We start from the raw sequence: 54,634 nt of genomic DNA, 5'->3' as shown, positions 1-54,634 counted from the left end.
GCGCGGGGCCGCTGCACTACCTGCCGCGTGCAGGTACGCAGCGGGCTCGACCTCCTAACGCCCCTCACCCCCGCCGAGTTGCGCTACCGGGAAGCGGGCCGCCTGCTGCCCGACGAACGCCTCACCTGCCAGGCCCGCCTGCCCGAGGGTGCCGTAACGGCCCGCGTACCCAAAGCCACTCAGCTCCCTCACGTCCGCTACCAATGAGCAAAGTTCCGCTGCGTCGGGCCCATGCCCATCTGTACAGGAAAGTGCCTTTTCAAGCTGCATCTTTCTCCCTGCGGACTCAGGTGGCTAAGCTAGCCTTGTATCTGGCCATTATAAGCGTGGCGGTTATCGTATTGCCCTTCTTGCCCACACGCTTCCAGCGTTACGCCGCGCCCAGCTCGCAGGAGCAGTACCTGGCGTATGTACCAGCAGCCCTGCTGGTGGGGCTATTACTAGCTGTTGGGGCGGTGTATAGCACCATCCTTACGCCCTGGCGGCAAAGCCGCCACGCGCACCGGTTGGTAGGCCGCTTCCCGGTACGGATGAAAATGGCTGTGCTGGGCCAGTACTGGCTGGAGTTTGCGCCCGATGATACTCACCGGGTAAGCGTGAGCCAGTCACTGTTTGAAAGGGTGGAGCCGGGCGACCAGGTGGAAGTGTCGTATTCTGCTGACGGGGAATTGCAAAAGGTGGTATTGGTAGCGCGCTCAGTATCAGGCAGGTGAAAAGATAGCCCAGACCCGATGCACGATTTAGGGTTGGAGCAAAGGCCCCGAACTCCGTACTTTGAAGCATTGACCACTGGCCCCGGCCGCCGCAACTTCTTCCTTCTATGTTCATTGAACCCCGCGTGATTACGGGCTCGGGCGTGGCACGCCGGGGCTGGATTGAGGTTGTGTGCGGCTCTATGTTTTCGGGCAAAACGGAGGAGTTAATTCGGCGGCTTAACCGGGCTAAAATTGCCCGCCAGCACGTCGAAATCTTCAAACCCGCCCTCGATACGCGCTACCACGCCGAGGACGTAGTATCGCATAACCAGAACAGCATCCGCTCCACCCCAGTACCCGTGGCCCAGGAAATGCTGCTGCTGGCCGCCGGCTGCGACGTGGTAGGCGTGGACGAGGCCCAGTTTTTTGATGAGTCGTTGGTGGAAGTGTGCGTGCAGCTGGCCAACCGGGGCACCCGCGTGATTGTGGCCGGGCTGGATATGGATTTCCTGGGCCAGCCCTTCGGCCCCATGCCGGCCCTGATGGCCGTGGCCGAATTTGTGACCAAGGTGCACGCCATTTGCGTGTGCTGCGGGGAGCTGGCCTCGTATTCCTTCCGCGTTACGGCTTCCGAAGACAAGATTCTGCTGGGCGAAACCGATGCTTACGAGGCCCGTTGCCGCGCCTGTTTTCAGGAGGGGATGAAGGAAAAGTCGGCGGAGCCTACTGCCGAGAAACTTTTGCGGGGCGCGTAACGCTGAAAATTCAGCAGCTGAGCAAGGGTAAAAATTGGCTGGACCGGGACGTGGTTTGCGGCAGGCCAGGCCTGAGCAATGCGGGCAATCAGTCTTACGGCAAGGTTCGCACTAAAGCCCGGCAGGTGGCGTTATCTTGCCACTTCATTCAGTACGCCGCCATACTCTGCCCATGATTTCAGTGCTACGCCTGCTACGCGGGGCTTGCCTTGCCGCTTTTCTGTTGACTACTGCCTCCGCCCGGGCCCAGGGGCCGGTGGGCTACGGCGACTGGCAGCTTCACGTGCCCAACAACCAGGCGCGGGCGTTGGCCGATGCGGGCAGCCGGGTATACGTGGCCGCCGAAAATGCCTTTTTCTATTTTGATAAAGAGCTGAATACCACGCGCCTGCTCTCCCGGCGCGACGGCCTGAACGACGCGGGGGTAAGTACGCTGGCCTATGATTCGGTAACGCAGCAGCTGGTGGTGGCCTACCGCAGCGCCAACCTGGATATTCTGCGCCCCCAGAATGAGGCCGTTACTAACCTTAATGATATTGCCCGCAAGGAAATCAGCGGGGCCAAAACCATCAACCATATTCACATCAATGCCCGGCGGGCCTACCTGGCCTGCAGCTTTGGTATTGTAGTAGTGGATCTGACCCGGCTCGAAATCCGGGACTCGTACACCAACATTGGGCCCGGCGGCACAGCCGTGCAGGTATATGCCACGGCCGTGGCCAACGGTGTGTTGTTTGCGGCTACGTCCAACGGGTTAATGCGCACCAACCTGAGCGCCAACCCCCTCGACTACCGCAACTGGACCACCGACCTGCCCGCCCGCGCCGGCAACCCCTACCGCACCCTAGCCGTGCAGGATGGCCGCGTAGTAGCCGGCATTAACGGGGAGCGGTTGGTAACGTACGCGGCCGGCAGCGGCTGGCAGCCCCTAAGCGGCTCACCTACCGGCGTAGAGTTCCGGCAGCTCACCCCCAGCCGGGCCGGCCTGCTCATCACCGACAACAGCCAGGTAACGGTGCTTAACGCGGCTACTGGGGTGCGGGTGCGCACCCTGCGCCCCACGCAGCTAGTGAACCCCCAGGCAGCCCTCCGCGACCGGAAGGGCACGTACTACTTAGCCGACAACACCAACGGCCTGTTACAAACCACTGATGGCGCGCAGGCCCAGCAGTTTGTTACCAATGCTCCGGCCTATGCTCAGGGCTTCAACGTTCTAGCCGATGCTCGCTCCGGCAAGGTGAATATCTTCACGGGTGGCTACGGTGAAAATTACGTGCAGAGCGAACTGTACCGCGGATTTGCCGAGTATGCCGATGGCCGATGGACGAATATCAATACAACTACGCAACCCAACCCGGCTCAGTATCCTAACCTCAAAGACCTGACTCGGGGGGCGCGCACGCCCGACGGAACTCTGTACGTAGGTAGCTACGGCAACGGCCTGCTGGAGTGGAAAGGGCCGGGCGAGTTTCGCGTGTTTAACCCGACGACTAATCTGCCAAATCCGCTGAAAAGCGCCATTCCGAATCCTGATTTTACCCGGGTAACCGACCTCACTACTGATGCGGAAGGCAACGTCTGGCTGATAAACCGCCACCAGATTGAAGGGCAGTCGGGCGTGTACATGTTTAACCCGGCTACCACTACTTGGCGGATATTGGACTTCTTCAGCGGTAGCCACAATCTGGAGCGGATAGTGCTGGACGAGGCTGGCACAGTGTGGGCCACAGGTAGCCGCCTGAGCCCTACCGGCGTAGTGGCCTACCAGCCGAATGATAAAGCGGTGCGCTACTACACTCAGGCGTTCGGGGTTGATAACACCAGCATTTCAATCCGGGAATCCAATGACTTGGTGAAAGACCGCACGGGCAATATATGGGTGGCCACCAACAGCGGCCCTGCTGTATTCAATGATGCCCTCAGCAGCTTTGATACCAACCTGAACCTGCAGTTTACGCTGCCCTACGTGCGGCGGGGAGATGGGACGGGTTTCCCCACGCTGTTTAACGAGCGTATCCGGGCCATTGCCGTGGATGGGGCCAACCGCAAGTGGTTTGGTACTGACCGGGGCTTGTGGCTGTTCAGCGCCGACGCCAGTGAGGGCCTGCTGCACTTCACCACCGATAACAGCCCGCTGCCCTCCAACCAGATTGTGGATGTGGAGGTGAACGATAAAACCGGGGAAGTATTCGTGGTGACGGATGCCGGTACCGTGGCTTACCGGGGCGACGCTACCGTGACGGAGGGCAAGCCCAGCTGCGCCAAGGTGTTCCCCAACCCCGTGCGCACTGATTTTACGGGCCAGGTAGGCATTACCGGGCTGGCTAACAACGGCTTCGTGAAAATTACCGACGTAACGGGGAAGCTGGTGTACCAGACCCGCGCCACTGGCGGAGCCGTTACCTGGAACCTGCTGGATGGTAACGGCCGGCGGGTGCAGTCGGGTGTGTATCTGGTGCTGTCGTCGGATGCGGATGGCAAGAACGGGTGCGTAAGCAAAGTGGCCGTAGTAGAGCGCTAAGCGGGAAATTAAAAGCGCCGCCGCACTGTTTACAGCTAGTTCCTACCAACCCTACTCAGCATGCTCATCAAAACCCGGGGCATTGTGCTCAGCTATTTGCGCTACCGCGAAACCAGCATCATTGCCCGCATTTACACCGAGCGGCTGGGGCTGCAGAGCTACGTGGTGAACGGAGTGCGCAAAGCCAAGCCGCCCGGCCGTATTGCCCTGTTTCAGCCCTTCACCATGCTGGATCTGGTAGCCTACACCTCTCGGAGTGGGGGCCTCACGCGCCTGGCGGAATTTCGTTGCTCCGAGCCATTTCGTACCCTGCCCTACGATGTGCGCAAGAGCAGCGTAGGCCTGCTACTGTCGGAAATTGTGAGCCGGGTATTGCAGGAGGAGGAAGAAAACGAGCCTCTATTTACCTTCCTGCACGACTCTATTCTGCGCTTCGATCAGCAGGAAAGCGGCTTTGAGAACTTTGCCCTGGAGTTTCTGCTGCAGCTCAGTCATTACCTGGGTTTTGGGCCGGAAACCGCCGAGCAGATTACTTCCCAAGTGACCTTCGCCGCCGAAGCGCCCAGCGTCGCCGGTGGCCGCAGCCCGGTGGCCATGCGCTTTCAGGAGTTTGAGCACTATTTCGACGCCTTACTGCAGCACCCCGCAACGGCCGTTATTCCCAACGGCCGCATTCGGCGGGAGTTGCTGGATGTGCTTATCCGCTACTACCAGCTGCACGTCGAGCACCTCGGTGACGTCCGCTCACTGTCGGTACTCTCCGAAGTGCTGGCCGAGTTATAAGTTGCTGGTTGTTAGTTATTAGTTGTCAGTTGTCAGTTCGTTTTTACACTGACAACTAATAACTAACAACCAGCAATTAACAACTTACTTCACGTCCACCAGCTCTACATTGAAGCGCAGAATGCTGTTCGGGGGAATATCGGCGCCGGCACCCCGGCTGCCGTAAGCCAGCGCCGACGGAATGAGCAGCACGGCCTTGGAGCCTTTTGGGAGCAAGGCAATGCCCTCGTCCCAACCCGGTATTACCTGACCCTGGCCCAGCGCAAACGTGATGGGCTTATTGCCATTGCGGGAGGAGGCGTCGAATACGGTGCCGTTGAGCAGCATGCCCGTGTACAGCACCGATACCAACTGGCCGGGTTTGGGCTTGGGGCCGGTACCCACTTTGGTTATCACATAACGCAGCCCTTTTGCCGTTTTCAGGCTCGTTAGCTTGTTCTGCTTGAAATAGGCCAGCATCCGTACGTCCTCCTGAGCGGTGCGGGCGGCGTCTTTCTTTTTGGCTTCTGCCTGGGCCTGTACTTTCTCCTGCTGGAAGTCCTGCATGGCTTCCGCCTGGGTCTGTACCTTGAGGGCTTTGGCCAGCACCGTGAGCGTATTGCCCGCTTTGCGCATAAACGGCGGTACCGGCTGCCGGAACGATTTCACAAACACCGTGTCCAGGTTAAGCCGGAACACGCCGGAGTCGCCGGGCTGCAGCAGGGACAGGGCCTCCTCCACGCTGCCGCGTTGCGTGCTCCGGATGGTGTCCAGCGGAATGCGTACCGGCTGGTTGTTGTTCTGGCGGCGGGAGTGCATGAGCACCGAGTCCGAAGCGGTGCGGAACTGCAGGTGGGCGCTCAGGATCTGGCCGATGCGGGCGGAGTAGCCGGCATCACCGGCGGGGGGCAGGGCCGGACGCGGTACGTAGCGGCCATTTTCGCGGTGGTAAATCCGGTATTCCAGCCCGGAGCTGAGACGGTTAAAGGCGGCCGGGCTTTGCTGGGCCACCGCAGGGCAGCAGTACAGACTGATAGAGGCAGACAAAAGGCCCAGAAAGCTCCGGAATCGAGCAGAAGTAAGCATGGGTACGTGCGCTAAGCGAGTAGAGGCAGCAAGATGGGAAGGATACCCGACAACTAAGGTGACAGGCCAGGAATGGGGCATACGCCACCGGCCCGCTCCAATAGTAGGGGCGGGCCGGTCTTTACTTCACTTTCAGTACTTCCAGCTCAAATACCAGGTTAGCGTTGGGCGGGATAATGTAGCGCTTGCCCGCGTCGTCGTCGGGGTCGAGGCGGCCTTTCGGGCCATAGGCCAGCGCCGCCGGAATCCAGACGCGCGCCCGGCTGCCGGCCGGCAACAGGAGCAGGGCTTCATCAAACCCCTTGATAACCACGCCCTGGCCGGCTTTCACCTTGAGTGGGCCGCCTTGCTGCACGGAAGTATCAAAAATATGCCCATCCGATGCCAGCAGCCCCGTGTAGTGCACCGTTACCCGGTCGCCGCGCTGGGGCAGGGGGCCTATGCCGCGCTGCCGGATGGCGTAGCGCAGCCCCGAGGCGGTGGTAACGGCCCTGGGCAACAGGCTATCAGTAGAAACCGGTACGGTGGTAGTAGATAGGGTGCGCTGAGCCATACCCGCCATAGGCAGGCAGCAAAAAGCCATAATACAGCACCGAACTGCTACTGAGCACGACATAGCCAGTTATTCTACGTTCAAGATTTCCATATCGAACAGCAGCGGGGTGTTGGGCCCGATAGAGCCTTTGCTTCCTCCGCCGTAGGCCAGATATGATGGAATCAGCACCAGCTTTCGGTCACCCTTGCGCATTTGCTGGGTGGCTACGCTCCAGCCACTGATCAGCTCGTTGGTACCGTTGTAGAAGCTCAAGCAGCCGCAGGCCGTGCGGTTGTTGCTGGAGGCATCAAACACTACTCCGTCGTTAGCTTCGCTGATGAGCTTGCCTACGTAGTTGGTAGTTACCTTCTGGCCGGCTTTAATGAGTGGATTGGTAGTGGGGCCATCGGCAATTGGCACCAGGTAGATACCCGATTCCAGCCGGTTGTAGGTGGTGATGCCGTGGCGCTTGAGGTAGGCCTGAATGGCAGAGTCATCCGTTTTCTTCTGCTCTTCTACCAGCTTGGCCTGCTGCTCGTAAATCGTGTCGGAGTTGCAGCCGGTGAGGGCCGGGGTGCCGGCCAAAGCCAGCGCCAGCATCGACAGAATCAGGGAAGTTTTTTTCATAACCGAAACGGCCGCCAGGGTAGGCAGCCTGGTAAATTTACTTAATGTCAACTACTTCCACGTCGAAGCGCAGCACCGAGTTAGCCGGAATTTTGCCGCTGCTCGACGAGCCGTACGCCTGTGCGGAAGGAATGAGCAGCGTTGCTTTAGCTCCCTTATTTAGGCGCGTGAAGGCTCCATTCCACCCATTGATAACTCCTCTGTCACCGGAAAGCCCGATGGTGAACGGAAACCCCAGGGTGGTCAGGTTGCTGTCGAATACGGTGCCGTCCAGTAAGGTGCCGGTGTAGAGCACCTTCACCACCTTGCCTCTTTTGGCGTTGGGGCCGGTGCCGGGCTGGGTAACGCCGATGTACACGTCCAGCGTATCCTTGCGGAAGCCGGTCAGGCTTTTATCCTTGATGTACTGCTGAATAACGGCGTCATCCTGGGCCGTGTAGTCCGGGGTGGCCGGCTTGTCATCGTCTTTGCAGGCGGCCAGGGAGGCCACCACGCCCAGCAGCAGCACCGACGGCAGAGAAAAGCGGAATTTCATAAGCAAAAGCAAAAAAGCGGAGTCCGCGGACTTATTGGATGTTCTTCACTTCCACGTCGAAACGCAGCACGGAAGCGGACGGAATGGGGCCCACCGGCCGGCCCCCGTAGCCCAGGGCCGAGGGAATCAGCAGAATGGCTTTGGATCCCACGCGCAGGGTCGAGAAGCCGATGTCCCAGCCGGGAATCACCTGGCCCGCGCCAACCGCAAACGAAAACGGCTGGTCACCCCGGCTGCCGGTCGAGTCGAACACGTTGCCGGACGGCACCAGGCTGCCCGTGTACAGCGCCGACACCGACTGGTTGCGCTTGGGCCGGGCGCCGGTGCCCGGCTTGGTTTCGATAATGGTCATGCCCAGCGTATCGAGCCGGGTGCCGGTAAGATTATTAGCCCGGATGAAATCCTCAATGATCTGCTTGTCACGGGCCGAGTAGTCTTTGGTATCAATGGTAAACTCGTCGGTTTTCTGGCAGGAAGCCAGCAGGCCGCCTACTACCAGCAAGCAGAGGCTAAACCAAGCCATCGGGCGACGGAAAAAGGAAAACTGCATAAGCAAAGCAGGCAAAAAGGGAGTGAGTAGAAGAGTCAAAAGCCCCCGGCTCGGTTGCACCGGGTCGGGGGCTTTTGCGTGAACAACAAACCAGGGCAACAAGTGCACTTACTGGCCTTGCTGCTGCTGCTGTTGCTGCTGCATGGCTTCCAGCTGACGCTGCATGTCTTCCTGGCTCATCTGGGGCTGGGGCGGAGCGTTTTTCACGTCGACCAGCTCCACGTCAAAGCGCAGAATAGCATCGGCCGGAATATCGGCCCCGGCCCCGCGCTGCCCGTAGGCCAGCGACGAAGGAATCAGCAGCACGGCTTTCGAGCCTTTGTTCAGCATCGGAATGGCCTTGTCCCAGCCCGGAATCACCTGGCCTACGCCAATCGGGAATTCGATGGGCTTGCCGTTGTTGGGCGCTTTCTCGGAGGTATCGAACACTTTGCCGTTTTCCAGCAATTTGCCCGTGTACTTCACGGCTACAATCTGGCCGGCTTTGGGCTTGGGGCCGGTGCCGGGCGTAGTCACCACGTAGTACACGCCCGAAGGGTCCTTCTGGGCCGTCAGGTTGTTTTTCTTGATGTAATCCTGGAGCTTCACGTCATCCGACTTGAGCTGCTGGTCGGCGTGCTCCTTCATTTTCTGCTGCTGCTCCACCTGCATTTTCTGCACGTCGGCCATGGCTTCGTCGCGGGTCTGCACCTTGTCCACCTTCACGTACATGGTCATGGTTTTGCCCGCTTTCTGCATGAAAGGCGGCACCGGCTGGCGGAACGACTTGGCGAAGATGGTATCTACGTTGAAGCGAAACACGGCCGAGTCGCCTGGCTGGAGCAGGCTGATGGCCTCTTCCAGGCCGCCGCGCTGCTGCTTGCGCACCGAGTCCAGGGGCACGCGCACCGGGAAGCCCATCTGCTGCTTGCGCGAGTTGAACAGTACCGAGTCCTTGCCGGTGCGATACTCCACGTGCAGCGCCATGATTTTGCCGATGCGGTCCTTGTAGGTCGCGTCGCCTTCGGCGCCAACTTCGCGGGCATCGTAGCTCTTGCCGTTGCTCTTGAAAACTTTGTATTCGATTCCTGAGGTAGTCTTGCTGAAATCACCGCCTTTATTGCAGGAGGCGAGGCCCAGAACGCCGGCAGCGAGGGCCAGGCTCAGAAAGTTGCGTTTAAGGAACATGAAGGGGTTTTGCGGGTTAGAAGACAGAATGAGCGCCCAAGTTACACCGAATTACACCGATGGTGCTACCGGAGTCAGCGGGGCCGTAACAAGTTGGGTCTGGTAGGCGGGCAAAAGCCCCAGGAAACGCTCCACGGTGCTGTCCAGCGAGTCGTAGCTGATGCCGCCCGAGGCGTTGTGGTGGCCGCCGCCGTTGAAGTTGCGGCGCGAGAACTCACTTACCGAGAAGTCGCCCACCGAGCGGAAGGAAATCTTCACGGCCTGGCCCCGATCAATGAGAATAGCGGCAAACACGATGCCCTCGATGCTGAGCGCGAAGTTCACCAGCCCCTCGGTGTCGCCGGTTTTGGAGTTGTACTGGCGCAGCTCATCGGCCGTAATGGCAATATAGGCCGTGTTGTACTCGCGCAGCACCGTGAGCTTGTCCTTGAGCACGAAGCCCAGGAAGCGCAGCCGCTCCTCCGAGTGCGAGTCGTAGATGCGGCGGTGCACGTCGGAGAGGTTGATGCCGGCGTTGAGCAGCTCGGCAATAATCAGGTGCACGTTGCGGGAGGTGCTGGGGTGGCGGAAGGAGCCCGTATCCGTCATAATGCCCGCGTAGAGGCACTCCCCGATGCCCGTGTCAATCAGGTCCTGGTCGCCCAGGTCGCGGATGACCTCAAACACCAGCTCCGCCGTGGCGGCCGCTTTGGGGTTGGAGTAGTCCAGCTGCGCGAAGTCCTCCGGCTCCTGGTGGTGGTCGATGAGCACCTTGGTACCCGGCGCGTTGCGCACGTAGTCGCCCAGCTCATTGATGCGGCCCAGACAGCTGAAATCAAGGCAGAACAGCACCTCGGCCCGCGCGATGATGTCGCGCACCTGGGCGTCGTTGTGGCGGGGCTCGTACACCACTACCTCCTCGTTGCCGGGCATCCAGGCCAGGAAGTTGGGGTAGTCGGACGGCGTAACCACCGTTACGCTGTGGCCCTTCTTGCGGAGGTAGCCGGCCAAACCCAGGGACGAGCCCAGGGCGTCAGCATCGGGCTTGTGGTGGGTGGTGATGAAAATCTGTCGGGGTTGCGCCAGCAGCTCCTTCAGCTCAGATATTGTGGACATTGCCTACGGGGTAGGTGACTGAATTTCGGTCGGTTAGGCCGCGTACAAAGGCGGCAAAAGTCGGAAATATTCTGGGTTCCAACAAAACGGCTTTCAGAAAGGTGCAGCCGGAGCGTAGGTGAGTGTAAGGCGGCGGGCTGCCCGAATGTTCCGAAGCGGGAAAAATATGAGAAATGTGGAGTTGAATATGGGCAATATGCTACCCTCGCCAACATGTGCCGCCAAAAAAGCCGGGCGGCTGCTTCAGGCATTTTAGCGGCTCCACCGTATGCCATCAATTCATTCCGTACTTTTGCGGCCGCAAACGCCTGATGTTTGCACCGCAACGGTACCCATTTCAACTAACCATACCAAGCCCATGGCCACGAACCGCACGTTCACGATGATTAAGCCCGACGCCACCCAGGACAACCACATTGGTGGCATCCTGAGCATGATTGAGGAAGGCGGCTTCCGCATCGTAGCCCTGAAAAAAGTACAGCTAACCCCCGAGCGCGCCGGCCAGTTCTACGAAGTACACAAGGAGCGTCCCTTCTACGGCGACCTGGTGAAGTACATGTCCTCGGGGCCCATCGTAGCCGCTATTCTGGAGAAAGACAACGCCGTGGCTGACTTCCGTACCCTGATTGGTGCCACCAACCCCGCCCAGGCCGCCGAAGGCACCATCCGGAAGAAGTACGCCAAGAGCATCGAAGCCAACGCCGTGCACGGCTCCGACTCCGATGAGAATGCCAAAATCGAAGGTGACTTCTACTTCACCACCGACGAGCAATTCTAAATCACGGATTTAGACGGATTTTTCGGATTACACGGATTCGTTCTGATTTCGTGGTTTGGTCTGGGATGTCTGCCAACAAAAAGCCCGCTTGCTGCTGCAAGCGGGCTTTTTGTTTTCTGATAGGTCGAAGTAGAAAACGCCGGAACGTATCCGTGTAATCCAAAAAATTCGAGCCTACGATAAGACAGAACGAATCCGTGTAATCCGAGAAATCGGTCTAAATCCGTGATTTAGGCATTTTCCACGCTCAGGATGGGCTCCACGTGCTCGGCGTCGGCGGTGGCTTCCTGGGGCGTGTGCTTGTGCTTGAAAAGGAACACGAACAGCACGGCAATAACCAGCGCATAAGCCGCAAACGACAGCCAGATGCCCTGCCAGTCCTTGGTTACGCCGTCGGCGGCGGTGAAGTACTTCTCAATAACGATACCGCTCACCGAGCTGCCCAGCACCGCGCCGAAGCCGTTGGTCATCATCATAAACAGGCCCTGGGCACTGGCCCGGATGCTGGAAGCCGTCTGGGTTTCCACAAACAACGAGCCCGAGATGTTGAAGAAGTCGAAGGCCATACCGTACACGATGCACGAGAGGATAACCAGCGTGATGCCGGGGAAATCGGGAGTGCCGAAGGCCAGCAGCCCGAAGCGCAGCACCCAGGCAATCATGCTGAACAGCATTACCTGCTTGATACCAAAGCGGCGCAAAAAGAACGGAATAGCCAGAATAAACAGCGTTTCCGACACCTGCGAGATGGACATGATGATGGCCGGGTACTTCACGGCAAATGTGTCCTGATAGGCCGGCACCTTGTCGAAATCGTGCAGGAAGGTGTCGCCGTAGGCGTTGGTGAGCTGCAAAGCGGCACCCAGCAGCAGCGCGAACAGGAAGAAGGTGAGCATCTTGGGGTCGCGCAGCAAAGCAAAAGACTTCAAACCCAGCACATCCACCAGGGAGCGGCTGGGGGTATCTTTGGACGGGGGCGGGCAGGCCGGCAGCGTAAACGAGTAAATACCCAGCGCAAAAGCCGCGGCGGCCGCCACATAGAACTGGTTAGCCGATTTCTCGAAGCCCAGCAAACTCACCGTCCACATGGCCACGATGAAGCCGATGGTGCCCCACACCCGGATGGGCGGGTAGTCCTTCACCACATCCAGGCCCTGCCGTTTCAGCACCGAGTACGATACGGCAATGCTGAGGGCCAGCGTGGGCATGTAGAAAATCATGTTCAGCAGAATCACCCAGAAGAAGGTGCCCGGGTCCGCCACCATCGGCACCGTGCACAGCACCGCACCGCCCAGAATATGCAGGACGCCGTAGAGCTTCTCCGCATTCACATACTTATCGGCAATAATCCCCATGATGGAAGGCATGAAGATGGAAGCAATGCCCATGGTGGAGAAGATGGCCCCGAACTGCGCCCCCGACCATTGCTTGGTCTGAAACCAGTACGCCCCGATGGTTATCAGCCATGAGCCCCAGATAAAAAACTGTAGAAAGCTCAGAATAGTGAGACGCAACTTGGTACTCATGCCAATACTGTTGAGAGAAGTGGGGGGAACACAATTTGAAACCTAAAGATACAAGAATTCTCTGCGGTGAAAATTCGCTTGAGTGCCTTCTGCCACCCAGCGCCCGGGCCCGCTACATTGCCCCGAAAAGCAAACTGCCCCCCAGCCAAAGAGGCCAGGGGGCAGTTGCACGCAGCTAAGTCAGCTAAAATGGCTATGCTTGGGCCTCGGCAGGAGCCAGCGCCGGATAGTCGGTGTAGCCTTGGTGGAAGCCCTCAGGGCCGGGAGCGTAGAAGGTAGAAGGATCGGCCGGGGCCAGCTCGGCGCCCTGCTCCAGGCGAGCTACCAGGTCGGGGTTGGAAATGAAGGCGCGGCCGAAGGCTATTAGGTCGGCCCGGCCACTTTGCAGGTCAGCTTCGGCGCGGTCCACGTCGTAGCCACCGCTCAGGATGAACGTGTTGGTGAACTTCTCGCGCAGGCTGGCAATGATACCGGCTGGTACGGCCGGGGCGCCCATGCTCTCGTGGTTCACGATGTGCAAATACACCAAATTCAGCTTCTGCAGCTCAGCAGCCAGGTATAAGTACTGCGCATCAATGTCAGCGAAGGTAGGAGCCACGTCGTTGAAGGCACCGTAGGGCGACACGCGGATACCCACGCGCTCCGCCCCAATAGCGGCTACCATACCCTGGGCAATTTCCAGGGCAAAGCGGGCCCGGTTTTCAGCGCTGCCACCGTACTCATCGGTGCGCTGGTTGCTTTTGGGGTTAAGGAACTGGTCGATGAGGTAGCCGTTGGCGGCGTGGATTTCCACTCCGTCGAAACCAGCTTCCACGGCCAGCTTAGCCGAGTTAATGTATTCCTGCACTACTTCCTTCACCTCGGCGGTAGTCAGTTCGCGCGGGGTAGGCTGGGGTTGCATCTGCTGCTGGTCGGTCCACATATCACCGGCGGCGGCAATGGCCGATGGGGCCACGATTTCGGCGTCAGCAGCCATATTGAGCGGGTGCGAAATGCGGCCCGTGTGCATCAGCTGCACAAAAACGTGGCCGCCCTTGGCGTGCACAGCATCGGTTACCAGCTTCCAGCCGGCCACCTGCTCGGGCGTAAACAGACCGGGGATGCGGGCGTACCCCAGGCCGTTGGCCGAGGGCGAGGTGCCTTCCGTGACGATGAGGCCGGCGGTAGCCCGCTGGGCGTAGTATTCGGCCTCCAGGGGGCCGGGTACGTTGCCCAGGGCGCGGCTGCGCGTCATCGGAGCCATTACAATGTGGTTCTGGAGGGTAATGTTGCCTAGCTTGGCAGGGGAGAAGAGCGTAGTAGCCATCAGAAATTCAGCGGTTGAGTTGATGCGGCTATAAAGCATCTTCCCATCGAAATGTTTGAATGGGTTCAGGCAAATAGTTGCGCTTTATCCCAGGTCATTCAGAAACAAGGCCAATTGCCGGACTGCTGCCTTGTTCAGCGTTACCTGCACGCACCGTCCGCACTTCTGCGTTTGTACCAGCCCACTATCCGCCAGTATCTTGAGGTGGTGGGATACGCAGGGCTGAGACAGGCCCGTGAGTTCCTGCACTTCGGCAAAAGCGAGCTGCGGCTGCCTACTCAGCGCCAGCACAATACGGAGCCGATACTTGTCTGACAACGCCCCCGCCGATTTGGCCACTAGTTGAGAATCCATAGTTGAGCAAGATAACTAATTTGCCCTCTGCAGACTGCAGCGAAACGGGAGCAGCGCGGGCCGTACAAGGATGCCGGGTGGTGGGTACTACTGAGTGGATTGACTGTGTGTTCACTGGGCAAAAAAAAGAAGGCCGCCGGTAAGGCAGCCTTCTGTATGCTGTTGTAAAGCGCAACGGTAGCTTACGCCGCCTCTGCGAAGCGCTTGTTTACTTCATCCCAGTTGATGAGGTTGAAGAAAGCGGCAATGTAGTCGGGGCGACGGTTCTGGTATTTCAGGTAGTAAGCGTGCTCCCACACATCTAGGCCTAGCACCGGGGTCCCTTTGCAGCCGGAGTCGGGCATCAACGGGTTATCCTGGTTGGGCGTGGAGCAGATTTGCACCGAGCCATCGGCCTGCTTGCACAGCCAGGCCCAGCCGGAGCCGAAGCGGGTAGTAGCAGCCTTCGTGAATTCTTCCTTGAACTTCTCGTAGCTGCCGAAGGCCTTGTTGATGGCCTCACCAACTGCGCCCGTGGGCGTTCCGCCACCATTGGGGCCCAAAATCTGCCAGAAGAAGGAGTGGTTCCAATGGCCACCGCCGTTGTTGCGCACCGGCGCGGGGGCCGAGGCAATGTTCTGGAGCAAATCTTCCAGGCTTTTACCTTCCAACTCAGTGCCTGCAATGGCATTGTTGAGGTTGGTAACGTAGGCTTGGTGGTGCTTGCTATGGTGAATTTCCATGGTTTGCGCATCAAAGTGCGGCTCCAGGGCATCGTAGGCGTAGGGCAGTTGGGGCAGTTCGAAAGCCATAATACAGAAAGGTTTAAGATGAAAAGGGAGAGCAACACAGGTACTCAGTAGTGCCGGGCACCACCGCATGTACAACCGCCGGACGCCCTATAGGGTTACGCGGGGGCGGCCAAAAGTAGATTATTTCCGCTTTTGGGCGAAGAATTCGCGCATCAGGCTCTCGCACTCATCCCCCAAAATGCCGCTGACTACCTCAGCGCGGGGGTGCAGCAGCTGACCGTGGCGGCGGTACCCGAATTTGGGCTCGGCCGCCCCGTACACCACCCGGCGCACCTGGGCCCAGGCGGTGGCCCCGGCGCACATCACGCAGGGCTCCACGGTTACGTACAGGGTACACTCCTGCAGGTATTTGTTGCCTAAGTGGTTGGCGGCGGCCGTGAGGGCCAGCATTTCGGCGTGAGCCGTTACGTCCTGCAGCTTTTCGGTTTGGTTGTAGGCCCGGGCAATAATGCGCTTATCCAGCACCACCACGGCCCCAATCGGAATTTCATCTTCCTCAAAAGCGTACCGGGCCTGCTTCAGCGCCTCTCGGATGTACTGCTCATCTGAATACAAGGAAAGGGTCATTTCTTAGCTGTTGGCTACTGGCTGTTGGCTTCGCTTGCGCAAAAGCTACTAGCTAACAGCCAGTAGCCAACAGCTAAAAATTTACTTCATCACAATACTCTGCATCACGGCTTGGGCGGTGGGCTGCCACTGGGCCTGCTCCTCGGCGGGTGCATCGAAGGTAAACACGTACAACTGGTCACGCTCAATGGCGTACTGCACCAGCTGGTACTTGCGAATGGGAGCCAGATTGCCGCCCCGGCGGTTGTCGGTTACCGTCGAGACAAACTCCAGCACCACAAAATCCCGCTTGTTGATTGTCTGGATATCCTCGCGCAGGAACTGCACCTTGCTGTACAGGTTCTGAATGCTGGCCTTGTAAATCTTGAGCAGTAGCGCATAGTCCCGATTACTAAAGGTAGTGGGCTTCTGCTGCACGCTCAAATCGATGCGGCCGCTGGGGTTGCTGAACACGGCCAGCGGTTTGCGGGGGGAAGGGTATTTAGCGGCAATACCATCGTCGGGTAAAGCCTGAAAGCTCTCCGGCACGCCAATCGTAATGTTCTTGCCAACGGCGGTTTTCTTCAGCTTGGGGCCGGCAAAGGCCGCCAGCAGCAACACCGCCAACACCAATGGTACAACATGGCGGAAATAGGAAACGGTTTTCATAGGGCAGAAAGGTAAGGCGGAACCCACAACCAGGAGCCGCCGCATTCAAACGCAAAGCTCCGAAGCCGCTGGCGACTCCGGAGCTTTGCAGGTATTCATTTACATAACAGATGACAGGGAGGCCGCATATTCGTGCTTATCTGACGAGCGGTTAGAACGAATCGGCGGCATCCCCATCATCGGCATCATCTGTGATTTAGCGGCGCTTTTTGGTGGTAGCTACCGAGGGGTATTTGATGCTCACCTTCTTCCAATACACGTAGTTGCCGGTTTTGGCCTCAATGAGGTAGGTGCCAGCCGGAATACGGCCCAGGTCAACGGGCTCCCCGGTGTTGTTGGTGGGGTCCAGGTCGGTGGTGTACACGGCCTGCTTTTTATAGTTGGTCATCACCAGCGTGCCGGGTTTGGTAAACTGCTGGGTAAAGCTGAGCATGATAGTTTGGCCACCGGAGGAAGGGAATACGTCGATGCCCGACAGCGTTTCTACGCGCTTGATAGGGCCATTGAGCGTTACAGGCTCCGCTTCCGATTTGGTCTTTACTTCAGTGCCACTGGCGGTTTTGGCTTTGGTTTTTACCTTGGTCTGGGCCTGCGCGGCCGAGAAGGAAAGCAGGGTAGCGGCTAGGGCAAGCAGAACGGGGCGTTTCATACGGGGTAAAAGAAGGAGTGAGGCGAAGGGAAGTTGGTTTGGTGAAGCCTGTTTGCATACTCCGTACCAATTTTTACGCAAGCTTACGCAAAACCTTGCCGAGCTGCTGAAAACTGGCTTTTCAGGCTATTTATCCAGTACCCAAAGCCAACAAAAGCTGGCCCTGCGTAGAACCCTACTTGTTTTTCCTGCCTACCTTCGTCCTAGTTAGTGCTTAGTGCTTGGTGCCTAGTGCGTAGGCTACGTTTTGAGCCTGCGCCGGCAGTTGGCAGCCTATGCACTAAGCACCAAGTACTAAGCACCACAAAAAAATGCTCCGGACTCATACCTGCGGCGAATTGCGCCCCGAACACATTGGCCAAACCGTTACGCTCTGCGGCTGGGTGCAGCGCACCCGCGACAAGGGCGGCATTCTGTGGGTGGACCTGCGCGACCGGTACGGCCTCACGCAGCTGGCCCTGGAAGAAGGTGTGGAAACGGCCGAGGTGCGCGAGCAGGCCCGGCAGCTGGGCCGTGAGTTTGTGGTGTGCGTGACCGGCAAAGTGGCCGAGCGCCACTCCAAAAACGACAAAATGCCCACCGGCGGCATCGAAATCCGGGTGGAGAAGCTGGAGGTGCTCAACCCGGCCAAGCTGCCGCCCTTCCTGATTGAGGACGACACTGACGGCGGCGACGACCTGCGCATGAAGTACCGCTACCTGGACCTGCGCCGCGCCCCCGTGCGCCAGAACCTGATGCTGCGCCACCGCGTGGCCCAGGCCACCCGCCGCTACCTCGACGGCCAGGAGTTCATTGAAGTGGAAACCCCGGTGCTCATCAAAAGCACGCCCGAAGGCGCCCGCGACTTCGTGGTGCCCTCGCGCATGAACCCCGGCGAGTTCTACGCCCTGCCCCAAAGCCCCCAGACCTTCAAGCAGCTGCTGATGGTGTCGGGCTTCGATAGGTATTTCCAGATTGTGAAGTGCTTCCGCGACGAAGACCTGCGCGCCGACCGCCAGCCCGAATTCACCCAGATCGACTGCGAAATGTCGTTTGTGGAGCAGGAGGACATCCTCAACACCTTTGAGGGGCTGGTGCAATACCTGTTCCGCGAGGTAAAGAACCTGGAAATCGGTGAGCTGCCGCGCATGACCTACGCCGATGCTATGCGCTACTACGGCAATGACAAGCCCGACACGCGCTTCGACATGAAGTTTGTAGAGCTGAACGACGTAGTGAAAGGCCACGGCTTCCCGGTGTTTGAGGCTGCCGGGCTGGTAGCAGGTATCTGCGCCACCGGCGCGGCCAGCTACACCCGCAAGCAGCTCGATGAACTAACCGAGTACGTGAAACGCCCCCAGATTGGCGCCACCGGCCTGGTGTATGCCCGCGTGGAAGCCGATGGCTCGGTCAAGTCGTCGGTGGATAAGTTCTACGGCCAGGAGCAGCTCCAGCAGTGGAAATCCGCCTTCAACGCCCAGCCCGGCGACCTGCTGCTGGTGCTGGCCGGCGAGCCGAACAAAACCCGCAAGGCCCTCTCGGAGCTGCGCCTGGAAATGGGCCAGCGCCTCGGCCTCCGCGACAAGGATACCTTCTCGGCCCTGTGGGTGGTCGATTTTCCCCTGCTCGAGTACATCGAGGAGGAAGGCCGCTACTTCGCCATGCACCACCCCTTCACCTCGCCCAAGCCCGAGGACGTAGCCCTGCTGGCCTCGCCCGACACGATTGGGGAAGTGCGCGCCAACGCCTACGACATGGTGATTAATGGCGTGGAAGTGGGCGGCGGCTCCATCCGCATCCATGACCGCACGGTGCAGGCCCAGATGTTCGGGCTGCTCGGCTTCAGCCCCGAAGAAGCTCAGGCCCAGTTCGGCTTCCTGCTCGACGCCTTCGAGTACGGCGCACCGCCCCACGGTGGCATTGCCTTCGGCTTCGACCGTCTCTGCAGCCTCTTCGGCGGCGCCGACAGCATCCGGGACTTCATTGCCTTCCCCAAAAACAACTCCGGCCGCGACGTGATGATTGACTCGCCCTCCCAGATTTCGGACGCGCAGCTGAAGGAGCTGAGCATCAAGACGGATGTGGTAGCGGGCAAGTAGAAGTGTAACAACTTCACTGAATAAGAAATGGCACCTGTGATGGGTGCCATTTTCTGTTATTTTCAGCTTACGAATATCGACCTGGAAAGAGACTTTATCAATACATATGTAGTGAAGAACAAGCGCCAGCGCTACTTAGGCTTTATCGAGTCGCCGAAGCGGCGGGGAAGTTTTTTAGAAATGCTTTATCATGGTCAAGACTTGGATAAGCGGCTATTCCAGGATTTGCGAGGCTCTGGCACGCACGAATCTCAATCCATTCGCAACAGGTTTGAAAATTTGAAGAACGCCGATAGATGCTATGTAATTTCAGTTAATGGAGCTTTGGACGGTCAGGAAATGTTATTGAATGAAGCCGTAGACAGAGCATTAGGTCAAGAAGGTACTTTGATTTTATTCGGAAATGGGGCGGGAGTATATTACGAAGGTGAACCTCCCTATGACCGCTACCTAAGTTTATAGAACCATAAAAAACCTTATATGAAAGCGGCACCCGATGCATCGGGTGCCGCTTTTGATTGTGGTCAGTATAGAAACTACCGCCACGCCATAGTTTACTTGAACTCCACCGGATACATGTTCAGGTACTGCACAATGCGGGGATAGGTGCCGCGGTTGGGGCTGCTGCCGTGGGGCAGAAAGTGGTGCCGGATAACAAAATTCCCGGCGTTGGCGGCAATGGGTACGGCCTGGGCATCCAGGTTTACGCGGCGCGGGTCGGTGCCGGGCGGGAGGCTGTGCAGCCACGTTTCCAGCGTGAGGGGAAAGCTGGGCACGCAGTAGAACGCGCCCTGCTCGGCGGGCGTTCAACGGGCTGGAACTGCCGCACCACTTGGATACGGCTGGCAAAAAGCCCTGGGAAGTTACTCACCTGGACACCATGGAACTCTGGAAATTCGGGAACCGAAAGTCCTTTGCCTTACTCAGCATGCCGGCCGCCATGTTCGGTACCCCCCAAAGACGATGAAACCGTAATGCGGCGACTGTAAAAGCGTACATAAATGACCAGTAATTAATAAATATTGATTATTTTATATAACTGACAAGTAAAAAGTTAGACTCTGCCGGGGCGCTTGCGTATGCACACGCATCTTTCACCCTAACTATTCCTAGCTATGAGCCAGAACCTCCTGGACCTCGTTCAGAATTACTTTGGCGGTGACACTGTGCGCCAGACCAGCGCTGCGCTGGGCGAAAGTGAAAGTAGCATCGGCACGGCGCTACGAAGCATTGTCCCGCTGGTACTTGGGGGGCTATTTGCCCGTTCCCAGCAGAGCGGGGGTACTTCCGAACTCTTTGGCCTGGCCCGGCAGGCGCACAGCAGCGGCATCCTGGGCAACTTAGGCAGCCTGTTAGGTGGCCTGAATAGCACCAGCACCACGGCCCCTGCCTCCGATGGGAGCCTGTTGAACCGTGGTACTGAGCTGTTGCGCTCGGTATTCGGTACCCACTACGCGCCGGCAGTTGAGAGTGTAAGCCAACAAACTGGTGTGCGCACTTCCTCGGTGAGCAGCCTGCTGAGTATGGCTGCGCCGGTGGTGCTAGGCCTGCTGGGCAAGCATGCCGCCGACAACAATCTGGATGAAGCGGGCTTTGGCAACTACCTCAATGGTCAGCGCGGCAGCATTATGGGCGCGCTGGGCAGTCTGCCGGGTAGTTTGGGTGGTATCTTATCAGGGCTGGGGCTTGGGGCTGCTACGTTGGGCAACACCGCTACGGCTGCGGTCCACAACGTTGGTAACACGGTTAGTGCCGCCACGGACCGCACTGGCGAGGCCGCGCGCACCACTGCCCGTGAGGTAGAAACAGCCGTTGCCACGCCCAGCCGCTGGCCCTGGCTACTGCTGGCGCTGCTGGCCCTGGCTGCCCTGTGGTACTTTATGCGAGGCTGCAACGAAACTCCAGAAACCGCTGCGCCTGCTACCACCGAAGCCGTAACCACCGACACGAGTATGGCCATGACGCCCACAACTCCGGCTGCGCCCTCCGGCCGCTACGACGAGGCTAGTGGAAACTATATCTATGACACCGGCTCCAACCAGGAAATCAAGCTGCCCGATGGCACTACGCTGAATGCCGGAGCCAATTCCGTCGAGGCCCGGCTGTTCAACTTCCTCAATGATGCCAACCAAGCTGTTAGCGACGATAAAACGCAGGGTTGGATGAGCCTCGACCGGGTGTACTTCAATACCGGCAAATCTACCCTCACGGCTGAGTCGCAGGCGCAACTGAAAAACGCAGCCGCCATTCTCAAGGCCTTCCCCAACGCTGCCATCAAATTTGGGGGGTACACGGATAACAAGGGTAAAGCCGATATGAACCTGACGCTCAGCGCCGACCGAGCCAACGCCGCCCGTAAAATGGTGATGGACAACGGTATTGATGGTGGACGAGTAGCGGCTGAAGGCTACGGCCAAGAACACCCCATTGCTACCAACGATACACCCGAAGGCCGTGCCCAAAACCGGCGGGTTGATGTGCGCGTGACCAGGAAGTAGAGTTTTCAAGCTTACGAAGCGCCGACATACTGGGTATGTCGGTGCTTTTTTGTGTCTATTGTAATAATTATTTGAATAAAAAATGTAGTTTTATTTATGTTGGATTTAACGGGAAGGGATATGGAACAGTCACTTGCAAGCACTACCCAATTTTCGTTCAGCAATGATTTGCTGGAGCAATTGGTGGCAGAAACACAGGAGGATACGCAGGCACTCCAAGCGGCGCTTAAGCGGGCGGTACCGGTTGCTGTGCAGGCGTTGGCGGGCCGGGTAGCGGGTCCCAACGGTCCGGCCACTATCTGGAAGCTCGGCCGGGAAGCCTATGGTGCCAACGTACTGGAGCCTATGGCTGCCGAAAACCACGCGGTTTGGATTGACCGGGGGCAGGCGCTAATGCAGGGCCTGCTGGGCGAAACGTACCATTTTACGGCCATGCGCGTGGCTACAGCCGCTAACGTAGGGATGCCCGCCGCGGAGCGGGTACTAAGTGCATCTGCCGTAGCTGCGCTGGGTGTCATTGGGGAACATAGCCAGGAGCAAAATCTTACCCCGGAAACCATGGCTGTGTGGCTCACGCAGGAAGGCGGTCAGTTAACCAGCCAGCTAATTCCTGAGCCACACGCCACCACTACCCCTGAGCTGTCTGCTCCCGCTACAGTGCCTGTGCCGGGAAGTTGGGAGCCGGTAGGAGGGGGGCAAACGTATATGCCGCCCAGGCCAGCGGCTAATCCGCAGTCGTCAATTCGCTGGCAATGGGGGGCGTTGCTGTTGGTGGCTGTTGTGCTAGGCTATTGGTTTGGGAACTGGCGCAGCCAACCCGGCGGCATCAATCCGGTAGTAGCCGCCGTTACTGCCGTGCCCGCCAGTACCTCCGCTGCCGACACCCGCGCTGGCCGCTACGATGCGACTACCGGCAATTACATCTACGACACCGGCCAGCCCCTCATTCTGCACCTGGCTAACGGTACTACCCAAAAAGTAGGCGCTACTTCCACCGAAAACCGGTTGTACACATTCCTGGCCGACCCCACGCAACAAGTAGACTCCGTGAACCGCACAAAAGGCTGGATCAACTTTGACCGAGTATACTTTGAGCCTAGCTCTACCACCCTGACCGATGAGTCGTTCCTGCAGCTCCGCAACGTGGCCGGCATCCTTCAAACCTTTCCCGCCTCGGTCGTAAAAATTGGAGGCTACACGGATAGTACCGGCAATCCGCTCAAAAACTTCCAGCTCAGCGAGGAGCGGGCCAAAACGGCTATGCTGGCTATGGCCGGCATGGGCATCGATATGAACCGCATACAGGCGAAAGGCTATGGCGGTAAGTATTTTATAACTCCCAATACCACGCCCGAGGGCCGTGCCCTCAACCGCCGTATCAGTATTCGGGTGTTAAAGAAATGAATGGTAGTAACGCAAAAAGAGCGGCTTGGAAAGGCCGCTCTTTTTATATCCGTGAGGAGGTAAATTTTAGAGTACTCCGGCTACCAAACCGGGTAGCACACCCAGCAGTACTGTCAGCAAGGCCAGCAGTAGCAGCGCGCCGGCTTGGAACGTGGTTACCGGCACTACCTCGTTGGTCGTTGCGTCGGTGTCGCGCATGTACATGCTGATGATGGGGCGCAGGTAGTAGTAAATGCTCACCATCGACATCACCACGGCAAACACCACAAGGCCGATGTAGCCATTCTCTACGGCCGCCGAAAACACGAAGAACTTGCCGAAGAAACCACCCGTGAGCGGAATACCAGCCAAGCTCAACATGGAAACCGTGAGCGAGAAGGCCAGCAGCGGGTTGGTTTTGGCCAAGCCGTTCAGGCCGTTATAATCCTCGCGCTGGCGGGCATCGGCCACCAGCTTCACCACCCCAAAGGCGGCCACCGTGGCTACCGAGTAAGCCAAAGAGTAGAACAGAATACCGTTGGCCGAAGCACCTTCCAGCTGACCGTTATACGCCACCAGCGCAATCAGTAGGTAGCCGGCGTGGGATACGCTGGAGTAGGCCAGCATCCGCTTGATGCTGGTCTGGGCCACAGCGCCCACGTTGCCGATGAGCAGCGTGAGCACGCACATGGCCGTGAGTGTGGGCAGCCAGATGCCCTGGGCGTTGGCGGCCGGGAAGGCCTGCACCAGCAGCTTCAGGAAGGCCGCGAAACCGGCGGTTTTCACCACCGTGCTCATGAAAGCGGCGAAGAACGTGGGCGTACCCTCGTACACGTCGGGCGTCCAGAAGTGGAACGGCGCGGCTGATACTTTGAAGCCCATCCCAATAAACATCAGCAGCATGCCAATGTAGAGCATCGGCTTCAGCGACTCGAAGCCGGGGGCTGGGTTTTGCACCGCAAAGCTGATTTCGCTTAGTCCGAACGTGCCGGTAGCCCCGTACACCAGCGCCAGGCCAAACAGCAGCACGCCGGTGAAGAAGGCCCCCATCAGGAAGTACTTGAGGGCGGCCTCGTTGGAGCGGAGGTTGCGCTTGTCGGAGCCGGCCAGCACGTACATGGCCACGCTCAGGATTTCGATGCCCAGAAACAGCATCAGCAGGTGGTTGTAGCTCACCAGCATGATGGCCCCCACCAGCGAGAACAGCAGCAGCGAGTAGTACTCGGCCAGGTTGGCCTCGCCGTCGAGCACGTATTTCTGGGAGAAGGGTACCAGCACCAGCGCCGTCAGCAGCACGATGCCCGTGAAGGCCACCGAGAAGTTGTCGATGGTGAGCATACCGTTGAAGAACGACTGCGTGCTGCCCCAGTCGAGGAAGTTCACCGTCAGAATACCGCCCAGGATGAGCATCATCACGGGCAGCAGCAGCCGGTTGGAGCGGCGGAACCCGAGGAACAGGTTGCCGAGGCCCAGAACGGAAAGGAGAATGATGGAATTCATGTTCGTCTCAATGTAGCGCGAACTTTGTAGTTCGCGCAGCTGCCGGATCGGTCATGCGGCTAATATGCTAACGGCGCGGGGACGCGAACTACAAAGTTCGCGCTACTGCTACCGTTTTACTACCTCGTTCAGGATGTTCAGCACGCTGCCTTCCGACAGGTGCAGGAACGTGTTGGGGAACAGGCCAATCCAGAACACCAGCACGATGAGCGGTACCAGCAGGGCCAGCTCCGCGCCGGTGAGGTCGGTGAAGGTTTCGGTGAACGAGGAATCGGGGCCGAGCATCACACGCTGGAACATGCGCAGCAGGTACACCGCGCCCAGAATGATGGTCACGCCAGCAACAGCGCCCATCCAGGCGTTGAACTGGTACACGCCGGCCAGCAGCAGGAACTCGCCCACGAAGCCGTTGGTGAGCGGCAGGGCCACCGTGCCCAGCAGCAGCACCAGGAAGCACACCGTCAGGACGGGGGCTTTGCGGGTGAGGCCGCCTAGGTCGGCAATGTTGCGGGTGCCGGTGCGGCGCTCAATGGCGTCGGCAATGAAGAACATACCTACCACGTTCACGCCGTGGGCCAGCATCTGAATGGCGGCGCCCTGCAAACCCATCTGGGTCAGCGAGAACACGCCGGCAATCATCAACCCCACGTGGGAGAGGGAGGAATAGGCAATCAGCCGCTTCACGTCCTGCTGCCGGATGGCAATGATGGCGCCGTAGATGATGCCGATGATGGCCAGAATCAGGATCAGGTTCTGCCAGTAGTCCACGCCCATCGGCACCACCGGCAGCAGCCAGCGCATGCAGCCGTAAATACCCATTTTCAGCATGATGCCCGAGAGCAGCATGGTAGCCGGGGCCGGGGCCTCAGTGTAGGTATCGGGCTGCCAGGTGTGGAAGGGGAAGATGGGCATCTTCACGGCGAAGGCCGCGAAAATCAGCCAGAACAGCCATACCTGCGTTTCGGCGGGCAGGTTGAGGGCGTAGAACGAGGCCAGGGCCGAGTTGTGGGCCGAGAGGCCGTCGGCGGCAGGGCCAGTTTGGAAGTAGAGGTACACGAAGCCGGCCAGCATGAACAGCGAGCCGATGATGGTGTAGAGGAAGAACTTGAACGTGACGCGGGCCCGGTTCACGCCGCCCCACACGCCAGCCAGGAAGTAAATCGGAATCAGGGCCACTTCCCACATGAAATAGAACAGGAAGGCATCCTGGGCCGTGAACACGCCAATCAGGCCGGTTTGCATGAACAGCACCAGCGCGTAAAACACCGACTCGTTCTCGAAGTTGCGGCGGAAGGCGCTCAGCAGAATCACCGGCACCAGCACGGCCGTCAGCAGCACCAGCAGCAGGCTCAGCCCGTCCATACCCACCGCAAAGTGAATACCGGCCGAAGGAATCCAGTTCAGGTCGAAGCTGAATTGGCCGGAGTTGTTGGCGTTGAACGTGAGGGCCGCGTAGGCCGCCAGCGCCAGTTCAACCAGGGCCGCGCCCAGCGCCGGAACCCGGGCCGCACGGCCTTTGAAGAAGTGCAGCAGCAGGGCGGCCGCCACGGGCCAGAGTAGAAGAAGGACAGTCAGCATGCTTTACTGTGAGGGTGCGGTGTCGTTGTGGTAACTGATGTTATATAGAGCTTCTGGTATAAGAAAGGATACTAGGTCTAAGGCCCTTATGACGGTTACTAATCATGAATACAGTTAATGAGTCTTTCTTTGTTGTTGGCTTAAGCTTGTATGTTAAATCGTATTCAAAACAGCCAATCATGAATCTACTATTGAATGAGTTATTAGGATTTATTAAATAGCTCTCAATCTTGTATTTACCTCTGTGCACTGTGCAAACTAAACCAGTATCCGATTTAGTTATCCAAAGTGTATCTTCTGTGTATGGTGCATAAGGAGCATCCGTATATATCCATGTACCTGTAAGCCCATCATCATCTGAGCATGATGATAAGCCAATTAGCGCAAGAAAAATGGCTCCATAACGCACAGTTAAAACTTCACAAAGTTTAGCGCCATCACCAGCACGATACCCACCACCATCAGGATGAGGTAGGTCTCCACGGAGCCGGTTTGCACGTAGCGCAGGAGCTGGCCTCCGCCCATGGTCAGGCGGCCGAAGCCGTTCACGATGGGGTCGATGATGCCGTTTTCCACGTAGCGGAACAGGCCGCGCGAGAGCCACATGATGGGGCGCACGAACAGGGCGTTGTACAGCTCGTCGATGTAGTACTTGTGGTAAATCAGGTTTTCGAGGAAGCCGCGCGACTCGCCGTCTTCCACCGGGCGCACCCCGCGGCTCACGTACTGCACGTAGGCCAGGATGATGCCCAGCACGCCCGCACCCACCGAGAGGCCGATGAGCATGAGCTCGGTGGCGTGGTCGGCGTGCACACCGAAGGCGGCCGGGTTCAGCTGCTTGGAGTAGGTGAACAGCGGCGCGAGGTAGTTCGAGAGGTAGGCGTTTTCCTCACCCAGGAAGAATGGCGCGTTCATGAAACCACCCACGGCGGCCAGAATAGCCAGCACGATAAGCGGGAATGTCATGGAAGCCGGCGACTCATGCAGGTGGTGTTTCTGCTCCTCGGTGCCGCGGAACTTGCCGAAGAAGGTGAGGAACAGCAAACGGAACATGTAGAAGGCCGTCAGGAAGGCCGTGAATAGGCCCACCGCGTACAGCACTTTGCTGTGCTCGAAGGCGTGCAGCAGGATTTCGTCTTTGGAGAAGAAGCCCGAAAAGGGCGGGATGCCGGCAATGGCTAGGCAGCCTACGAAGAAGGTGATGAACGTGATGGGCAGCGACTTGCGCAGGCCGCCCATGCGGCGCATGTCCTGCTCGTTGCTCATGGCATGAATCACGGAGCCCGCGCCCAAGAACATCAGGGCCTTGAAGAAGGCGTGCGTCAGGACGTGGAACAGAGAAGTGCTGTAACCCATCACGCCCAGCGCCAGGAACATGTAGCCCAGCTGCGAAACGGTGGAGTAGGCCAGCACCTTCTTGATGTCGTTCTGAGCCAGACCGATGGTGGCGGCAAACAGGGCCGTAGCCGCGCCGATGATGGCAATAACTTCCAGCGTTTCAGGGGCCAGCGTGAACAACACGTTTGCGCGCAGAATCATGTAGATACCGGCCGTTACCATGGTGGCGGCGTGGATCAGGGCCGAAACCGGGGTGGGGCCGGCCATGGCGTCGGGTAGCCAGGTGTAAAGCGGCAGCTGGGCCGATTTACCGGTCGCGCCCACAAACAGCAGCAGCGTAATGGCCGTTACCACGCCCGCACCAATCTGCATCGTGCTGGCTTTCTGGAACACCTCGGCGTACTGCACCGAGTCGAAGGTCAGGTAAATCAGGAAGATGCCCAGCAGGAAGCCCAGGTCACCAATACGGTTGATGATGAAGGCTTTCTTGGCGGCGTTGTTGTAGCTGGTGTTCTTGTTCCAGAAGCCGATGAGCAGGTAGGAGCAGAGCCCCACGCCTTCCCAGCCGATGAACAGAATCACGAAGTTGGCACCCAGCACCAGCACCAGCATGCTGAATACGAACAGGTTCAGAAAGCTGAAAAACTTGCCCACGTTCTCGTCGTGGTGCATGTAGCCGATGCTGTAGACGTGAATCAGGAAGCCCACGCCCGTTACCAGCAGCAGCATAATCAGGCTGAGCTGGTCGATCTGGTAGCTGAACGGAATCTGCATCGAGCCGACCGAAATCCAGTCGAACAGCGTAACGGTGTACGCCTGATGCGCCGTAGCGCCGGGAGCAATCCACTGGGCCGTGGGGTGCAGAAACTCCCAGAACAGCGTGGCAGAAATCAGGAACGAGCCCAGCACCGCCAAGCTGCTGATGGTGCCGGCCACCGTACCCGAAAGCTTGCGGTTTAGCAGGCCGTTGATGAGGAAGCCCAAAAACGGCAGCAGCGGAATAAGCACGTACAGAAACGTGGAGAACGGCGCGCCGGCAGCGGGAATTACAGGTTCTTGCATAGCGTAGGGTCGGCTGACCCCACCCCAACCCCTCCCCTCCGGGAGAGGGGCTCTAGTTCTAGAATCTAGTTTTAGGTAGATACTATGACTAAAGCCCCTCTCCCGGAGGGGAGGGGTTGGGGTGGGGTTAGAACTTCAGGCGGTTGAGCAGATTAACGTCGGTATTCTGCAGGTTCCGGTAAATCATGACAATAATGGCCAACCCCACCGCTACTTCGGCGGCGGCTACGGCCATGATGAAGAACACGAACACCTGCCCGTTGGGGTCGGAGCGGTAGGCCGAGAAGGCCGTCAGCAGCACGTTTACAGCATTGAGCATCAGCTCCACGCACATAAAAATGATGATGGCATTGCGCCGGGTAAGTACGCCTAATACTCCAATGGAAAACAGAGCGGCGGCGAAGAAAACGTAGTACTGAAGCGGAACCGTTTGGATTACCTCGGGTATGTTCTGGTCCATGCGCTGGGGCTGACGGCGGAAAAAGGATGTCGCGTCACCTGAAAGCAGGTGAGGACAACTAGCCGGCAAAGGTATCCTGAAAATCGGAAAACGCCACCCCTAAATGTGTCTGCTGCTAGTACTATATAGGACAATGATTCGCCACAAGCTCTTGCTGCTCCAGGTAATCCTGGCCGCCGGCAGGCCAGCACGCGCAAATGGAACCCCGTAGTTTTCGCCGGAAACCCCGGCAGCAAAAGCGCGACGAGCGTACATTCGTTTCTTCACTCCCAACTCCCCACACCCTATGAGCCTCACCATCGGTAGCCTTTCCGAGCTGCAGCAATACGAAGAGCAGGAACTCGGCGTATCCGCCTGGCACACCATCACCCAGGAACAAATCAACCAGTTTGCCGCCGCCACCCTCGATTTCCAGTGGATTCACCTCGACGCGGAGCGGGCCAAAACCGAGTCGCCGTTTGGCGCTACCATTGCCCACGGCTACCTCACTGTTTCCTTGCTGCCCTACCTCTGGACGCAGATTGTCAGCATCGAAAACCTGAAGATGCAGGTGAACTACGAAATCGAAAGCCTGCGCTTCAACCAAGCCGTAACCGTGGACAGTCAGGTACGCCTGCGTGCCAAACTCTTGTCCGTGAAAGACCTGCGTGGCATTGCCAAAGCCCGCATCGAAGTGACCTTGGAAGTAGAAGGCAGCCGCAAACCCGCCTACACCGGCATTATCACGTTCCTGTACCACTTCTTGTAAAGAATAGAAAGCGCCTGTCATCCTAAGCGAGGCGAAGGGCCTTATCACGTTAGAAACGACGCCAAACGGCTGGAATTCACGCGTGATAAGGTCCCTCGCTTCGGTCAGGATGACAAGAGGCCGTAAGGAATGAAATAAATTTCGCCTGCTGGTAAAGTATCTTCCGGCGCATTCCGTCTGCCTCTGCAGAATGGAAACTCACGCTCTATCACTCGATGCCTCGCAGATGACGGCCGGCCACCAGGACCTGCAGATACAGGAAGCCGTGCGTACCCAGCGCAAGCGTCTGCTGGCCTTCATTCGCCGCCGCATTCCCGATGAAGCGGAGGCCGAAGACGTGCTGCAGGACGTTTTCGCGGAGCTGGTAGAAAGCTACCGGGTGATGAAGCCCGTGGAGCAGGCCGCTGCTTGGCTATTCCGGGTAGCCCGCAACAAAATCACCGACCTGTACCGCCGCAAAAAGCCCGTTTCCCTGGAAAACGAAATGGCTGCCTTTGCCGCCGACGGCGACGAAAACACTCTATTGCTGGCCGACATTCTACCCGCCGTAGATGATGCCCCCGAGAACCGCCTGCTGCGCGAAACCCTCATGGAAGCCCTCAGCGACGCCCTGGCCGAGCTGCCCGCTGCCCAGCGCGAAGTGTTCATCTGGCACGAGTTGGAAGACAAAACCTTCCGCGAAATGGAGGAGGAAACCGGCGTCCCCCTCAAAACCCTGATTTCGCGTAAGCACTACGCCGTGCAGCACCTGCGCAAACGCCTCCGCACGCTCTACACTGAGCTGTTTACTGATTAGTTGCCCGTTGCTGGTTGTCCGTTGTTAGTTCTGATATGACTACTGCTGAGACCACCCGCTACCCCCTGACAACTAACAACTCATAACTGACAACTATCATGAACCGGTCCTTCTGGCTGCTCCGCTGCCTCAAATTCATACTCTTTGCTGTTCTGTTGGTGGCCGTGGCGGGCTACGTAACCATGCGCCTCTGGAATTGGCTCCTGCCCGACCTGTTCAACTTGCCCGGCATTAGCATCTGGCAGGCGCTGGGCTTGCTGGTGCTGTCCCGCATTCTGTTCGGAGGCTGGGGCGGCCGCGGCCACCGGGCCGGCTGGGCCCAGAAGCGCCGCATGTGGAAGCAGAAGATAGAATCCCGCATGGCCGGACTCTCGCCCGAGGAACAGGAGAAATTCCGACAGAAAATGGAAGGCGTCTGCAACGGCCCCGCCTGGATGCGCCGCCGCAGCGCAGACCCAGACCAAACTGCTTCGCTATAAGCAGAAAGCAAGAGCGGCACCCGAGGAATCAGGTGCCGCTTGTGCGTTATGCCAGATAATGCGCAACCAATACAATGGTATATAGCCAGCACATGTATACGACTGTGTATAGAAAAGCATAGCGTATACTCGGTACGAGTCTACCACGGCATTCCCGCCCATGGCGTAGTGCAAACCGAAGTGCCCGGAAGAAAATCCAGTAGAGCACAGCGGAGAGTATTATAAACACTGCCCAAGCAATAGCGGCAAACAGCCAAAGCAACACTACTGCAACCACCGCTACAACTAGCCACGCTAGTAATCCAAGAATAATGGCTCCACAGCCCTCACCTGCATCAAAATCCAGGTCAAGGTCTGCCGCGTCGAATCCAGATAGGTGCTCTGGAAAAGGTACTCGTCGAATATGCTCTGCTAGGTTACCAAAATTATCGTGGACCCAAACCCCCTGATACAGACTGACTGATAAGAACGATAGGAACGCTCCTGACAGAATTGTGAGTGAAATAAGTGATTCCTTGAACACACTCCAGTCCTGCCGCAACCCCAGAAACCATACTGCAAGAACCGTAGCAGTGGCGATGAACAGCGTATAGAAAAAAGGTCTGCGTGCTGGTAGCTTCATAACGAGTAGTGCAATACTGAGTTGAAGCTACTGAGCAAGATTAATACCTGCAGCATTTCGTAAAAAAAGCGCGGCGACTGATACATCAGCCGCCGCGCTTGGTTTCCGCTGTAGTCAGCAGATGAGCTTAGAAATTCCGCTCGCCTACTTCACGCTTGCCGAGCATCACGGCACCTACCATGGCTACTAAGAACAATACCGAGGCCAGTTCGAAGGGTAGCAGGAAGTCCGTGTAGAGCTTAAGGCCTAGTTGGTCTACCATGCCGATTTGAGAGTTGAAGGCGGTACCTGTTACTCCAACAGGATGCACGTCTTTCAGCGCGGCTACCAGAATGAGTAGGAGGGAGCCGCCGGCTACGGCCGCAGCAATCTTGGCCAGGGCCGGCTTGTGCGGCTCGGTGTCCACGTTCAGGTTCAGGAACATAATCACGAACAGGAACAGCACCATAATGGCACCAGCGTACACGATGATGTTCACGGCCGCCAGAAACTGCGCGTTCAGCAGCAGGTAGTGCCCTGATAGTGAAAAGAACGTCAGAATCAGGAACAGCACACTGTGTACCGGGTTTTTGGCAAACACCACACCCAGCGCACTCAGCAGCGCCACAAACGACAGGAAGAGAAAAAGAGGAGACATGGAGGAAACTAGTGCTAAATGCTAGAAAGCTAGTTCCCCTCCTTAGAAAGGAGGGGCTAGGGGTGGTTGATTGGTTGCACCATTACGGGAGTACACTATTCAACCTCAGCAACGGGCAACCACCCCGCCCTTCGGGCACCCCTCCTTGAAAAAAGGAGGGGAATTGACGTGCTACTATGCTTGCTGGAGCTTACCGCGCAGCGTGTCGGCTTGCTCCGGCGTGAGCTGGATACCGCGCACGGAACGCTCGTCCGGCGACACGGGCTCTACCAGCCGGTCTTTGCCGTACACAAACTCGTCCCGCTCGTAGCGTGGAGGCGCAATTTTGTCGGGTTGCAAATACACAGCAGCCTTCGGGCACGCCTCTTCGCAGAGGCCGCAGAAGATGCAGCGCAGCATGTTGATTTCGTAGCTGATGGCGTACTTCTCCTCCCGGTAGAGGCCTTCTTCGCCTTTCTTCCGCTCACCGGCTACCATGGTAATGGCTTCGGCGGGGCAGGCCACGGCGCAGAGGCCGCAGGCGGTGCACCGCTCCCGGCCCTGCTCGTCGCGCTTGAGCACGTGCAGGCCCCGGAAAATGGGAGCGAAGGGACGTACTTCCTCGGGGTAGCGCACGGTGGCCTTCTTCATGAAGAAGTGGCGCATTGTGATGCTCAGGCCCTGGAAGATGGCCGGCAGGTACGCCCGCTCGGCTAGCGTCATCGGCTTCTTCTCTAGTTTCTTGGCTCGGTTGGTGAGTTGCATATAGTCAGTTACGAAAACTGTCGGGTGTCATACTGAGCGAAGGCGCAGCCGTAGTCGAAGTATCTCTACCGCAGTAGTAATCAAATTACTTTGGCGACGAAGCGGTAGAGATGCTTCGGCAAGCTCAGCATGACAACGAGTAGTTAAAGGTACTTAAATCACGCCGGCCAGGATAAGGCCGCCGGTGAGCAGGATGTTGAATACGGCCAGCGGAATCAGAATAGTCCAGCCCAAGCGCATTAATTGGTCGTAGCGGAAGCGCGGGAGAGTCCAGCGGATCCACATGAAGAAGAAGATGAAGGCAAAGATCTTTAGGAACAGGCCCACCGTACCCAGCAGGGTAATCAGGTTCTGAGCCGAAGCCAATTCCCAACCCTGACTGTTCACGAACCAGTCGCGCAGCTCATACTGGAAGGGGAAGTTGAAGCCGCCGAAGTACAGCACGCTCATCACGGCCGATACCACGAAGATGTTCACGTACTCCGAGAACAGGTACAAGCCCAGCTTCATCGACGAATACTCGGTGTGGTAGCCACCTACCAGCTCCGTTTCGCACTCGGGCAAGTCGAAGGGCGTACGGTTTGTTTCAGCGAAGGCGCATACCAGGAAGATGATGAAGCCCAGCGGCTGTTTCACGATGTTCCAAGTGTGCCACTCACCAGCTACCGACTGCTGCAGCGTGATTTCGCGCAGACTCAGGGTGCCCGAAATCATCAGCACGGCAATCAGGGCCATACCCATGGCTAGCTCGTAGCTGATGTTCTGCGAAGCCGCCCGGATAGCACCCAGCAGAGAGAATTTGTTGTTGGAAGCCCAACCCCCAATCATCACGCCATACACGCCCAGCGACACCACGCCGAACACCCACAGCATGCCAATGTTTACCTCAATGCCCTGCAGGAAGAAGGCGTTGTTGCCGAAGCTCATGTTGTTGCCGAACGGAATTACCGCCGACGACATCAGGGCCGTAATCATGGCTAGGCAAGGGCCGAATACGAACAGCGCCTTGTTGGCACCGCCAGGGAAAAACTCTTCCTTGGTGAACATCTTCACAGCATCAGCCAAGGGCTGCAACAAGCCGTAGGGGCCGGCACGGTCGGGGCCCACGCGGTCCTGCAGGAATGCGGCAATTACGCGTTCCGCGTAGGTGCAGTACGTCGCAATGAGCAGCGAAAGCGCAAATACGACGAAGATGACAATGGATTGCCAGCCTAGTGCGGGTAGTTCAATCATTGGAGAGGTGAAGAGCTATAGAAAATGCTGTCATCCTGAGCGGAGTGAAGGACCTACTCACGTTAGCACAAAGCGTGACAACGATGGTCGTTCTGGCGTGATAAGGTCCTTCGCTCCGCTCAGGATGACAGGACCTTGTAACATCAGTTACCTAATTTCAGCGGCGGGTTTTGCTGCAAGTCGCGGGTGGTGCTTTCGGGCAAATCGGCTACTACCGACTGGTTCAGCACGGGCAGCTCATAGTGGTTGGCCGAAATTACCGAAGAACGGTCGATGTGGGCCGGGCCCTCGATGGTCCAGTCCGACGTTTCCTTCTTCTCGAAGCGGCACTCGTTGCAGATCCACTCTTTCACCTCGCCGTACTGGTCCTTGCGGGCCGTAGTGCGCAGCACGTCCTTGCCCTTGTACCAGAGCACTACGTTGCCGGAGCACTTGGGGCAGTCACGGTGCGCATTCACCGGCTTGGTAAACCACACGCGCGACTTGAAGCGGAACGTTTTATCGGTAAGGGCGCCTACCGGGCACACGTCGATGACGTTGCCCGAAAAGTCGTTGTCGATGATGTTCTCGATGTAAGTGCCGATTTCAGCGGCGTCGCCGCGGCCCAGTACGCCGTGTACCCGGTCGCCTTTGGCAATCTGGTCGGCGGTGAACACGCAACGGTAGCACAGGATGCAGCGCGTCATGTGCAACTGAATCAACGGCCCGATGTCGATTTTCTCGAAGGTGCGGCGCTCTTCCTGGTAGCGGGTGGTGCTCACGCCGTGTTCGAAGGCGAAGTTCTGCAGGTCACACTCGCCGGCCTGGTCGCACACGGGGCAGTCCAGGGGGTGGTTGATGAGCAGCATCTCCACTATACCCTTGCGCACGTTCAGCACTTGTTCGTTAGTGGTATTTTCCACCACCATGCCATCCTGTACTGGCGTCACGCACGAGGCCACTAGCTTGGGCATAGGGCGCGGGTCCTTGGCTGAGCCAGCTGCTACGCGCACGAGGCAGGCGCGGCACTTGCCACCCGAGCCTTTCAGCGGGGTGTAGTAGCACATGGCCGGGGGCACGATGCTGCCACCAATCTGGCGGGCCGCATTCAGGATAGTGGTTCCGTCCGGAACTTCTACCTCAACGCCATCAAAGGTTATTTTAGCCATTATCAATTGAAGTCGTTAGTTCGACTCTCATACAAAACTACTGTCATGCTGAGCTTGCCGAAGCATCTCTACCGAAGGTAATCTAATGGTCTTGCGAAACGGTAGAGATGCTTCGGCAAGCTCAGCATGACGTTCTGAGGTTAAACCAGAACTGCTTTGCCGGGGAATACGGCACCGGGCTGGGCGGCTTGTTTGGCGTGGGTCACATGCCACTCAAATTCGTCGCGGAAGTGACGCACGGCGGCGGCAACGGGCCAGGCGGCGGCTTCACCGAGGGGGCAAATGGTGTTGCCTTCGATTTGCTTCGCCACGCTTACCAGCAGGTCGATGTCCTCCATGTGGCCGTGGCCGTGCTCCAAGCGGTGCAATACCTTTTCCATCCAGCCCGTACCCTCACGGCAAGGCGAGCATTGCCCGCATGACTCGTGGTGGTAGAAGCGCGAGAAATTCCAGGTATTGCGCACAATGCAGGTGGTTTCGTCCATGGCAATGAAGCCACCGGAACCCAGCATGGTACCCGTCACGAAACCCCCGTCGCTGAGCGACTCGTAGGTCATCAGGCGGTCTTCGCCAGCGGCGGTTTTCAAGATGAGCTCCTTGGGCAGAATTGGCACCGAGGAGCCACCGGCTACTACTGCCTTCAGGTCGCGACCTTTCCAGATGCCGCCGCAGTACTCATCGGAGTAGATGAATTCTTCAACAGGCAAACCCAACTCAATTTCGTAGATGCCGGGTTTGTTGAGGTGGCCGCAAGCCGAAAACAGCTTGGTGCCGGTGCTCCGGCCCACGCCAATCTTAGCGTATTCGTCGCCGCCGTCGTTCACAATCACTGGCACGGCAGCAATGGACTCCACGTTGTTGACTACCGTGGGGCGGGCGTAGAGGCCCTGCACAGCCGGGAATGGGGGCTTGTTGCGCGGGTTACCACGCTTGCCTTCCAATGATTCCAGCAAAGCCGTTTCCTCGCCACAGATGTAGGCACCGCCACCGGGGTGCACGTGCAAGTCCAGGTCGTAGCCCGAGCCGAGGATGTTCTTGCCTAGGAAACCAGCCGCGTATGCTTCGGCAATGGCCTTTTCTAGGATGCGCAACACGTACAACAACTCCCCACGAATGTAGATGTAGGAAGTGTTAGCGCCAAGCGCGTAGGAACTCGTAATCATGCCCTCGATGAGCAAATGGGGCAGTTTCGACATCAGTTGCCGGTCCTTGAAGGTGCCCGGCTCCGATTCATCGGCGTTGCACACGAGGTAGCGTGGCACACCCTCGGGCTTGGCCAGGAAGCTCCACTTCATACCAGTGGGGAAGCCCGCGCCGCCGCGGCCGCGCAGGCCCGACTTCTTCACTTCTTCCACCACCTCGTCGGGGGTCATCGTCTTGATGGCCTTCTCCACCGAGCGGTAGCCGCCGTGTTTGCGGTACACCTCGAAGGTATCGATGCCTTCAACATTAATATGTTCGGTCAGCAGTTTGCGTCCCATAGGTTCAGAGCTGAAAGACGTTAGTTGTTGGCCAGTGCGTTCGGTAGGCCGGTTTCTTCCCACGGCAGAGCGGGGCGGTGCACCTGGTTGCGTAGCTCAGAAAGCATGGTATCCACGGCCTCCGGGGTGTCAAGCTGCTCGTAGTATTTCTCGCGCACCTGCACCACGGGAGCGAAGCCACAAGCCGCCAGGCACTCTACTTCCTTCAGCGTAAACAGACCATCAGCGGAAGCCGAACCGCCCACTTTGGCGCCGGTGATGCGCTCCAGGTGGGCCGTCAGCTCATCGGAGCCGCGCAACATGCAGGGGCCCGTGCGGCAGATTTCCAGCACGTGCTTGCCTACCGGCTTCAGATTGAACATGGTGTAGAAGGAGGAAACCTCGTATACCTCAATCGGCTTGATGCCCAGCGTTTCGGCTACCAAGTCCTGCACCTCGGGGCTTACCCAACCGCCAAATTCGGCCTGGGCAATGTGCAGCACCGGCAGCAGCGCCGATTTGCGACGCTCGTCGGGGTAGTGGGTCAGCAGACGCTTGATTTCAGCCTGCGCGGCTTCGGAAAATTGCGGCTTGACGGCAGTCGTCTCCATATCAGTCAAATTCAGCAAAAAACTACGCGTCCAGCTCCCCGGCAATTACGTTCATCGACGACAGCGTCACGATGGCGTCGGAGAGGGTCTGGCCCACTACCATTTCGGTATAGGCCTGGTAGTAGATGAAGCAAGGGCGGCGGAAATGCAGGCGGTAGGGCGTGCGGCCCCCATCGGAAACAAGGTAGAAGCCCAGCTCCCCGTTGCCACCTTCTACCGAGTGGTAGACCTCGCCCACGGGGGCCTCAATCTCACCCATCACAATTTTGAAGTGATAGATGAGGGCTTCCATGTTCTTGTACACCGCTTGCTTGGGAGGCAAATAATAGTGTGGCGCGTCGGCGTGGTAGGGGCCTTCGGGCAGGTTTTCCAGCGCTTGGTTGATGATGCGCAGGCTCTGCCAGATTTCCTCGTTGCGCACCATAAACCGGTCGTAGGTGTCGCCCTTGGTGCCAATCGGAATTTCGAAGTCGAAATCCTGGTAGCTGGAGTAGGGGTTCATCACCCGCACGTCGTAGTCGACGCCGGCGGCACGCAGGTTGGGGCCGGTAAAGCCGTAGTTTAGAGCCCGCTCGGCGGAAATGCCGCCCACGTCCACCACCCGATCCATGAAGATGCGGTTGCGGTTGAACATCTTCTCGAACTCCTGCATCACGGCCGGGAAACTTTTCAGCCAGGCCCGTAGCTTTTGCAAAGCTACCGGCGTGAAGTCCCGCTCCATACCGCCCACGCGACCCATGTTAGTGGTCAGACGGGCACCGCTTACCTCCTCGTAGATTTCGTAGATCTTCTCCCGCTCATCCATCAGGTAGAGGAAGCCGGTGAAGGCACCCGTATCAACCCCCAAAATGCCGTTACAAATCAGGTGGTCGGAAATGCGGGCCAGCTCCATCAGAATCACGCGCATGTACTGGGCGCGCTTGGGCACTTCCACGCCCAACAGCTTCTCCACCGTCATGTGCCAGCCCATGTTGTTGATGGGCGACGAACAGTAGTTCATCCGGTCCGTGAGGGGCGTAATCTGGTAGAAGGGCCGCCGCTCGGCAATCTTCTCGAAAGCCCGGTGGATGTAGCCGATGGTGGGCACCCCCGAAATAATCCGTTCCCCATCCATCTGCAGAATGTTCTGGAAGATGCCGTGGGTAGCGGGGTGGGTGGGGCCCAGGTTCAGCGTAGTCAGCTCCTGGTTAAAGTCGTTCACAGTAGGGGCCAGCGGATTAATCCGGGCCTGCTGCTCACGCGCTTCTTCGATAATCTTATGGGTGCCTTCCAGCGTGTCGTTTACTGCCATGATATGCGTATCAGGGGCCTAGCGGCCGAAGAAAAGGTCGGTTTTATCTTCGCGGGTGCCGTCTTCCAGGGCGTACTCCTTGCGCATGGGGTGGTAGTCCATGTCTTCCACATTCAGAATGCGGATGAGGTTGGGGTGGCCGGGGAAAATGATGCCGTAGAAGTCGAACGCCTCACGCTCCATCCAGTTAGCGGTGGAGTAGAGGTCGGTCAGAGTAGGTACTACCGGATCGGCAATGGGGAAGAAAATCTTCAGCCGCAACCGGATGTTCTGGGTGAGGCTGTGCAAATGGTACACCATGCCCAACTCCTGACCTTCCCGCTCGGGGAAGTGCATGCCGCACATGGTGGTCAGGAAATTGAGCTGCAATTCCTGGTCCTGCTGCAAACCAGCCACGATGTCGTGAATCCGCTCCCGGGTGGTGGTGGCGGTAAGCAGGCCGTAGGGCTCCTCCACATCCGTGAAAGTGTCCTCACCAAATAAGCGGTGCAGCAACGCCAGCAGTTGCGCGTTTTTCTGCGCGGCCGGGTCTTTGGCAGCCGCTTCTTCCTGGGCCGGAATGGATTCGTTCTGGTCAGCCATTTCTTGTTGAGAAGCTAGGAGACAGAAGTCAGGAGATAGAAGCCGGGGAGACGCAGAATAAATTCTAGCTCCTGACTTCTAGCTCCTCACTCCTTACTTAATGTTATAAGACGCCAGCAGGGCCTGATACTCGGGCGAGTTGCGGCGGCGGAGGGATTCGTTTTTGGCCAAGTCCTGAATGCGCATCAGGCCGTCGAGCACCTGCTCGGGGCGGGGTGGGCAGCCGGGGATGTACACGTCCACCGGAATAATCCGGTCGATGCCTTGGAGTACCGAGTAGGTATCGAAAATACCGCCGGAGCAGGCGCAGGCACCCATGGCCAGCACCCAGCGGGGCTCGGCCATCTGCTCGTATACCTGCTTTACAATGGGGGCCATTTTCTTGGCAATGGTGCCCATCACCATCAGCAGGTCAGCCTGCCGGGGCGAGAAGGAAGGGCGTTCCGAGCCGAAGCGGGAAATATCGTAGCGCGAGCCCATGGTAGCCATGAACTCGATGCCGCAGCAAGAGGTAGCAAAAGGCAGAGGCCAGAGCGAGTTGGCGCGGGCAATGCCCACTACTTTCTCCAGCGAGGTAGCGAAGAAGCCAGCTCCTTCCATGCCCTCGGGGGCATCTACCATTTTAATTTCAGGAACTCTAGTATCCATGAGAGAAGGTCAGGTTAGGAAGCGGAGAATATCCACTTGAAAGCAACACCGGGCTGGGCCCAAAGGTTGCTGCTAACGGCTTTCATTCCAGCGTAAAACGCCTTTTTTGATGACGTACGCGAAGCCCGCCATCAGCAGAGCCAGGAACACAATCATCTGGTAGAAGCCGGTGCTGCCGAGGGCGCGGAAGTTCACGGCCCAGGGGTACATGAAAATCACCTCTACATCAAACAGCACGAATAGGATGGCCGTGAGGAAGTATTTCACCGAAATCGGGGTGCGGGCGTTGCCCACCGACTCGATGCCGCACTCAAAGGCCTCATCCTTCACCACGCTCTTGCGGCGTGGGCCCACCAAGTGGGAAACCACCATGGCGAAGGCCACGAAGGCAATGGCCAATACGAACTGCACGACAATTGGCAGAAAGTCAGCGGGTTGATAATTAGTCGGAACGGCGAGAAGCATAGGCTGCGACAGGGTAAAGCCGTGTAAATACGGCATGGAAGGCAAAGGTACCACGAAATGCGGGCGGAACAAACGCGAAATCAGCCTGCAAGGGAAAGGCGTATATTTGGTTAGAATATCAGCCCCCTCGCCATGGAACCAGTATTCACGACACCTCGCCGCTACACAGTAGAAGAGTATTTTGCGCTGGAAGAGGTATCGGAGCAACGGCACCTGTACTACCGGGGCGAAATCTTCGCTATGTCGGGGGGGCTTGGGATACACAATCTCACGGTGTTGAACTGCGTGATGAGTCTGCGCAATGCGTTGCGTGGCAAAGGCTGCCGGGTATATGCGGAGAACATCCGGCTGGCCGTATGCGAGGGAGAATTGTACACGTATCCGGATGTGATGGTCACCTGCCACCCTGACGACTCACCCAATAAAATAATGATGCACCACCCAGCCCTCATTATTGAGGTGCTGTCGCCGGGCACGGAAAGCCACGACCGAATCTGGAAATTCAGCCGCTATACGCAGCTGGCTTCGTTGCAACACTATCTGCTGGTATCGGCCGATAAGTGGCTGGTGGAGTGGTACCGGCGGGAGCCGTCAGGCGTGTGGTCGTTCACGCCGTTGGCCGGGCAAGATGAAGCAGTGAAGATTCCGGAACTGGGCATTACGCTGCTACTGGCGGAACTGTATACGGAGCTGGACATTCAGCCGGGATGGGATAAGCCACGCGGCAACTAACCGACGACCACACATGGAACAGGACAAATTACCCGTTCAGTATACTGTAGAAGAATACCTGACGCTGGAAGAAAACTCGGAAATCCGCCACGAATTTTACCAGGGCGAGATTTTTGCCATGTCGGGGGTTTCGTTGCCGCACAACCGCATCATTGGTAATGGCTACCGGGCACTAGGTGACCGACTGAATCCGGCACAGTGCGAAGTATTTCTGGACGGTGCCCAGTTGAAAGTAGATGCCACCTGTTTCCTCTATCCCGACCTGACTATCTCCTGCCACCCCGACGACCTCGCCGCCGACCGTATTCTGGCGCACCCCAGTGTGGTCTTTGAAGTGCTTTCCCCCAGCAGTGCCGATTACGACCGCACCAGCAAGCTGCGGCTGTATCAGCAGCTCCCCAGTCTGCGCCATTACGCGCTGGTGCGTCAGGATTATTGCTGGGTTGAGTGTCTCACGCGGCAGCCGGAGTTGGCGGGAACGGAAAATGAGTGGACGTTGCAGGTCTATGACAAGCTCACCGACGAGTTACACTTGTCGGCTTTATCCATTCGGGTGCCGCTAACCGAGTTGTACGCCCGCGTGAAGCTGGAACAGCCACCGCAGATACGCCTCCGCTGATAGCTAAAAACGCCGCCCCGGTTTCCCGGGGCGGCGTTTTTGTGCTGGCAGTGCGAATAGTCCGTAAAACGGCACTTCGTGCTACAGCCCCTTATCCTTGTTCAGGTCCTCAGCGGGAGCGGAACCCAGGAAGGGGTAGCGGTAATCCGTAACCGGCACGAAGGTTTCCTTGATGGCGCGGGGCGACACCCAGCGCAGCAGGTTCAGCAGGGAGCCGGCCTTGTCGTTGGTGCCGGAGGCGCGGGCGCCGCCGAAAGGCTGTTGGCCCACTACCGCGCCGGTGGGCTTGTCGTTGATGTAGAAGTTGCCGGCGGCGTGGACCAGCTTTTTGGAAGCATGGTCGATGGCGTAGCGGTCCTGGGAGAAGATGGCACCGGTGAGGGCGTAGGGGGAAGTTGTATCCACCAGCGTCAGGACATCGTCGAACTTGTCGGCATCGTAGATGTGCACGGTGAGTACGGGGCCGAACAGCTCCTCGCACATGGTCACGTACTTAGGGTCCTTGGTTACAATAACCGTGGGCTCAATGAAGTAGCCTTTTGACTTGTCGTAGTTGCCGCCGGCCACAATTTCGGCGTTCGGGTCAGCCTTGGCACCATCGATGTACTTGGCCAGCTTGTCGAAGCTCCGCTCGTCGATAACGGCGTTGATGAAATTCGAGAAGTTCTCGACGTCGCCCATTTTAAAGGAGGATAAGTCTTCCTTCACGTAACCCAGAATTTCGTCGGCCAGGTTGGAAGGCAGGTACACGCGCGAAGCGGCTGAGCACTTCTGGCCCTGGTACTCAAACGCGCCCCGGCTCATGCCTACAGCCACTGCCTTGGCGTGGGCCGAAGGGTGAGCCAGAATGAAGTCCTTGCCACCGGTTTCGCCCACGATGCGCGGGTAGCTCTTGTATTTGTGAATGTTCTGGCCGATGGTTTTCCAGATGTTCTGGAACACGCCCGTGGAGCCAGTAAAGTGGATGCCGGCAAAATCGGGGTGGGAGAAGATAACGTCGCCGGCCGTGGGGCCGTCCACGTACACCAGGTTGATTACGCCATCGGGTACGCCGGCTTCCTTGAACAACTCCATCAGCACCTGGGCCGAATAGATTTGCGTGTAAGCGGGCTTCCACACCACTACGTTGCCCATCATGGCCACCGAGGCGGGCAGGTTGGCGGCAATGGAGGTGAAGTTGAAGGGCGTGAGGGCAAATACAAAACCTTCCAGCGGGCGGTGCTCTAAGCGGTTCCACATACCGGGCAGGCTCTCGGGCTGCTGCTGGTAGATCTGGTGCATGAACTGCACGTTGAAGCGGAAAAAGTCGATCAGCTCGCAGGCCGCGTCAATTTCAGCCTGGAAGGCGTTCTTGCTCTGGCCCAACATCGTGGCCGCGTTGATACGGGCTCGGTAAGGGCCGGCCAGCAAGTCGGCGGCTTTCAGGAAAATGGCGGCGCGGTGCTCCCAGGGCATTTCGGCCCACAGCGGGCGGGCAGCCAAGGCGGCATCAATAGCCTGGCTGACGTGACTGGCGTCGCCCTCATGAAACTGACCCAGTACGTGCTGGTGGTCGTGGGGCGGGGTAATGGTATGCGTTTTGCCGGTGCGCACTTCCTGGCCGCCAATGTGCATCGGAATGTCGCGCTGCTGCTGCTTCAGCTCCTTAATGGTTTTGAGCAGCTCGGTGCGCTCGGGGGAGTTGGGCGCGTAGCCTTTTACCGGCTCATTGATGGGAGCAGGAACGTTGAAAAAGCCGTTGGCCATAAGTATTGCTGGGTTTGGGTGCTAGGATGGTAGAAGAGGTGGAGGCAAAGGTAGAGCGAAATGCCGGATGTGGGCCGTACGCCGAGGTTTGCCGCACTGTTCCCACATCAAGGCAAACTGGGTGCTCGTTCAGGCCGCTTGCACCGGCTCCAGTACGGCCGGCTCATTGTGGGCCGGGGAGTTTACCATCTTGCTAATCACATATTCCTGCATCAGCTCCGCCGGATAGGGGTGCAGTAGCTGCTGATGCTCCTGCACAGAAAGGCCATCATCTAACCAGGCTCGTTCCGCTGCCCGGCTTTCCAGAATAACCGGCATCCGGTGGTGCAAGGGGGCCATCAGGGCGTTGGGCTCAGTGGTAACAATGGTGAACGTAGGCAGCACTTCCCCCGTGGCCCGGTCTATCCACTCATCCCAAAGACCAGCAAAGGCGTAGGGCGCCGTTGATTTCAGCAGGATGCGGTGGGGCGTTTTGGGAGGCAGGCCGTGGGCTTCCTTCTGCTGCCACTCGTAGAAGCTGTCGGCCAGCACCAGGCAGCGGCGGCGCTGAAGCAGCTGCCGGAAGGAAGGCTTCTCGGAGAGGGTTTCGGCGCGGGCGTTGATGGGCTGGGGCCCGGAGGTGCGGTCTTTCACCCAGGCTGGTACCAGCCCCCACTGCAGGAGCTGAATCTGACCGGGAGCCGTATTGGTGATGACCGGCAGGTGTTGAGAAGGGGCCGCATTGTAAGTAGGAGCAACCGGCTCGGCAAACGTGGCATCAAACCGGTCTTCCACCAGACCCGGTGGAGCAATAAACGTGTAACGGCCGCACATAAGTCAAAGCGTGAATAGGCGTAAATACTGCGTTTACGCTTGCTGTTGTGCGGTGTTCTGTGGAGCTTGTTGTAAATGTCTGATAGATAGAACTAATGATTACGGTAGATATCCTGTCCGGCGACGCTTGTACCAAGCCATATTGGCGTGCAGACCCGACAAGAAAAATAGTAGTGACCCAATTGAAAGCACAATTATTTCGCCACTAAAACTCCGTTCAGATGCTAACAGCGGCTTCCTTGCTTGATTTCCAGCGTAACGGACAGATACTATACTACCTACAGTCAGTTTCTTGAAAGCACTCTGATTGGTAAGTATGCGGGCAATCCTGACGTGCTCCTGCGGGAGGACATACCTTATCACGACCTCGTAGGTGCTGCTTTTGCCCGAGCCAATTGGCCCTGGTAACGCGTGCACTATTGCAGTAGCAGGAGTTCCATGCAAAGTGCGCCAGCGCTGAGCTGCCAGCCACAATACACTTAACAAAAAAGCGGCTCCGATAATCGGTTGTACCCATGCTCTAAGCCAGAAGCTGAAGCTAGACTCATGTGCCATCAGTAGAGCGAGTTGGCCTTCACTTACAACCGCCCCAGTAGCTGCCGTACCTGCCACTCCAGGTCGGCCAGGGAGCCGGAGTTGTGGATGGTGAAATCGAAGTTGGGGTAGTGGTCGAGGGCAGTTTCGCTCAGGTGCTCATCGTCGCGGGTGCCGTCGCCGCGCTGGTGGAGCGGGTCGCCCTCTACGCGCACCATCAGGCCGCCCCGGCGGCGGATCAGGTCGGCCTCGTTGGGGAAGCGCACATCCGGAATCAGGGTGTGCTGCTCAGTGGGTAGTTGGGAAAAGAAGGCCTGCACCCAAATATCGGGCTCCCACTGGCGTAGGGCCAGGCCCACCTGCTGGAGCATTTCGCCCCGGGTGCGCTCGAAAGCGGGGAGCTTCTCGGCTTTGCCCTGCTGGGAAAAATACGGAGCGGTACCCTCGCCGGCCAGGGCGGCGCATACGGCCTTGATAGGCTCCCCCACGGAGCGGATGCGCCAGCATTGCTGGGGTTGTAACTGCTGTATCAGCCGGGCAGCCGTGTCTTTGCCACTGCCGCGCCGGCCCGAGAATCCAAGTAAGCGAATCATGCGGCAAAGGTAGGCTGTAACTTGCGACCTTATTCCCCTGCTTTCCTTATGGCTCTTTCGTCTGCTGCTTCACGCCTAACGTTCCGCCCCGAGTTAGACGGAATACGTGCCATTGGGGTGATACTGGTAGTTGCTCAGCATTGGGTGCCACTGCCGCTGCCCTTGGGTGAAGCTAGTCTCACCACCTTTTTTGTCCTGAGCGGCTACCTTATTACGGGAATCATATGGCACCAGCGGGCGGTAGTGGAAGCGGGGTTGATGAGTAGGGGCCGGGCGCTGTTACTGTTCTACTGTCGCCGAGCACTGCGCATTCTGCCGGCCTACTATTTCACCTTATTTATCAGCTTTCTGCTCTCATTAGAGAGTGTTCAGCAACACTTACTTTGGTATACCCTACACGTATCTAACATTCTGTTTTATCAAACTCAGCACTGGGGAGAAGGGGCCGGCCACTTCTGGTCGTTGGCAGTGGAGGAACAGTTTTATTGCTTATGGCCCTTGCTGCTGTTTTTCTGGCCGTGGCGCAAGCTCGAGGGCTGGCTGCTGGCGGCTCTTATTCTAGGTGCTTTTGTTTTCCGGCCGGTGTGGGTCAGGAGCGCCCCCCTTCCATTCGCGTTTACCCTGATGCCGGCCAACATGGATGCCTTTGCCGGCGGCGGCTTACTGCGTCTGATAGAGAATCGTCTGCCCAAACGGTGGCCAGGCTACGGCTACATTGCGGCTGTGGGCTGGAGCATCTGGTTTGGCATTTGCCTCACGCGGGTTGTCACCCAGGCCGACTGGGAATATACCTTCCTGGTAGTAGGGCTGGGGGCCGCCGCTATTGGGGCTGTAGGCTTGATTGGTTGGGTTCTCAATACGCCGTACCGCCTAACCCAGCTTATCCTACTGCATCCGTTAGTACAATGGATTGGCACGCGTAGCTACGGCCTCTACCTGTACCATCTGCTGCTGGTGGTGGTATATCAGCGGGCCGTATACCGGCTGTTTCCGGCGGGCAGCAGTACCGAGGCCTGGCGTATCTATTGGATGTCGCCGTGGCGCATGGCTCTGGTGCTTATGCCTGTATTAGTGCTTATGGCCTGGGCCTCGTGGCGCTTTCTAGAGCTTCCCTTTAACGCCATGAAGCGCTTCTTTCTTTATGAGAAAAACCCGCCCGCTGTTAAAATAGATTCTTGATTATCAGTGCTTGATTGGCTGATTAGGAAGCTGCGCCTGTTTTCAAATAACTACCTGGGTTTTTGTAGGCCCTGCGCCTCCGATGGAGCATACCGGCGCCTTGCCGCCAGCATCAGGCCGGAGGTGGTCTACAAAATCTCCTTCAGCTCGCTCAGGCAGCTGATTTCGTAGGTAATCTGGTTGAAGTGGCGACGCTTGCTGGGGTTAAAGTACACCTGGTCGAGGCCGGCGTTGTAAGCCCCCAGCACGTCGCACTCCAGGTTGTCGCCAATCATAATGCTTTCCTGAGCCGTGGCACCGGTACGCTCCAGCGCGTGCTCGTAAATGCGGGTATCGGGCTTGAGGTGGCCGCAACACTCGGAGGTTACAATTTCCTGAAAGTAGCCCGTGAGGTTGGAGGCATTGAGCTTCACGTACTGAATATCCCGGAAGCCATTGGTAATCAGATGCAAGTGGTAGCCTTTGTCGCGCAGGTAATCCAGCACCTCGTAGGTGTAAGGAAACACCGCCTTTTTCTGGGGCAGAATATCCGTGAACTGCTCCGAAATACCGGCCGGCGAGTCTTCCTCCCGCAGGCCCAGCTGCGTGAAGGTGCGCGGGAAACGGGTGGCGCGCAGCTGCTGCTGCGTGATTTTGCCTCCCTGATACAGCCGCCACAGGCCGTGGTTGATGTCGGAATACTCCTTGATGAATTTATCTGCCGACACCCCGTGCCGACTGATGTTGTGCTCCGCAAACAAATGGCGCAGAGTTTCGTCGGCGTTGGTTTCAAAATCCCAGAGCGTATGGTCAAGGTCGAAGAAGAGGTGACGGTATTTCACTGGTAATGCGTGAGGAGGTGATGGGGTAAATGGGGAAACTATACAGAGCGTCATGCAGAAGCGCAGCCGAAGCATCTCGCGTACCGAGGTTGCAGTGGCAATCCACCTATTACCCGCTTCGTAGCCCAGGGTGTACACCCTGGGCAAGTGAGGTCGGACAACGTCAGCACGCAAGATTCCTCGCAGGCTCGGAATGACGTTCCGGGTAATTCAATCAATGCGCAGCCGCTCAACTACCCGGCCTTCACCCAAATGCTCCTGCACAATTTCGGCGGCGTCTTTGGGCTTCACGTTGCCATAGGTGGTGCCTTCCGGATGCACAACGAGGGCCGCGCCGGGGCCTTTTTTGCACTGTTTACACAGGTCAAGGCAGTTGCAGGTCTGAACCCTGACTTTGTGTTTCTCGCCGCCCGTAAACAGTTTTTTCAGGCCCCGTTTTTTGAGCTCTATCTTAAGGGCCCGGGCCACTTCTTTGCCCACCTCGTCCTTCTGGGCACTACATACAAACAGGCGAACTACGGAATCGGCAGATTTCACGGGGGCGGTAGGGGTTAGGGTTGGCCGGTCCAGCGGCGGTTTTGCAGCTTATACGCGGCCAATTCCCGGTTCGACCAGAGCGTCTGGTAAATCTTCTGGTCGTGTTGCAGCTGGGGGTCCCGCTCCATGTAGCCGAGCAGCTGGTGCAGAAAGTCCTGGGCCTCGTCCTTGATAAAGTAAAACACCCAGTTATCCAGCCGCCGAAAATTCACCAAACCCGCATTTTTCAGGTACGATAATTGGCGGGAAGTCTTGGTCTGGCTGAAATCCAGCACCTGTTCCAGGTCGGAGATGCACATTTCCTGGTTGCGCCAGAGCAGATGCAGGATGCGCACCCGCGAGTCGTCGCCCAGGGCTTTGAAGAGTTGCTGGCCGAATGCAACGGTAAAGTGTTTCAGACGCATCTAGAGGGAAATGCAAAAAGGGCGGCTCCACCGGAGCGCAGGCCCGAATTTATACACAAACCCATCAGCGGCCCCTGAAAGTGCCGTATCTTTGGTAACTCGTAACCCCTTGTATGTCTGTTGTGGCCCGATTTCGTTTCCTGATATTTCCTGCCGTAGTGGGCGTGCTGCTGGCCGTATTGCTGCTGGCACCCGGCCGGGCGCGGGCCCAGGGGCAGCGCCGGGTGGTGCAGTTCAGCGGCATTGTAGCCTCCGGCGACTCCCTGCTGGGCGTGCCGGGCGCGGCTATCTTCGTGCCCAAGGCGGGGCGTGGTACGGCCAGCAACCCCTACGGCTATTTTTCTCTGCCCGTGCTGGCCGGTGATAGTATTGTTATCCGCAGCCTGGGCTACCGCAACCAGTACGTTATCATTCCCGAGGATTATCAGCGCCAGAGCTACTCCGTTATTGTATCGTTGCAGGAAGATGCCACGGTGCTGCCGGAGGTGCGCATCTTCCCATACGCCACCGAGCGGGCCTTCAAAGAAGCCTTCCTGGCCATGAAAGCGCCCTCGGAGGCCGACCGCACGCCGGCCGACAAGCTCAACGAGAAGGTGATGCGCCGCATGTTCAATACCTTGCCGGTAACCAGCATGGGCAATTACCGCCAAACCATGCAGGCCCAGCAAAACGACCAGCAGCGCCGCATGGGTTTCGGGGCTACTCCCGCCACCAACAACCCGCTGCTCAACCCCTTCAGCTGGCTACAGCTTATCAATCAGGTGAAAAGCGGGGAGTTCAAAAAGAAGGAAGGCGTAGATTACTAAGTTGAGCCCTCATGGCGAGGCTGCAAGCCATGGTAATGTATCCTGCACTAAGTCTGAATTCTTAGGAAGCACAATGCCCCTGGTGCCAACGCGGCTGCCGGGGGCTTTGTGCTTCTTTGGGGCTTGGCACCTTGGCAACGACGGACTGGCGTGGCTTGGGGCCTCACACCTACAGCCCACCTATTCGCCGCTGCAACCCGCTAGGCGTTCAACCATTCACGCGCATATTCAGTAAAGCAGGTGTTTGACCTTTGCCCTGCTTGCTATGGATACCAACTTACCGCGTACCTCCCAGCCCCGAATTGTGATTATTGGCTGTGGCTTTGCCGGCCTGCGCCTGGCCAAAGACCTGGCCGATGCACCCGTGCAGGTGGTGGTGGTTGACCGCAACAACTACCACAACTTTCAGCCCCTGCTGTATCAGGTAGCCACTGGCGCCCTGGAAGCCGACAGTATTGCCTACCCCATCCGTAAAATCTTTGCGGGCCAGTCCAATTTTTTCTACCGCATGGCCGATGTGCAGCGCGTAGATACGGCTACCAACACGCTTGCCACTACCATCGGCGACATTCGCTACGACCATCTGGTGGTGGCAACCGGCTCGCTCACCAACTTTTTTGGCCTCACCAGCATTGAGCAGAACGCCATGCAAATCAAGAGCGTGCCCAACGCCCTGAATCTGCGCAGCTATTTGTTCCAGAACTTTGAAAAAGCCATCCTCACTGAAGACCCGGCCCGGCGGCAGGCCCTGATGAACGTGGTGGTGGTGGGCGGCGGCCCCACGGGCGTGGAAATTTGCGGCTCCCTGGCTGAGATGCGCAAGGATGTGCTGCCCAAAGACTACCCCGAGCTAGACCTGAAACAGATGGAAATCTACCTGGTGGAGTCGGGCGGGGAGGTGCTAGGGCCCATGAGCAAGGACTCGCAGGTGCAGGCCAAGCGCTACCTAGAGGAAATGGGCATCCACGTACGGCTCAATACCCAGGCCAAACATTTCGAAGACGGTAAGCTCTACTACTCCGACACCGAGTTCATCCGGACGGAAAACCTGATTTGGGCGGCCGGCGTGAACGGGGCGGCCCTAGATGGCCTGCCCGAAGCCGCCGTGGCCCGCAACAAGCGCGTGAACGTGGACACCGTAAACCGGGTGTTGGGCTTTCAGAACGTGTACGCCATCGGCGACGTGGCCAACATGGCAACCGACGAAATGCCCCGTGGCTACCCTATGCTGGCCCCCGTGGCCATCCAGCAGGCCGAGCAGCTAGCCGACAACTTCAAGCGGCTGTTGCGCGGTGAAACCCTCAAGCCTTTCCAGTACACCAATAAAGGTAGTATGGCCATTGTGGGCCGCAACCGCGCCGTAGTGGACCTGCCCGGCAACAAGCACTTCGGCGGCTTCTTCGGCTGGCTGACCTGGTTGTTCGTGCATTTGATGACGCTGGTGGGCTTCCGTAACAAGGTGGTCACGCTAGTGGGCTGGGCTATCAGCTACTTCAGTTCCGATAAAGCTCTGCGCCTCATTATCCGCCCCTATAAACGCTCCGATTTTAAGGATGGCAAAGGCAAAACCAAGGCCGAGCTACAGTCTCAGACGCCCCAATACAACCCCTCCGTACCCGCTCCTGACGCGCCGGTAGTGGGTGGGTAGCTCCGGGAAATTATCTGGCTAAAAAAGCCCCCTGTTATTCAAGCAGGGGGCTTTTTCGCTATGGTGTCACGGAAAACGTGCTGTACCTTATGTGTAGTCCGTTGTGCTTAGGGGCTCAGCAGACAAAGTAGGCCGCTACGCGCATCAGGTGTTCCCGGATGTTACGTGTTTGCGTTGCGGCTGAACCTGGGCGCTAACGCTGGCAGCCTACGTTTTCTACCACTAATTGCGGTACATCAAACCCTTGGTAAATAGCTAGGCAAGGCTGCGGAGCAGCCTCGGCCTCTGTGGGTGAGCGTAGCTGAAAGGTCAGTTCAGTGCCGGCAGCCGTGTTGGCGGGCAAAGCAGAGTGAGTACCAACCACATGGTAGTAGATGGTGCCACCATAGGTAATTGTCTTGCCCAGCGATAGGTCGCCGCTGGTGAGTTGAATAAGTGTACCATTACAGCTTAGGCCTACTACGCGGCCCTTGGTGCAGTTGCTGTGGATGGTTGTAGAATCCGCGTTGTCGCAGCCGCCAAGAGTGCCGAGCAGTAAGGCGCCGAGGGCTAAGGGTACTAGATTTCGCATGTGAGCCTGCTTTATAGGGTTGTGCCCGCACGAGACCCGGCCGAGCCATAAAGTTGCACCTGCCAGGGTGGCTACACTGCCGGCTGCAATACCATCAACAACTCCCGCACCTGCGCCGTGAGCAGGGCTTCATCGGAGGTGTCCAGCAGGCGAGCGTCAATACCAACGCAGGTAGCACCGGCCGCTTTCCATTCCTGCAGGCTGGCAGTAGTGGGCTGGATGCCGCCCGTAACCATGAGGGGTACCTGGGGCATCGGCCCGCGCAGAATGCTGAGGTAGGCGGGCGTGAGGTAGGCCGAGGGAAACAGCTTCACCAGCGTAGCGCCCAGGCGGTGAGCTTCGTATACTTCGTTTAGGGTTTGGGCTCCCGGTAGCCAGGCCAAATCGTGGCTGCGGCAAATGGCGGCTACGTCGGGGCTGGTGACGGGCTGAATGACGAAGTCGGCCCCGGCTTCAATGAAGCGGCCCGCTTCCTCCGCCGTGAAAATGGTGCCCGCGCCCAGCAGCAAGTCGGGGTATTCGGCCTCCACAAAGCGTTGCAGCCGCCCAAAAATTTCCGGGGCCTGGGGGCCTCGGTTGGTAAACTCAAACAGCCGGACGCCGGCTTCATAGCAGGCGGCCAGTACGGTGCGGGCGTACTCCTCCTGGGCGTGGTAGAAAACCGGAATCAGCGGGTGCTGTTGCGCCTGTTCCAGGGCATGAGCCGCAGTAAATCGAGCCATTGGGTTGGTTGTCGGTTGGTAGTTGTCGGTTATCAGTACGTAGTCCAGCAAAAGAAGGAACTGACAACCGGCACCTACCAACCAACTACTAAATAGCAAACTCGCTCAGCGCCCGGTATACGTCGTACACGTTTTTGTCGCCCCGGAAGGTTTTGCTGATGGGCTCGGTCTGCCCGCGCACCCAGATTTTCAGCTCCGCGTCGAGGTCGAAGTGGCCGGTGGTTTCCATCGAAAACCGCTCGATGCTGCGGTAGGGCAAGCTTAGGTACTCGCGCTTTTTGCCCGTTACGCCCTGTTTATCAATCAGAATCAGGCGTTTGGTGGTGAACACCATCAGGTCGCGCAGCACGGCGTAAGCGTTGCGCACCTGCTCACCAGGGGAGAGGAGCTGCTGCAGCTCCAGCTGCATGTCCTGCGCATCGGTTTCGGAAGCATTGCCCAGCAGGCCGTCAAGAAGTCCCATAGCAAAAAGAATGGAGTGGAAGAATGGTTCAAGCTACTAAGAAACGCGGAGCCGGTAGCGGAAGAGCTTGTCAATCAGAATCAGGCGGTGCAGGGTGGGCTGTCAGGGCACCCCGCACCGCCTGATTTGGCCGGGAATGTACACCGGAGCAGCTATTACCAGCAGTTGCGCTTATACTGAGCCAGTTAATACAGCTGTATTCAGTACCTTAAGCTGCTGGCCGCCAGGGCTGTTGAGCAAGCGTCCGGCTAGTATAGGGCCGCGTCGGCCGGGCGTTGCCTTTCTGATTCTCTATTCATTCGTAGTCGTATCCATGAGCCAACTTCCCGCCTCGCCTTCCCGGCGCGAATTTATCAAGCAGAGTGCCGCTGCCGCCGCTACCTTCATGATTGTGCCGCGCTTCGTGTTGGGGGGCAAGGGCTACACCGCCCCCAGCGACCAGCTGGTGGTGGCTGGGGTAGGGGTAGGGGGTAAGGGGGAAAGTGACATAGCCGCATTTGCCAAAACCGGCAAGGTGCGCATCGGCTACCTCTGCGACGTAGACGACCGGCGGGCCGCCCGCTCGGTGCAGGCATTTCCCCAGGCCAAGTACTACAAGGACTGGCGGCAGCTGCTGGATAAAGAAGCCAAGAATTTTGATGCCGTATCGGTATCGACGCCCGACCACAACCACGCGCCGGTTACGCTGGCGGCCATGCAGCTGGGTAAGCACGTATACGTGCAAAAGCCGCTCACCCACGACATCTACGAGGCGCGCGCCCTCACCGAAGCGGCCAAACGCTACCGCGTGGTCACCCAAATGGGCAACCAGGGAGCCTCCGGCGACGGGGTGCGCCAGCTGCAGGAGTGGTACGACGACAACGTGATTGGCAACGTGCACACGGTGTACTGCTGGACCGACCGGCCCGTGTGGCCCCAGGGCATTGTCTGGCCAGCCGCCGCTGCGGCCGTACCCCCGGAGCTGGACTGGGACCTGTGGCTGGGCACGGCTCCTTCCCGGCCCTACGTGGATAAGCTGGTACCCTTTAACTGGCGCGGCTGGTGGGAGTACGGCACCGGCGCCCTTGGCGACATGGGCTGCCACTTGCTGGAAGCGCCCTTCCGGGTGCTGGGCCTGCAGTACGCCAGTGCCGTGCAGGCCAGCGTAGGCAGCGTGTACGTGGATGAGTTTAAGCGCGGCTATTTCCCGGAAAGCTGCCCGCCCTCCAGCCACGTTATCCTAACCTTTCCCAAAACCGCCAAAACCAAGCAGGAAATAACGGTGCATTGGATGGACGGGGGCATTCAGCCGGAGCGTCCGGACGAGCTGGGCCCCAACGAGTTATTCGGCGACGGGGGCAACGGCATCCTGTTCATTGGGAAGAAGGGCAAGATGATGGCCAGCACCTACGCCGCCGAGCCCCGCCTGCTGCCCACCGCCCGCACCCAGGAAGTGCGCACCAAGCCTACTCTGGCCCGGGTGCCGGGCGGGGCCGAGGGGCATTACGCCCAGTGGGTAGATGCCTGCCTGGCCGGCTACGGCAACCACTACCTCAGCTCCCCTTTTGAGGTGGCCGGCCCGCTCACCGAGGCGCTGCTCATGGCCAACCTGGCCATTCGGGGCTACGACGTGCAGCGGCCCAGAGCCACCGGTTCGGGCTTCGACTATCCCGGCCGCGGCATTGAGTTGCTCTGGGACCCCCAGCAACTACGGGTAACCAACTTCGAGGAAGTTAACCGCTTTGTGAAGCGCGACTATCGGCCGGGCTGGCAGTAAGCGGGCCAGCCGGTAGCTCAGGCGGTGTCAGCAGCCCTTCGTCTATGATTCTGCGCCCCTCGTCCAGAACCGCTGCTCGCAACCACCCGGCTTTTTGCGCTACTCCGGGTAACCTCGTAATTTTGCTTCTCTCTTCGAAGACATTTGTGTATGGTATTAGCCGATTTATTGGAGTTGGGCTTCCGTGATTCCTCCGAGTGCCCCGAGGCCTGGCAAAACAAAGGGCACGTGGTCTGCCGCAACTTCGGCCGCACCCTGATTAGGAAGTGTTAACAGTCACGCAGCCAGAGTACGGTTGCGGCAAGATGAACAAAGGCCAGAAAATGGGCATCCAACTTGTCATAGCGCGTGGCCACGCGGCGAAACTGCTTGAGGCGGCTAA

At 58.1% G+C, this 54,634-nt stretch carries 58 protein-coding genes and 1 pseudogene (1 of these 59 cut by a window edge); 19 read left to right on the top strand and 40 right to left on the bottom strand.

Annotated features, from left to right (window positions below):
• The 5 genes from ROI90_RS19470 to recO form a co-directional block, all read left to right on the top strand.
• Positions 1 to 207, top strand: partial view of a 2Fe-2S iron-sulfur cluster-binding protein gene (locus tag ROI90_RS19470; protein WP_315999954.1) — the 3' portion only. It extends 114 nt beyond the left edge of the window; the window shows 207 of its 321 coding nt (coding positions 115-321); its start codon lies off the left edge, out of view; the stop codon is at positions 205 to 207.
• A complete protein-coding gene (locus ROI90_RS19465; RefSeq protein ID WP_315999953.1) occupies positions 204 to 713 on the top strand; it encodes a hypothetical protein in 510 nt (169 codons plus the stop codon). The genes ROI90_RS19470 and ROI90_RS19465 overlap by 4 nt, the downstream gene beginning before the upstream one ends.
• A 107-nt stretch (positions 714 to 820) precedes the next feature.
• Positions 821 to 1,450 carry a thymidine kinase gene (locus tag ROI90_RS19460; protein ID WP_315999952.1) on the top strand — a complete coding sequence of 210 codons (630 nt, stop codon included), beginning with the start codon at positions 821 to 823 and terminating at the stop codon, positions 1,448 to 1,450.
• A gap of 172 nt (positions 1,451 to 1,622) precedes the next feature.
• Positions 1,623 to 3,971, top strand: coding sequence for a type IX secretion system anionic LPS delivery protein PorZ (gene porZ, locus ROI90_RS19455; protein ID WP_315999951.1), 2,349 nt, complete (start codon positions 1,623 to 1,625; stop codon positions 3,969 to 3,971).
• Positions 3,972 to 4,031: 60 nt separating this feature from the next.
• Entirely contained in the window at positions 4,032 to 4,754 is a 723-nt protein-coding gene (gene recO / locus ROI90_RS19450) for a DNA repair protein RecO (protein WP_315999950.1), read from the top strand.
• Positions 4,755 to 4,838: 84 nt separating this feature from the next.
• On the opposite strand, the gene ROI90_RS19445 is transcribed toward recO, so the two are convergent.
• The 7 genes from ROI90_RS19445 to ROI90_RS19415 all read right to left on the bottom strand — a co-directional run bounded on the left by ROI90_RS19445 (position 4,839) and on the right by ROI90_RS19415 (position 10,328).
• Positions 4,839 to 5,819 (bottom strand): FKBP-type peptidyl-prolyl cis-trans isomerase, encoded by a 981-nt coding sequence (locus ROI90_RS19445; RefSeq protein WP_315999949.1) that lies wholly within the window; start codon positions 5,817 to 5,819, stop codon positions 4,839 to 4,841.
• A 121-nt stretch (positions 5,820 to 5,940) separates the two neighbouring features.
• On the bottom strand, positions 5,941 to 6,372 hold the full coding sequence (locus tag ROI90_RS19440; protein WP_315999948.1) for an FKBP-type peptidyl-prolyl cis-trans isomerase: 432 nt from the start codon (positions 6,370 to 6,372) through the stop codon (positions 5,941 to 5,943).
• A 69-nt stretch (positions 6,373 to 6,441) separates the two neighbouring features.
• The gene (locus ROI90_RS19435) at positions 6,442 to 6,981 is read right to left on the bottom strand and encodes an FKBP-type peptidyl-prolyl cis-trans isomerase (RefSeq protein WP_315999947.1); all 540 of its coding nucleotides are present in this window, start codon (positions 6,979 to 6,981) and stop codon (positions 6,442 to 6,444) included.
• Between the two features lie 37 nt (positions 6,982 to 7,018).
• Positions 7,019 to 7,516, bottom strand: a complete 498-nt coding sequence (locus tag ROI90_RS19430) for an FKBP-type peptidyl-prolyl cis-trans isomerase (protein WP_315999946.1) — start codon at positions 7,514 to 7,516, stop codon at positions 7,019 to 7,021.
• Between the two features lie 31 nt (positions 7,517 to 7,547).
• On the bottom strand, positions 7,548 to 8,066 hold the full coding sequence (locus ROI90_RS19425) for an FKBP-type peptidyl-prolyl cis-trans isomerase (RefSeq protein ID WP_315999945.1): 519 nt from the start codon (positions 8,064 to 8,066) through the stop codon (positions 7,548 to 7,550).
• 108 nt (positions 8,067 to 8,174) lie between these two features.
• On the bottom strand, positions 8,175 to 9,233 hold the full coding sequence (locus tag ROI90_RS19420; protein ID WP_315999944.1) for an FKBP-type peptidyl-prolyl cis-trans isomerase: 1,059 nt from the start codon (positions 9,231 to 9,233) through the stop codon (positions 8,175 to 8,177).
• A 51-nt stretch (positions 9,234 to 9,284) separates the two neighbouring features.
• Positions 9,285 to 10,328, bottom strand: a complete 1,044-nt coding sequence (locus tag ROI90_RS19415; protein WP_315999943.1) for a DHH family phosphoesterase — start codon at positions 10,326 to 10,328, stop codon at positions 9,285 to 9,287.
• Between the two features lie 358 nt (positions 10,329 to 10,686).
• On the opposite strand from ROI90_RS19415, the gene ROI90_RS19410 reads away from it, so the two are divergent.
• Complete coding sequence (locus ROI90_RS19410; protein ID WP_315999942.1) at positions 10,687 to 11,106, top strand: nucleoside-diphosphate kinase; 420 nt, start codon at positions 10,687 to 10,689, stop codon at positions 11,104 to 11,106.
• A gap of 230 nt (positions 11,107 to 11,336) precedes the next feature.
• Here ROI90_RS19410 and ROI90_RS19405 read toward each other — a convergent pair whose 3' ends face one another.
• From ROI90_RS19405 to ROI90_RS19375, 7 genes are all read right to left on the bottom strand, one after another.
• Positions 11,337 to 12,632 carry a nucleoside permease gene (locus tag ROI90_RS19405; protein ID WP_315999941.1) on the bottom strand — a complete coding sequence of 432 codons (1,296 nt, stop codon included), beginning with the start codon at positions 12,630 to 12,632 and terminating at the stop codon, positions 11,337 to 11,339.
• 193 nt (positions 12,633 to 12,825) lie between these two features.
• Positions 12,826 to 13,938 (bottom strand): alkene reductase, encoded by a 1,113-nt coding sequence (locus ROI90_RS19400; protein ID WP_315999940.1) that lies wholly within the window; start codon positions 13,936 to 13,938, stop codon positions 12,826 to 12,828.
• Positions 13,939 to 14,022: 84 nt separating this feature from the next.
• Positions 14,023 to 14,292 (bottom strand): ArsR/SmtB family transcription factor, encoded by a 270-nt coding sequence (locus ROI90_RS19395; protein ID WP_315999939.1) that lies wholly within the window; start codon positions 14,290 to 14,292, stop codon positions 14,023 to 14,025.
• Between the two features lie 182 nt (positions 14,293 to 14,474).
• Complete coding sequence (locus tag ROI90_RS19390) at positions 14,475 to 15,083, bottom strand: superoxide dismutase (RefSeq protein ID WP_315999938.1); 609 nt, start codon at positions 15,081 to 15,083, stop codon at positions 14,475 to 14,477.
• 120 nt (positions 15,084 to 15,203) lie between these two features.
• Entirely contained in the window at positions 15,204 to 15,650 is a 447-nt protein-coding gene (locus tag ROI90_RS19385) for a nucleoside deaminase (protein WP_315999937.1), read from the bottom strand.
• An 81-nt stretch (positions 15,651 to 15,731) separates the two neighbouring features.
• Positions 15,732 to 16,298 carry a hypothetical protein gene (locus ROI90_RS19380; RefSeq protein WP_315999936.1) on the bottom strand — a complete coding sequence of 189 codons (567 nt, stop codon included), beginning with the start codon at positions 16,296 to 16,298 and terminating at the stop codon, positions 15,732 to 15,734.
• Positions 16,299 to 16,494: 196 nt separating this feature from the next.
• Positions 16,495 to 16,947, bottom strand: a complete 453-nt coding sequence (locus ROI90_RS19375) for a hypothetical protein (protein WP_315999935.1) — start codon at positions 16,945 to 16,947, stop codon at positions 16,495 to 16,497.
• A gap of 311 nt (positions 16,948 to 17,258) precedes the next feature.
• Here ROI90_RS19375 and aspS point away from each other — a divergent pair, with 311 nt between their 5' ends.
• Together aspS and ROI90_RS19365 are read left to right on the top strand one after the other, a co-directional pair.
• The gene (gene aspS, locus ROI90_RS19370; RefSeq protein WP_315999934.1) at positions 17,259 to 19,025 is read left to right on the top strand and encodes an aspartate--tRNA ligase; all 1,767 of its coding nucleotides are present in this window, start codon (positions 17,259 to 17,261) and stop codon (positions 19,023 to 19,025) included.
• A 27-nt stretch (positions 19,026 to 19,052) separates the two neighbouring features.
• Positions 19,053 to 19,487 carry a hypothetical protein gene (locus ROI90_RS19365; protein WP_315999933.1) on the top strand — a complete coding sequence of 145 codons (435 nt, stop codon included), beginning with the start codon at positions 19,053 to 19,055 and terminating at the stop codon, positions 19,485 to 19,487.
• 92 nt (positions 19,488 to 19,579) lie between these two features.
• Here the strand turns inward: ROI90_RS19365 and ROI90_RS19360 are convergent, their stop codons facing one another.
• Complete coding sequence (locus ROI90_RS19360) at positions 19,580 to 19,801, bottom strand: hypothetical protein (RefSeq protein ID WP_315999932.1); 222 nt, start codon at positions 19,799 to 19,801, stop codon at positions 19,580 to 19,582.
• A gap of 339 nt (positions 19,802 to 20,140) precedes the next feature.
• On the opposite strand from ROI90_RS19360, the gene ROI90_RS19355 reads away from it, so the two are divergent.
• Together ROI90_RS19355 and ROI90_RS19350 are read left to right on the top strand one after the other, a co-directional pair.
• Entirely contained in the window at positions 20,141 to 21,523 is a 1,383-nt protein-coding gene (locus ROI90_RS19355) for an OmpA family protein (protein WP_315999931.1), read from the top strand.
• A 120-nt stretch (positions 21,524 to 21,643) separates the two neighbouring features.
• On the top strand, positions 21,644 to 22,927 hold the full coding sequence (locus ROI90_RS19350; RefSeq protein ID WP_315999930.1) for an OmpA family protein: 1,284 nt from the start codon (positions 21,644 to 21,646) through the stop codon (positions 22,925 to 22,927).
• A gap of 66 nt (positions 22,928 to 22,993) precedes the next feature.
• On the opposite strand, the gene ROI90_RS19345 is transcribed toward ROI90_RS19350, so the two are convergent.
• The 4 genes from ROI90_RS19345 to nuoK all read right to left on the bottom strand — a co-directional run bounded on the left by ROI90_RS19345 (position 22,994) and on the right by nuoK (position 28,844).
• Complete coding sequence (locus ROI90_RS19345) at positions 22,994 to 24,406, bottom strand: NADH-quinone oxidoreductase subunit N (RefSeq protein WP_315999929.1); 1,413 nt, start codon at positions 24,404 to 24,406, stop codon at positions 22,994 to 22,996.
• Between the two features lie 108 nt (positions 24,407 to 24,514).
• Positions 24,515 to 25,984, bottom strand: coding sequence for a complex I subunit 4 family protein (locus ROI90_RS19340; protein ID WP_315999928.1), 1,470 nt, complete (start codon positions 25,982 to 25,984; stop codon positions 24,515 to 24,517).
• Positions 25,985 to 26,395: 411 nt separating this feature from the next.
• Positions 26,396 to 28,384, bottom strand: coding sequence for an NADH-quinone oxidoreductase subunit L (nuoL, locus tag ROI90_RS19335; RefSeq protein WP_315999927.1), 1,989 nt, complete (start codon positions 28,382 to 28,384; stop codon positions 26,396 to 26,398).
• A 127-nt stretch (positions 28,385 to 28,511) separates the two neighbouring features.
• A complete protein-coding gene (gene nuoK / locus ROI90_RS19330; RefSeq protein ID WP_315999926.1) occupies positions 28,512 to 28,844 on the bottom strand; it encodes an NADH-quinone oxidoreductase subunit NuoK in 333 nt (110 codons plus the stop codon).
• A gap of 286 nt (positions 28,845 to 29,130) precedes the next feature.
• Here nuoK and ROI90_RS19325 point away from each other — a divergent pair, with 286 nt between their 5' ends.
• The 3 genes from ROI90_RS19325 (at position 29,131) to ROI90_RS19315 (ending at position 30,867) form a co-directional block, all read left to right on the top strand.
• On the top strand, positions 29,131 to 29,592 hold the full coding sequence (locus ROI90_RS19325) for a MaoC family dehydratase (RefSeq protein WP_315999925.1): 462 nt from the start codon (positions 29,131 to 29,133) through the stop codon (positions 29,590 to 29,592).
• Between the two features lie 190 nt (positions 29,593 to 29,782).
• Positions 29,783 to 30,388 (top strand): RNA polymerase sigma factor, encoded by a 606-nt coding sequence (locus ROI90_RS19320; RefSeq protein WP_315999924.1) that lies wholly within the window; start codon positions 29,783 to 29,785, stop codon positions 30,386 to 30,388.
• A 98-nt stretch (positions 30,389 to 30,486) separates the two neighbouring features.
• Complete coding sequence (locus ROI90_RS19315; protein WP_315999923.1) at positions 30,487 to 30,867, top strand: hypothetical protein; 381 nt, start codon at positions 30,487 to 30,489, stop codon at positions 30,865 to 30,867.
• A gap of 46 nt (positions 30,868 to 30,913) precedes the next feature.
• Here the strand turns inward: ROI90_RS19315 and ROI90_RS19310 are convergent, their stop codons facing one another.
• The 11 genes from ROI90_RS19310 to ROI90_RS19260 form a co-directional block, all read right to left on the bottom strand.
• Positions 30,914 to 31,489: a hypothetical protein gene (locus ROI90_RS19310; RefSeq protein ID WP_315999922.1), complete on the bottom strand. Its 576-nt coding sequence runs from the start codon at positions 31,487 to 31,489 to the stop codon at positions 30,914 to 30,916.
• Positions 31,490 to 31,616: 127 nt separating this feature from the next.
• On the bottom strand, positions 31,617 to 32,126 hold the full coding sequence (locus ROI90_RS19305) for an NADH-quinone oxidoreductase subunit J family protein (protein ID WP_125430241.1): 510 nt from the start codon (positions 32,124 to 32,126) through the stop codon (positions 31,617 to 31,619).
• Between the two features lie 174 nt (positions 32,127 to 32,300).
• Entirely contained in the window at positions 32,301 to 32,870 is a 570-nt protein-coding gene (locus ROI90_RS19300; RefSeq protein WP_315999921.1) for a NuoI/complex I 23 kDa subunit family protein, read from the bottom strand.
• 153 nt (positions 32,871 to 33,023) lie between these two features.
• Positions 33,024 to 34,100 (bottom strand): NADH-quinone oxidoreductase subunit NuoH, encoded by a 1,077-nt coding sequence (gene nuoH / locus ROI90_RS19295; RefSeq protein ID WP_315999987.1) that lies wholly within the window; start codon positions 34,098 to 34,100, stop codon positions 33,024 to 33,026.
• Between the two features lie 146 nt (positions 34,101 to 34,246).
• A complete protein-coding gene (locus ROI90_RS19290) occupies positions 34,247 to 35,251 on the bottom strand; it encodes a 2Fe-2S iron-sulfur cluster-binding protein (protein WP_315999920.1) in 1,005 nt (334 codons plus the stop codon).
• A gap of 140 nt (positions 35,252 to 35,391) precedes the next feature.
• Positions 35,392 to 36,732, bottom strand: a complete 1,341-nt coding sequence (gene nuoF / locus ROI90_RS19285; protein WP_315999919.1) for an NADH-quinone oxidoreductase subunit NuoF — start codon at positions 36,730 to 36,732, stop codon at positions 35,392 to 35,394.
• A gap of 20 nt (positions 36,733 to 36,752) precedes the next feature.
• The gene (locus ROI90_RS19280; protein ID WP_315999918.1) at positions 36,753 to 37,322 is read right to left on the bottom strand and encodes an NADH-quinone oxidoreductase subunit NuoE family protein; all 570 of its coding nucleotides are present in this window, start codon (positions 37,320 to 37,322) and stop codon (positions 36,753 to 36,755) included.
• A gap of 22 nt (positions 37,323 to 37,344) precedes the next feature.
• Positions 37,345 to 38,613 (bottom strand): NADH-quinone oxidoreductase subunit D, encoded by a 1,269-nt coding sequence (locus tag ROI90_RS19275; RefSeq protein ID WP_315999917.1) that lies wholly within the window; start codon positions 38,611 to 38,613, stop codon positions 37,345 to 37,347.
• Positions 38,614 to 38,631: 18 nt separating this feature from the next.
• Positions 38,632 to 39,195, bottom strand: coding sequence for an NADH-quinone oxidoreductase subunit C (locus tag ROI90_RS19270; RefSeq protein ID WP_315999916.1), 564 nt, complete (start codon positions 39,193 to 39,195; stop codon positions 38,632 to 38,634).
• 93 nt (positions 39,196 to 39,288) lie between these two features.
• The gene (locus ROI90_RS19265; protein ID WP_315999915.1) at positions 39,289 to 39,843 is read right to left on the bottom strand and encodes an NADH-quinone oxidoreductase subunit B; all 555 of its coding nucleotides are present in this window, start codon (positions 39,841 to 39,843) and stop codon (positions 39,289 to 39,291) included.
• A 72-nt stretch (positions 39,844 to 39,915) separates the two neighbouring features.
• Positions 39,916 to 40,308, bottom strand: coding sequence for an NADH-quinone oxidoreductase subunit A (locus ROI90_RS19260; RefSeq protein WP_315999914.1), 393 nt, complete (start codon positions 40,306 to 40,308; stop codon positions 39,916 to 39,918).
• A 132-nt stretch (positions 40,309 to 40,440) separates the two neighbouring features.
• Here ROI90_RS19260 and ROI90_RS19255 point away from each other — a divergent pair, with 132 nt between their 5' ends.
• Together ROI90_RS19255 and ROI90_RS19250 are read left to right on the top strand one after the other, a co-directional pair.
• On the top strand, positions 40,441 to 41,040 hold the full coding sequence (locus tag ROI90_RS19255) for a Uma2 family endonuclease (RefSeq protein WP_315999913.1): 600 nt from the start codon (positions 40,441 to 40,443) through the stop codon (positions 41,038 to 41,040).
• A gap of 13 nt (positions 41,041 to 41,053) precedes the next feature.
• On the top strand, positions 41,054 to 41,659 hold the full coding sequence (locus ROI90_RS19250) for a Uma2 family endonuclease (protein ID WP_315999912.1): 606 nt from the start codon (positions 41,054 to 41,056) through the stop codon (positions 41,657 to 41,659).
• An 81-nt stretch (positions 41,660 to 41,740) separates the two neighbouring features.
• Here ROI90_RS19250 and pruA read toward each other — a convergent pair whose 3' ends face one another.
• The 3 genes from pruA to ROI90_RS19235 form a co-directional block, all read right to left on the bottom strand.
• Entirely contained in the window at positions 41,741 to 43,405 is a 1,665-nt protein-coding gene (gene pruA / locus ROI90_RS19245; protein ID WP_315999911.1) for an L-glutamate gamma-semialdehyde dehydrogenase, read from the bottom strand.
• Positions 43,406 to 43,534: 129 nt separating this feature from the next.
• A complete protein-coding gene (locus ROI90_RS19240) occupies positions 43,535 to 44,218 on the bottom strand; it encodes an SOS response-associated peptidase (protein WP_315999910.1) in 684 nt (227 codons plus the stop codon).
• A 578-nt stretch (positions 44,219 to 44,796) separates the two neighbouring features.
• On the bottom strand, positions 44,797 to 45,345 hold the full coding sequence (locus tag ROI90_RS19235; RefSeq protein WP_315999909.1) for a hypothetical protein: 549 nt from the start codon (positions 45,343 to 45,345) through the stop codon (positions 44,797 to 44,799).
• A 48-nt stretch (positions 45,346 to 45,393) separates the two neighbouring features.
• Between ROI90_RS19235 and ROI90_RS19230 the strand changes: the two genes are divergently transcribed.
• Entirely contained in the window at positions 45,394 to 46,524 is a 1,131-nt protein-coding gene (locus ROI90_RS19230; RefSeq protein ID WP_315999908.1) for an acyltransferase family protein, read from the top strand.
• Positions 46,525 to 46,652: 128 nt separating this feature from the next.
• Here ROI90_RS19230 and ROI90_RS19225 read toward each other — a convergent pair whose 3' ends face one another.
• The 3 genes from ROI90_RS19225 to ROI90_RS19215 all read right to left on the bottom strand — a co-directional run bounded on the left by ROI90_RS19225 (position 46,653) and on the right by ROI90_RS19215 (position 48,286).
• Entirely contained in the window at positions 46,653 to 47,345 is a 693-nt protein-coding gene (locus ROI90_RS19225; RefSeq protein ID WP_315999907.1) for a YjjG family noncanonical pyrimidine nucleotidase, read from the bottom strand.
• Positions 47,346 to 47,555: 210 nt separating this feature from the next.
• Entirely contained in the window at positions 47,556 to 47,882 is a 327-nt protein-coding gene (locus tag ROI90_RS19220) for a (2Fe-2S) ferredoxin domain-containing protein (RefSeq protein ID WP_315999906.1), read from the bottom strand.
• Between the two features lie 14 nt (positions 47,883 to 47,896).
• Positions 47,897 to 48,286, bottom strand: a complete 390-nt coding sequence (locus ROI90_RS19215; protein ID WP_315999905.1) for an ArsR/SmtB family transcription factor — start codon at positions 48,284 to 48,286, stop codon at positions 47,897 to 47,899.
• A 113-nt stretch (positions 48,287 to 48,399) separates the two neighbouring features.
• Between ROI90_RS19215 and ROI90_RS19210 the strand changes: the two genes are divergently transcribed.
• Entirely contained in the window at positions 48,400 to 49,092 is a 693-nt protein-coding gene (locus ROI90_RS19210; RefSeq protein WP_315999904.1) for a carboxypeptidase-like regulatory domain-containing protein, read from the top strand.
• A gap of 265 nt (positions 49,093 to 49,357) precedes the next feature.
• Positions 49,358 to 50,740 (top strand): NAD(P)/FAD-dependent oxidoreductase, encoded by a 1,383-nt coding sequence (locus tag ROI90_RS19205; RefSeq protein ID WP_315999903.1) that lies wholly within the window; start codon positions 49,358 to 49,360, stop codon positions 50,738 to 50,740.
• Between the two features lie 193 nt (positions 50,741 to 50,933).
• Here the strand turns inward: ROI90_RS19205 and ROI90_RS19200 are convergent, their stop codons facing one another.
• The 3 genes from ROI90_RS19200 to ROI90_RS19190 all read right to left on the bottom strand — a co-directional run bounded on the left by ROI90_RS19200 (position 50,934) and on the right by ROI90_RS19190 (position 52,496).
• On the bottom strand, positions 50,934 to 51,311 hold the full coding sequence (locus ROI90_RS19200; protein WP_315999902.1) for a hypothetical protein: 378 nt from the start codon (positions 51,309 to 51,311) through the stop codon (positions 50,934 to 50,936).
• A 71-nt stretch (positions 51,312 to 51,382) separates the two neighbouring features.
• Positions 51,383 to 52,033 (bottom strand): beta/alpha barrel domain-containing protein, encoded by a 651-nt coding sequence (locus ROI90_RS19195; protein ID WP_315999901.1) that lies wholly within the window; start codon positions 52,031 to 52,033, stop codon positions 51,383 to 51,385.
• Positions 52,034 to 52,121: 88 nt separating this feature from the next.
• The gene (locus ROI90_RS19190; RefSeq protein WP_315999900.1) at positions 52,122 to 52,496 is read right to left on the bottom strand and encodes a PH domain-containing protein; all 375 of its coding nucleotides are present in this window, start codon (positions 52,494 to 52,496) and stop codon (positions 52,122 to 52,124) included.
• A 313-nt stretch (positions 52,497 to 52,809) separates the two neighbouring features.
• On the opposite strand from ROI90_RS19190, the gene ROI90_RS19185 reads away from it, so the two are divergent.
• A complete protein-coding gene (locus tag ROI90_RS19185; protein ID WP_315999899.1) occupies positions 52,810 to 54,252 on the top strand; it encodes a Gfo/Idh/MocA family protein in 1,443 nt (480 codons plus the stop codon).
• Between the two features lie 269 nt (positions 54,253 to 54,521).
• Here the strand turns inward: ROI90_RS19185 and ROI90_RS19180 are convergent.
• A pseudogene (locus ROI90_RS19180) lies at positions 54,522 to 54,634 on the bottom strand (IS5/IS1182 family transposase); the annotation flags it as partial.

The sequence above is a fragment of the Hymenobacter endophyticus genome (assembly GCF_032464715.1).
Classification (GTDB): Bacteria; Bacteroidota; Bacteroidia; order Cytophagales; family Hymenobacteraceae; genus Hymenobacter; species Hymenobacter endophyticus.
This window is presented reverse-complemented; position numbering and strand designations above follow the sequence as displayed.

Bases quoted from the DNA above. Each gene is read 5' to 3' on its own strand.
- ROI90_RS19465 (WP_315999953.1), top strand. From the start codon at position 204: ATGAGCAAAGTTCCGCTGCGTCGGGCCCATGCCCATCTGTACAGGAAA.
- ROI90_RS19460 (WP_315999952.1), top strand. From the start codon at position 821: ATGTTCATTGAACCCCGCGTGATTACGGGCTCGGGCGTGGCACGCCGG.
- porZ (WP_315999951.1), top strand. From the start codon at position 1,623: ATGATTTCAGTGCTACGCCTGCTACGCGGGGCTTGCCTTGCCGCTTTT.
- recO (WP_315999950.1), top strand. From the start codon at position 4,032: ATGCTCATCAAAACCCGGGGCATTGTGCTCAGCTATTTGCGCTACCGC.
- ROI90_RS19445 (WP_315999949.1), bottom strand. From the start codon at position 5,819: ATGCTTACTTCTGCTCGATTCCGGAGCTTTCTGGGCCTTTTGTCTGCC.
- ROI90_RS19440 (WP_315999948.1), bottom strand. From the start codon at position 6,372: ATGGCTCAGCGCACCCTATCTACTACCACCGTACCGGTTTCTACTGAT.
- ROI90_RS19435 (WP_315999947.1), bottom strand. From the start codon at position 6,981: ATGAAAAAAACTTCCCTGATTCTGTCGATGCTGGCGCTGGCTTTGGCC.
- ROI90_RS19430 (WP_315999946.1), bottom strand. From the start codon at position 7,516: ATGAAATTCCGCTTTTCTCTGCCGTCGGTGCTGCTGCTGGGCGTGGTG.
- ROI90_RS19425 (WP_315999945.1), bottom strand. From the start codon at position 8,066: ATGCAGTTTTCCTTTTTCCGTCGCCCGATGGCTTGGTTTAGCCTCTGC.
- ROI90_RS19420 (WP_315999944.1), bottom strand. From the start codon at position 9,233: ATGTTCCTTAAACGCAACTTTCTGAGCCTGGCCCTCGCTGCCGGCGTT.
- ROI90_RS19415 (WP_315999943.1), bottom strand. From the start codon at position 10,328: ATGTCCACAATATCTGAGCTGAAGGAGCTGCTGGCGCAACCCCGACAG.
- ROI90_RS19410 (WP_315999942.1), top strand. From the start codon at position 10,687: ATGGCCACGAACCGCACGTTCACGATGATTAAGCCCGACGCCACCCAG.
- ROI90_RS19405 (WP_315999941.1), bottom strand. From the start codon at position 12,632: ATGAGTACCAAGTTGCGTCTCACTATTCTGAGCTTTCTACAGTTTTTT.
- ROI90_RS19400 (WP_315999940.1), bottom strand. From the start codon at position 13,938: ATGGCTACTACGCTCTTCTCCCCTGCCAAGCTAGGCAACATTACCCTC.
- ROI90_RS19395 (WP_315999939.1), bottom strand. From the start codon at position 14,292: ATGGATTCTCAACTAGTGGCCAAATCGGCGGGGGCGTTGTCAGACAAG.
- ROI90_RS19390 (WP_315999938.1), bottom strand. From the start codon at position 15,083: ATGGCTTTCGAACTGCCCCAACTGCCCTACGCCTACGATGCCCTGGAG.
- ROI90_RS19385 (WP_315999937.1), bottom strand. From the start codon at position 15,650: ATGACCCTTTCCTTGTATTCAGATGAGCAGTACATCCGAGAGGCGCTG.
- ROI90_RS19380 (WP_315999936.1), bottom strand. From the start codon at position 16,298: ATGAAAACCGTTTCCTATTTCCGCCATGTTGTACCATTGGTGTTGGCG.
- ROI90_RS19375 (WP_315999935.1), bottom strand. From the start codon at position 16,947: ATGAAACGCCCCGTTCTGCTTGCCCTAGCCGCTACCCTGCTTTCCTTC.
- aspS (WP_315999934.1), top strand. From the start codon at position 17,259: ATGCTCCGGACTCATACCTGCGGCGAATTGCGCCCCGAACACATTGGC.
- ROI90_RS19365 (WP_315999933.1), top strand. From the start codon at position 19,053: ATGGCACCTGTGATGGGTGCCATTTTCTGTTATTTTCAGCTTACGAAT.
- ROI90_RS19355 (WP_315999931.1), top strand. From the start codon at position 20,141: ATGAGCCAGAACCTCCTGGACCTCGTTCAGAATTACTTTGGCGGTGAC.
- ROI90_RS19350 (WP_315999930.1), top strand. From the start codon at position 21,644: ATGGAACAGTCACTTGCAAGCACTACCCAATTTTCGTTCAGCAATGAT.
- ROI90_RS19345 (WP_315999929.1), bottom strand. From the start codon at position 24,406: ATGAATTCCATCATTCTCCTTTCCGTTCTGGGCCTCGGCAACCTGTTC.
- ROI90_RS19340 (WP_315999928.1), bottom strand. From the start codon at position 25,984: ATGCTGACTGTCCTTCTTCTACTCTGGCCCGTGGCGGCCGCCCTGCTG.
- nuoL (WP_315999927.1), bottom strand. From the start codon at position 28,384: ATGCAAGAACCTGTAATTCCCGCTGCCGGCGCGCCGTTCTCCACGTTT.
- nuoK (WP_315999926.1), bottom strand. From the start codon at position 28,844: ATGGACCAGAACATACCCGAGGTAATCCAAACGGTTCCGCTTCAGTAC.
- ROI90_RS19325 (WP_315999925.1), top strand. From the start codon at position 29,131: ATGAGCCTCACCATCGGTAGCCTTTCCGAGCTGCAGCAATACGAAGAG.
- ROI90_RS19320 (WP_315999924.1), top strand. From the start codon at position 29,783: ATGGAAACTCACGCTCTATCACTCGATGCCTCGCAGATGACGGCCGGC.
- ROI90_RS19315 (WP_315999923.1), top strand. From the start codon at position 30,487: ATGAACCGGTCCTTCTGGCTGCTCCGCTGCCTCAAATTCATACTCTTT.
- ROI90_RS19310 (WP_315999922.1), bottom strand. From the start codon at position 31,489: ATGAAGCTACCAGCACGCAGACCTTTTTTCTATACGCTGTTCATCGCC.
- ROI90_RS19305 (WP_125430241.1), bottom strand. From the start codon at position 32,126: ATGTCTCCTCTTTTTCTCTTCCTGTCGTTTGTGGCGCTGCTGAGTGCG.
- ROI90_RS19300 (WP_315999921.1), bottom strand. From the start codon at position 32,870: ATGCAACTCACCAACCGAGCCAAGAAACTAGAGAAGAAGCCGATGACG.
- ROI90_RS19290 (WP_315999920.1), bottom strand. From the start codon at position 35,251: ATGGCTAAAATAACCTTTGATGGCGTTGAGGTAGAAGTTCCGGACGGA.
- nuoF (WP_315999919.1), bottom strand. From the start codon at position 36,732: ATGGGACGCAAACTGCTGACCGAACATATTAATGTTGAAGGCATCGAT.
- ROI90_RS19280 (WP_315999918.1), bottom strand. From the start codon at position 37,322: ATGGAGACGACTGCCGTCAAGCCGCAATTTTCCGAAGCCGCGCAGGCT.
- ROI90_RS19275 (WP_315999917.1), bottom strand. From the start codon at position 38,613: ATGGCAGTAAACGACACGCTGGAAGGCACCCATAAGATTATCGAAGAA.
- ROI90_RS19270 (WP_315999916.1), bottom strand. From the start codon at position 39,195: ATGGCTGACCAGAACGAATCCATTCCGGCCCAGGAAGAAGCGGCTGCC.
- ROI90_RS19265 (WP_315999915.1), bottom strand. From the start codon at position 39,843: ATGGATACTAGAGTTCCTGAAATTAAAATGGTAGATGCCCCCGAGGGC.
- ROI90_RS19260 (WP_315999914.1), bottom strand. From the start codon at position 40,308: ATGCTTCTCGCCGTTCCGACTAATTATCAACCCGCTGACTTTCTGCCA.
- ROI90_RS19255 (WP_315999913.1), top strand. From the start codon at position 40,441: ATGGAACCAGTATTCACGACACCTCGCCGCTACACAGTAGAAGAGTAT.
- ROI90_RS19250 (WP_315999912.1), top strand. From the start codon at position 41,054: ATGGAACAGGACAAATTACCCGTTCAGTATACTGTAGAAGAATACCTG.
- pruA (WP_315999911.1), bottom strand. From the start codon at position 43,405: ATGGCCAACGGCTTTTTCAACGTTCCTGCTCCCATCAATGAGCCGGTA.
- ROI90_RS19240 (WP_315999910.1), bottom strand. From the start codon at position 44,218: ATGTGCGGCCGTTACACGTTTATTGCTCCACCGGGTCTGGTGGAAGAC.
- ROI90_RS19235 (WP_315999909.1), bottom strand. From the start codon at position 45,345: ATGATTCGCTTACTTGGATTCTCGGGCCGGCGCGGCAGTGGCAAAGAC.
- ROI90_RS19230 (WP_315999908.1), top strand. From the start codon at position 45,394: ATGGCTCTTTCGTCTGCTGCTTCACGCCTAACGTTCCGCCCCGAGTTA.
- ROI90_RS19215 (WP_315999905.1), bottom strand. From the start codon at position 48,286: ATGCGTCTGAAACACTTTACCGTTGCATTCGGCCAGCAACTCTTCAAA.
- ROI90_RS19210 (WP_315999904.1), top strand. From the start codon at position 48,400: ATGTCTGTTGTGGCCCGATTTCGTTTCCTGATATTTCCTGCCGTAGTG.
- ROI90_RS19205 (WP_315999903.1), top strand. From the start codon at position 49,358: ATGGATACCAACTTACCGCGTACCTCCCAGCCCCGAATTGTGATTATT.
- ROI90_RS19200 (WP_315999902.1), bottom strand. From the start codon at position 51,311: ATGCGAAATCTAGTACCCTTAGCCCTCGGCGCCTTACTGCTCGGCACT.
- ROI90_RS19195 (WP_315999901.1), bottom strand. From the start codon at position 52,033: ATGGCTCGATTTACTGCGGCTCATGCCCTGGAACAGGCGCAACAGCAC.
- ROI90_RS19190 (WP_315999900.1), bottom strand. From the start codon at position 52,496: ATGGGACTTCTTGACGGCCTGCTGGGCAATGCTTCCGAAACCGATGCG.
- ROI90_RS19185 (WP_315999899.1), top strand. From the start codon at position 52,810: ATGAGCCAACTTCCCGCCTCGCCTTCCCGGCGCGAATTTATCAAGCAG.